The organism is Streptomyces hokutonensis, assembly GCF_042751305.1.
GTDB classification, from domain to species: domain Bacteria; phylum Actinomycetota; class Actinomycetes; order Streptomycetales; family Streptomycetaceae; genus Streptomyces; species Streptomyces hokutonensis_A.
Genome location: NZ_JBHYWD010000021.1, coordinates 1 through 57,671 on the forward strand (window position 1 = coordinate 1; position 57,671 = coordinate 57,671).

Here is a 57,671-nt window from a genome sequence, read left to right on the forward strand (position 1 = left end):
CGGCGCTCGATGGCGCGCGGGTCGACGTCGATACAGATCGCGACCCCCTCGTTCATGGTCACGGCCAGCGGCTGGGCGCCGCCCATCCCGCCGAGTCCCGCGGTGAGGGTGATCGTCCCGGCGAGGGTGCCGTTGAACTTCTTCGCGGCGACGGCGGCGAAGGTCTCGTAGGTGCCCTGGAGGATGCCCTGGGTGCCGATGTAGATCCAGGAACCGGCGGTCATCTGGCCGTACATGGTCAGGCCCAGGGCCTCCAGGCGGCGGAACTCCTCCCAGTTGGCCCAGTCGCCGACCAGGTTGGAGTTGGCGATGAGGACACGCGGGGCCCACTCGTGGGTCTGCATCACACCGACGGGGCGGCCGGACTGGACGAGCATCGTCTCGTCCTGCTTGAGGGTGCGCAGGGTGCGGACCATGGCGTCGAAGGAGCGCCAGTCGCGGGCGGCCTTTCCCGTGCCGCCGTAGACGACGAGCTTGTCGGGGTGCTCGGCGACCTCGGGGTCCAGGTTGTTCTGCAGCATCCGCAGGGCGGCTTCCTGCTGCCATCCCAGGGCGCTGAGCGAGCTCCCGCGGGGAGCGCGCACGGTCCTCGGTCCAGAAATTCCAGTCATCGTTCGTTGCTCCGGCGCTTGTCGAGGAAGGCCCGCAGGCCTTGGGTGTGGTCGTCGGTGGAGGAGTTGAGGGCGGCCAGGCGGCGTTCGGTGCGGATGCCGGCGGAGAGGGGTGTCTCGAAGGCCGTCAGCACCGCCTCCTTCGCGAGTCGGACCGCGGTCGCGGGGTGGGCGGCGATGGTGCGGGCCGTGTCGTGGGCTGTGCGGTCGAGCTGGTCGGGGGGTACGACGCGGCTGACGAGGCCGGCGGCGAGGGCTTCGGGGGCGGTGATGGTGCGGCCGGTGAGGATCATGTCCATCGCGAGGGCCTTGCCGACCGCGCGGACGAGGCGTTGGGTGCCGCCCGCACCGGGGATCGCACCGAGACGCAGCTCGGGCTGGCCGAAGCGGGCGGTGTCCGAGGCGATGACGAGGTCGCAGATCATGGCGAGTTCGCAGCCGCCGCCCAGGACATGGCCGTTGACCGCCGCGACGAGAGGGATACGGGTGGCGTACAGGGCCTCCCACAGGTCGCTGAAGTCGTCGAGGTACGTGCCGACCGGGCCGGACCCTGAGAGTTCCGCCAGGTCGGCGATGTCGGCGCCGGCCGCGAAGAGGCGTTCCGTGCCGCTGATGACGACGCAGCGGACGTCGGGGTCGGCGTCCCAGGCGCGTACGGTGTCCAGCAGAGCCGTCATCATGGCGCGGCTCAGCGCGTTGGCCGCTTCGGGGCGGTGGAGGCGGACGTGGCCGACCGCGTCCTCGGTACGGGTCAGAATGGTGCCGGTGCCGTCAGCCATCGTGGGTCAACTGCCTGACGACGGCGTCCCGGTGGGCCTTGACCCGGTCGGCCCGTTCGCCGGGCCACTCGTAGAAGCCGCGTCCCGACTTGGCGCCCAGAGCGCCTTCGGCCACCAGTTTCCTCACGGACTCCGGCACCTCGGCCGAGCGGCTCAGCTCGGGCATCAGGATCGCCGACACCTGCTCGACCACGTCCAGCCCGGCCAGGTCCATCAGCTCCAGTGGGCCGCAGGCCGCCCAGCGCGGGGCGAGCGTCGTACGGACCGCCAGGTCGGCGTCCGCCACGGAGGTCACGCCCGACTCCACCAGGTGCAGCACCTCGCGCAGCACCGCGTACTGGATCCGGTTGACGACGAAGCCGGGGACATCCGCCCGTACGACGACGGGCAGCTTGCCGAGCCGCCGGGTCAGCGACTCGGCGCGCTCCATCGCCGTCGCGGTGGTGGCCTCGCCGGCGACGAGTTCGACGAGCGGCATGACCGGCGCGGGATTGAACCAGTGCATGCCGAGGAACCGGCCGGGATCGTCAAGTGCCGTGCCCAGCAGGGTGATCGGCACGCTGGAGGTGTTGGTGGTAGCGGTCGGGGTCGGCGGTCTCCCGCGACATCACCTCGTGCTCCTGGACGACGGAGTCCCCGAAGACGCGGTTGTGTTCGCCGGTCAGGAACAGCACCGGTGGGCCGCCCTTGACCGCCTCCGCGAGGTAGTCGTCCGGGAGGCGCGCGTGGCGCGGCTCGGCGTCGTCGTACTTCACGGCACGACCCGCTCGTACGATCCTGTCGATGTGCCGGTGGTAGCCCAGCCCGACAGGGCCGAGCAGGTCCGCGACGCGGTCGTGGGTGACGGGGTCGAGTTTGTCGTGGCTGTAGAGCGCGGGCCAGCCGGTGCCCCACATGAAACTCACCATGTGGCAGGCCGGGTTGTCGCACTCCGGGTGCGCCAGTGACACCAGACGGGCGAACAGCCCGCTCCGGCTGTACCAGGCCGCGTCGCCGCTCCGCGGGTCGAGCCGGGACAGCCCGAGCGCGCCCTCGACGAGCGCGGGGCCGTACGCCAGCTTCCAGCGCGACCAGGCCGGTACGCGCATCAGCAGACCGACCGCGCTGGTGACGACGCTGGTGATGTCCCGTACGGCGCCGGCGTACAGGCTCATGAGGAAGGTCATCGACCCGAGACAGTGCGCCACGACGTGCACCCGCCGTTCGCCGACATGCCGGCGCAGTTCGGCGAGCGCGGCCGGGTAGTCGTACAGGGCGATGTCGTCGAGGGTGTGCGCGTGCGGTTCCGTGTTGTACGGGAAGCGGTTGCTCATCCGCATGTCGAGCGTCCATACGTCCGCGAAACCGTCGTCGAGGAGGCAGGTCGCCAGATTCCGGTGCTCGGGCATGATGAACAGGTCGCTGGACGCGGTCAGTCCATGGACGAGGAGTACGACGTCGTCGCACTCCGCCCGGCGGAAACGGGTCAGTTGGAGGCCGAGTCCGTCGTCCGTGGTGACGGGGTGGACGGTGACCTGGGCGTCTGGAACGCCGGTCGTGGTGTGACGGGGGATGGCGGCGCGCGTCCGGATCGGCATGATCGTCCCCCTCGGTCGGTCGGCCGCCCCACGACGGCGTCGGCGGCCGGGCAAGGCCATCGTGGCGCTGCCGGCTTCGGTGTACCTGCGGAAAACCTGAAATCCGCAGGTCACGGCACCGGTGCCGGGTCAGGTTCGGTTGCTGTCGGCCTGCAAGGCACCTCACCGCGGCGCTGGCCGAGGCCGGAGTCTCTGCGCGTTGGAACGGAACTCGCCGCGCGTGGATTCGATACCCCGTCCTGCGCCGGCGTGTTCGCTCTCGGGTCTTCTGATTCCATAAAACCTGGACGCGTTCGGGATACAGGGACAGTACGTCCGCGCGCGCCGGACACCGTCGACGGCACACGTGTGACCGGGACGGCGGCGGCCCGGATCCGTGCGCCGAAGCCGTCCTCGGCCAGTGCCCCTCGGGCGCAGTCGCGTCTCGTGCCTGCGGACCTCGTCGCCGAGAGCAGCCGGCGTGTTTCCGCGCGCCGAAGAGACGGCGGAGGAGATCGCGCCGGCCGGGCGGCGACGGCACATACGTACATGGAATACGTACTCCTACCGACGTGTCCCTGACACCTGTGCCGTTTTCTTGCGTTCATGACGACACCGAGCGTTGAAGCGCAGATGCCGAGGAATGTCAGGCTGGCGTTGGTGGGGGTATGGGTCCAGGCCGTGCTGAACCTGGCGGCGGGATTCCTGTTGCTGGCCGTGGTGAGCGACGCGGTGGACCACGGTCAGGACGAGGGGGCCGGGCTGCTCCGGTTCGTGGCGGTGCTGTCGCTGCTGATCGCGGGGGCGCTCCTGCTGTGCGGTGTTTTCGCGGGCAAGCGGTCGAACGGGATACGTGTCACGGTCATCGTCATCGAGGCGCTGAGCCTGCTGAGCGGTGTGCTGGGCCTGTTCCAGGGGGGAGGCGTCGGGGTCCTCCCGGGCATCGCCTTCGCCCTCGTCGTGCTGCGGGGCTTCAGTTCCGCGGAAGCCAGGAACTGGTTCGACCGGTGAGATACGGGTCGAAGCGCATCCCCGGGCCGAAACACTCCGTCGTGCCGGCCGTCGCGGTCCTTGCCGGCGCCGTCCTGTTCACCGGGGGTTGTTCGAGCGCCCACGGCACCTCCCTTTCCGGGGATCCGTCCGAAAGCGCGACGGGGGTGTCCGAGTCGCCGAGCCCTTCGCCGACCCCGTCTGTCACTCCGCCGTATCCGACCGGGGCGTCCGGTTGCCACGACAACACGGGGTGGACGGCCGAGGATTCCAAGGACTGGGTTCGGTTCGTCGTCGACACGCCCCAGGAGAACTATGTGGACGAGGGGTCGCTGTCGGTCGTCAGCCTGCCGGGGTACGACGGACCGCTCTGCCGGAAGATCACTGTGCAGGTCGAGTTCTGGAAGCTGGTGTACGGAGTCGCGGACGGCGCCGACGGCGAACGCCTCTCGAACGGGTTGCAGCCCAGCTACTACTTCGACATCCGCAGAGTGAAACGCGTCGAACTCCACACGGACGCGGGCGTCGACCAGAAGATCGCCCTGCCCGCGTCCCTCTACGCGACGGACCGCAGCCCCTGCGAGGGCGCCCTTCTCTCGATCACCGTGGGCAAGCCGCTGACCAGCAAGGAACTGCCCAAGGAGGTCGACGTCGGCGGCGCACGGGACGTCTCGGGGCGCGCCACGGTGGACTTCCGGTCGCAGCGGGTCGCCGACTACGAACTGTCCGAGCCCTCGGCACCGCAGGTGTGCAGCCCGGACGGCAAACCCACCGCCGACCCGGCCGATGTACCCGCACCGGGCTCCCAGCCGACGGACCTCTACCCGACGCCCGAAAGCAGCTTCGACCTCGGCGACCTCTTCGACACTTCCGCGCCCTCGGCCATTCCCTCAGCCATTCATTGAGCCACTCCCTGAGCCCCTTCCGCGGGGCCGGGCGCGCACCGACTTCCTGACCTCTTCACTTCACCCTGGGGAAATCACATGCGTACGTACGCCGCCGCCACCGTCCTTTCCGGCGCCCTCGTCCTCTCGGCGCTCGTTCTTCCGGGCGCCGCCCAGGGAGCGGAGCACTACGATGCGGCGACGGATCTCAGATCCCTCGCCTCCCACAACGTCCGGCCGAAGGACGCCATCGGCGGCACCACCTTCAAGGACGGCGTCGTCAACAAGGGCAAGGACATCGTTCTCGGCGTGACGGGCAAGAAGGCCGTTCCCGTCACGTTCACCGCCTTCGACGAGGAAGGGCTGGCCCTCACCCAGGCGTTCCTGTGGCAGGGCACCGACAGTTCGAACACGGACACCATCACCGGCGCCCTGGGGACGGACGACGACCCCGTCTGCACGGAGACGACGGTCGAGGGCGGCTACAGCTACAGCTGCAAGGCGGTCTTCACCATCGACCCCGCGGTCGACTTCAAGGACGGCAACGGCACCGCGGGGCCCTGGAAACTCTTCCTGGGCGCCTTCGACCTCTACTTGAACATCAGTATCGACGACGACGTGTCCAGGCCCAGCATCAAGCGTGCCGCCACGCTGACCGCCAACGCCTCCCCGGAGCCGGTGAAGAAGGGCAAAACCATCACTGTCACCGGCAAGCTGAGCCGCGCCAACTGGACCACGGGCAAGTACGCGGGATACGCGACCCAGCCAGTGAAGTTGCAGTTCCGCAAGAAGGGCAGCAGCACCTACACCACCCTCAAGACGGTCAAGACCAGCAGCACCGGCACCCTGAGCACCACCACCAAGGCCGGGTCCGACGGCTACTACCGCTTCGTCTTCGCCGGTACTACCACGACCGGCGCCGCGACGGCTCCCGGCGACTTCGTCGACGTCAGGTAGGCGGCTTCCCGGCCGAGACGGCTGTGGCCGGTCGGAGGCGCACCGATCACCGCCGAGGGCACCTGGAGCACGCTCAGTCCTGCATTGTGCGAGCGTCCCCGAAACGGCTCCCGGTGCGCCGGCGGGCCATCAGCGTGGCCAGGGCGGTACGCGAGGAGACCCCGGTCTTTCGGAAGGCGCGGGAGACATGGGTCTCGACGGTACGGCGGCTGACGTAGAGCCGGTCCGCTATGGCCTGGCTGGTGAGCCCTTGCGCCACCAGTTCGGCTATCTCCAGCTCCCGGGCGGTCAGGGTGGCCAGCCGCTCGGTGAGTTCGGCGCGGTCCGGGGAACCGTACGGAGTCTCGGAGCCGCCGCCGGGCGGACGGGTGGCGTCGGCGAGGCCGACCAGGATTCCGCTGCCGCCCGCCTCGGCGAGCCGGCGACCCCTGAGCCAGGCGCGCGTGCCGTCCCGGCCATGGCCAGCCGCCGCTTCCAGCGGGGCGCCGAGCAGCAGCGAGTAGGCCTCCCAGAAGACCGCGCCACAGCGGGCGCTCTCCGCCGCGGCCTCCGCGAACAGGTCCGCCGCCGCTGCCGTGTCCCCCTGCGCCAGCGGCAGATGGGCGGTGCTGCGCAGCGCGGACGCCCGCAGCATCGGCAGCCCCAGTTGTTCCGCCTCCTTGCGCGCCCGCTCGGCCCAGCCGCGGGCCTCGTCGGTCCTGCCCGTCACCAGTGCGGCCGTGACCAGGATCTCCAGGTAGAGCGGTCGCATCGAGGGCTGGATCCGCTGCAGCTCGGGACCGCCCGCCCGGAGCATCGCGTCCCGGGCGCGGACCGGATCGCCGGCCATGAGCGCGGCCCAGCCGAAGATGCACCAGGCCGTGGACGCCCACCAGTCGACCCCCGTACCGGCGGCGGCCACCGCCTCCTCGGCGACGGCGAGAGGACGTGGGTCGCCCGGCGGGCAGGCGGCGACGAGGGCCGCGGCCTTGCTCGCCAGGACGAACGCGAGCAACTGGGCGCTGCCGATCCCGCGGGCGATGTCCTCGGCCTGGTCGGCGAGTTCCAGTGCCGAGGAGATTCGGCAGGTCTGGACCCGGACATGGGACAGGCACAGCAGCAGATGGGGCACGACATAGAGCTGACCGCTGCGCCGGGCGATGTCGAGGCCGCGCTCCGCGTGCCGCTCCGCGTCCGGATAGTGCTCCAGGAAGGCCTCCGCCCAGCCGAGCCTGGCCAGCGGTTCGCACAGTGCGGTGAGGTCGTTGTCGGGCAGGGAGTCGACCAGGGCGGCGGCCTGCCGGGCGAGTCCGTGCGCCGTCGTCATGTTGCCCTCGTACGCCTCTCCCAGGGCGGCGACGGCGAGGACGCCCGCCTCCTTGACCTCGTCCCCCAGTGACCGGGCCGACGCGAGCGCCCCCTCGACCTCGGTGCGCACCTGGGCATAGGAGGTGCCGCTGTCCTGGGGCGCGGCCGAGCCCAGCTCGAGGCCGAGCCGTACGACGTCGGCGGGGGCGGGGTCGCGGGCCAGTTCGCGGCGCAACAGCGCGACCGCCTCGGTGCAGCGCCCCAGATGACGCTCCACCAGCGCGCACAGGACGACCGCGCGCACTCTGAGGCGGTCTTGGTTCTCGCCGGTGGCAGGGTCACCGGGTGACCGTCGCGGGGTGGCGATCAGTTCCTGGAGCAGGTCGCGGCTCTCGCGCAGGCCACCGCACGCGGCCAGCGCGCGGGCCCTGCTCAGGACCAACTCACGCCGCCGGGCGGTGTGTTCGGGAGTGTGCGGAAGGTGGCGCAGCGCCACATCGAGCCAGTGGGCGCAGCTCGCCGGGGCCGTTCGGGCGGTGCGTGCGGCGGCCTCTTCGAGTACGGCGACCGCTGCCGTGTCCCAGTCGGTCAGCGACTGTGCGACATGGTGTGCCCGCTCGGCGGCGGAGGCGCCCGCGCGGGCCAGTTCCCGCGCGGCGAGCCGATGGATCTCGACGCGCCTGAGGAGGGGCGTGCTCTCGTGGACGAGGGTCCGTACGACCGGATGCCGCAGGGTCAGCAGGCCCTGCGGGGCGAAGCGCAGCAGGTCGCGTCGGGCGAGGGCGTGGACGTCGGCGGTGAACTCGGTGCCGGAGCGGCCGGTCACCCGGCTCACCATCGCCGGGGTGGCGTGCTCGCCCAGTACCGCCACGGCGTCGACGATGCCGCGCTGGGCGGGGGCGAGCGCGGTCAGTTCGTCCAGCAGCAGGGTGCCGAGCCCGGGCGGCGCCGAGGACTCGGGCGTCGCACCGCCGCGGTGCGCCTGAAGGAGGGTAAGGAAGTAGAACGGGTTGCCCTCGCTGGCGTTGTACAGCGCGGTGGTCTCGGCGGGCGGCAGGCCGGGGCCGGCCAGTTCGGCACAGTCGCGTGCGCTCAGCGGTCCCAGGCCGAGTCTGACGACCGTGCCGGTGTCGAGTTCCCGGGTGAGCCTGGCGGCGAGGGACTCGGGACTCTGGCGGTCGCGGCGGGTTACGGCCAGGACGACGGGGGCGTGCACGGGATGGCGTACGAGATGGTCCAGCAGCTCCAATGACGCCGGGTCCGCCCAGTGCAGGTCGTCGAGGGCCAGCAGCAGCCCGGACGGGGCGGCGAGCCGGGTGAGCAGGACGGCCGTGGACCGGTGCAGTCCGAAACGGTCGGCCGTGCCGCTCCGCTGAAGGAGCGGCGCCACCGCCTCCGTCTCCTGGAAGCCGTTCAGGGCGTGCGGGTCGAGGTGGGCGAGCGCGTCGGTGAACACCTGGAACGGCACCTGCCGCTCGTACTCCGTGGCTCTGCCGCGCAGTACCGTCATTCCGCGACTGCGTGCCCGTGCGCAGACCTCGCCGAGCAGCCGGCTCTTGCCGATGCCTGCCTCACCGGTGATGTCGACGAGCCGGGAACGGCCGCTGTCACCGAACTCCTTGCCCCTCGCCGTGCCGCGTGCCCTGCCTGCCGCACGGTCGAGCAGTGCGTCGAACCGGGCCACCTCGACGGAGCGGCCCAACAACGGAGCCCCGCTCCGGCTGTCCCCAACTGCACCGTCCGCTAACACAGTTGCCCCCTTGTCTTTACGATCTCCTCACACATCATTCTCTTCTGGTGATCGCCGTAACCGCCGCGTCCGTGAACCGGGACGGACGGATCTCACAGGACGAGCCGTCGGTCCGGTCGGAGAAGGGTGGCTCCCCTTCAGAGGTCGCATTCCGGTTGACTGCTCGGGCCATCGGCCGCACGGCATGCCCCGTGGCGGAGACCCGCTGTGCGAAGGTTCTCTCCCCTCGACGGAACCGGGCGGTCGCGGCTGTTGCTGTTGCCCACATCGACAAGGACCACACAGGGCTGACACTGATCAGCATGTCCGACCTGGGAAAACGTCAAAGTCGAGCGTTGATCGGCAAGGACCGTCAAGATCCTCAAAGGGCTTGTAGTCCGTCGGCCGTGGGTTCGAGTCCCACCCGCTCCACGGGGCTGAATCGGCTGCTCGTGAGTTCGACTCCGCTGCCGTCGTGGGTGGGCTGTGCGAGCGTCTGGACGTCGAATTCCGCGGCGTCAGGGCTGGACGCGACGCTCCGCAGCTTCGCGCGGACACCGACGGGCCCGTGGCTCCTGATCGGCGTCGAGGTTTCGGGACTTCTGCCCGGGTTACTCGTCGGACATGTCCGGACGCTACGGAACCAGGCTGCCGAGATGCGCGCCCCGGAGCTTCTGGCAGCGGCCTGGACACACACAGATGACTCATGGACATGCCCGCTTTGCCGGGCGCTGCCCTGGGAGGGGCCATGGAACTGGCCGACTGGCTGCTCGCGCCCGGCGAGCGGGGTAACCCCGCGACCCGTGTGGAGAGCCGTCGGCCCGGAGGCGCGGCGTGGTCGACGGGTAACCGGGTACGTCCCCTCGTCCATGGCGCGGTGTACTTCGGTGAACTGCTCAAGGCCGTCCGTGCCCAACAGGCGGGTGACTTGCTGCTGTTCACCGACTGGCGGGGTGACCCCGACGAACGGCTCGGCGGCCCCGGCAGTGAGATCGGACAGGTGCTGTGTGCTGCGGCCGAGCGCGGTGTCATCGTCAAGGGGCTGATCTGGCGCTCTCATCTGGACCGCTTCCAGTTCAGCGAACGCGAGAACCGTCACCTCGGTGAGGAGATCAGAGCGGCGGGCGGCGAGTGCCTGCTCGACATGCGGGTGCGCCCCGGCGGCTCGCACCACCAGAAGTCCGTCGTACTGCGCCACCCGGGACGGCCCGAGCGGGACGTGGCCTTCGTCGGCGGCATCGACCTGTGCCACAGCCGCCGCGACGACACCGCTCATCGGGGCGACCCGCTGAGCCAGCCGTTCGCCGCCGCGTACGGGCCGCGTCCGCCCTGGCACGACGTCCAGCTCGCGATCCAGGGTCCCGCCGTCGGTGATGTCGAAGCCAGCTTCCGCGAACGCTGGGAGGACCCGGCCCCGCTCAGCCGCAGCCCGCTGGGGCGGCTGCGGGAGCTCCTGCACCATGAGGACATCACCGCGGACAAGCTCCCTCCGCAGCTGGACGACCCGGAGCCCTGCGGAACGCAGACCGTGCAGCTGCTGCGCACCTACCCGGCCCGTATCCACGGCTACGACTTCGCCCCGCACGGCGAGCGCAGCATCGCCCGCGGTTACCAGAAGGTCCTGCGCCGGGCCCGGTCGCTGATCTATCTGGAGGACCAGTACCTGTGGTCCGCGCACGTCGTCAGGTGCTTCGCCGAGGCGCTGGCCGCCCACCCGGGGCTGCGGCTCATCGCGGTCATTCCCGCCCAGCCCGACGAGGACGGGCGGGTGGCGCAGGCGATGAACCTCGTCGGCCGGATCAGCGCCCTGAAGCTGCTGCGCCGCGCGGGCGGCGACCGTGTCGCCGTCTACGCGCCGGAGAACCACGCCGGGACTCCCGTGTACGTCCACGCGAAGGTCTGCGTCATCGACGACGTGTGGTCCTCGGTCGGATCGGACAACGTCAACCGCCGCTCCTGGACGCACGATTCCGAGCTGAGCTGCGCCGTAGTGGACGAGGCGGTCGACCCCCGTGAGCCGCGCGACCCCGGAGGGCTCGGCGACGGCGCCCGCACCTACGCCCGCGACCTGCGACTCGAACTGGCCTGCGAGCATCTGGACCGCGCTGACCCGCAGGGACTGTGCGACCCGGTGGAGGCCTTCCGCGCCTTCGCGGAGTCGGCCGCCGCGCTGGACGCGTGGTACGACGGCGGACGCCACGGGCCCCGGCCTCGCGGCCGCCTGCGGACCTACCGCGCCCCGCGCCTCTCGCCCACCACGACGGCCCTGGTCACCCCGCTCTACCGACTGCTCGCCGACCCCGACGGCCGCCCCCTGGCCCTCCGCCGCAGCAACGAGTACTGAAGCTTCCCGCCGGGTCGGGAAAGCCGGACGACCGCCCGACCGGCGATCGGCTGGGCGGCCTCGGGCATGGCGCGGGCTCAGCCGTTCGGGCCGGCCGGGGTCGTGGTTGTCTTGAAGCCCTCGGTCTTGTTGGCCTGGATGGCGAAGTCGTTGGTGAACGTCTTGCTCAGGTCCACCGACCCCTTCACGTTGCCGACCAGCTTCTCCGTCGCCAGCGAGGTCTTCGGACCGCCGGCCGGCATGAGACCGTCCGGGAGGAACTGGCCCTTGTCCTCGTTCAGGGCCGCGATGTAGTCGGCCTTGGTCACCAGCTGGTTGGACACGAACGACGCAGGCAGCTTGTTCGCAATGTCGGCCGCGCTGTGCGTGTTGATCCAGTGCATGGTGGCGACGAGCGCGTCGACGACCTTCTGCACCGTGGCCTTGTGCGCGTTCACCCAGTCGGTGCGGGCGAGCACACTGGCGGCGGGATAGGCACCGCCCATCGCCGCCGTGGCGCCGGAGGTGGTGGCCAGGTCGACCGCGGACGTGCCGACGCCCTTCTTCTGGATCGCGGCCACCGTCGGCTGCGTCGTCATCACGCAGTCGACCTTGCCGTTCTGCAGCGCGGCGATGGCGGTGGAGCCCGCGCCGACCCCGATCCGGTGGAACTGGCTGGTCTTCACGCCCTGCTTGGCGGCCAGGAACTGGGTGAGGGTGTCGGTGCCCGACCCCAGGTCGGTGACGCCGAGGGTCTTGCCCTTGAAGTCGGCGGCCGAGTGGACCCCCGACTTGGCGGTGCACATCTCGCGCTCGCCCGGTGCGCCGGAGAGCTGCACGACGTCCTCGACGGCCTTGCCCTTCGCCTGGAACTCGATCGTGTGGTTGTACCAGGCGCCCGCCATGTCCACCTGGCCCGAAGCCATGGCCTCCTCGGCGCCCACGCCGCCGTCCTGCTCGGTGCTCAACTGCACGTTGACGCCGTACTTCTTGTAGAAGCCGAGCTGCTGGGCGAGCTGGTAGGGCAGGTAGATCTGCTTGTCGAGGCCGCCGGCCATGAGCTTGACGGTCGGCGTGGAGCCCGAACCGCCGGTCGAGGCCGAGGAGTTGCCGGAACAGGCACTGGTGGCGCCGAGGGCGAGGACGGCGAGGACGGACGCGGCGACGGCGACGGGTCGTCTGGACATGGCTGATCACATTCCTTTGCTGATGAGGGTGTTGGAACGAAGAGGGGGGTAACTGCGGCTGTGTCAGAGGGAGTTCGCCTCGGTGGGCGCCGGAGGGCGCCAGGACAGCAGCCGGTGTTCGAGCTTGCCGATCAGCCACTCGGCGCCGAGCACGATGACCGAGATCACGAGCATCGTGGCGAACACGCCGTTGGGGTCGAAGTTGTTCTGCGCGGTCTTGATGACCAGGCCGAGGCCGCTCTGCGCGCCGAGCACCTCGCCGACCAGCGCGCCGACGATGGCGAAGCCGAAGGCGCTGTGCAGGCTGGCGATGATCCAGGTGAGTGCGGAGGGCACGGTGACGTGCCGGATGATCTGCAGCTGGGAGGCGCCGAGGACCCTGGTGTTGGCGAGGATGTTGCGGTCGACCTCGCGGACGCCCTGGAAGGCGTTGAAGAAGACGATGAAGAACACCAGCACCGCGGCGAGCAGGATCTTCGGCAGTACGCCGATGCCGAACGCGACGATGAAGATCGAGCCGAGGACGATCCGCGGGATCGCGTTGACCATCTTGATGTAGGGGCCGAGCACATCGGCGAGGAAGCGGCTCTGGCCGAGCGCGACGCCGAAGACCACTCCGGTGACGGCCCCGAGGGCGAAGCCGACGAGCGCCTCCTGGATCGTTGTCCAGATGTTCGAGTAGAACGACCCGAACTCGGTGCCGTGCCGGAAGAGGTCGACCAGCCGCTTGGCGATGCCGGACGGCTGCCCGAAGAAGAACGGGTCGACGATCCCCCAGGTGGTGAAGGCCTGCCAGCCACCGAGGACGAAGACCGCGAGCCCGACGCGCCCCGCCCACACCAGCGCGGTACGCCGCCGGACGGCGCTTCTGGCGGCGGCCGCGGCCGAGACCTGGGAGCCTTTCGCGGCCTGGGCGGTGGAAACAGCGGACGTCGTACTCATGCCGTACCTCCTGCGGTGCGTGCGTAGGCGCGCTCCACCTCTTCACGCAGGCAGTCCCAGATCTGGTGCTGGAGTTCGATGAAGCGGGGCTGGAAGCGGATCTCCTGGACCGCGCCGCGCGGGCGCGGCAGGTCGATGTCGAAGACCGCCTTGACCGAGCCGGGGCTGGACGTCATGACGACGACCCGGTCGGCGAGCGCCACGGCCTCGTCGAGGTCGTGGGTGATGAAGATGACCGAGGGGCGGATCTGCTCCCACAGGCCGAGGAGTTCGGTCGACATGATCGCCTTGGTCTGCACGTCCAGGGCGCCGAACGGCTCGTCCATGATCAGGATCTTGGGTTCGTTGATCAGCGCCGCGGCCATCGCCACGCGCTTGCGCATGCCGCCGGAGAGCTGGTGCGGGTAGCGGTCCTCGAACCCCGTCAGGCCCACCCGGCGCAGCCAGTCGCGTGCCGAGGCGTGGGCCTGCTGCTTGGGTACCCGGCGGAAGACGGGGCCCATCAGGACGTTGCCGAGGACCGTCTTCCAGGGCAGCAGGGCGTCGGTCTGGAACATGAAGCTGACGCCGTCGGTGACGCCGTCCACCTCACGGCCGCCGACCTTGACCGAGCCCTCGCTGGGCCGGTCGAGCCCGGACACCATGCTCAGTGTCGTCGACTTGCCGCAGCCGGTCGGGCCGACCACCGCGCAGAACTGGCCCGGCTCCACGGTGAACGAGACGTCCTGGAGTGCTGTGAACACCTCACCCGCGGGAGTCAGAAAACGTTTGGTGAGCCCTGAGATCTCGACTCGGGCGCTGTCCTGGCCGGTCGTCTCGGCGACGGGGCCCGTCGCGACGTCGTTTCGCGAAGCCATCTGAGGCTGTCTCCTTCCCAATCCCGGAAGTCCTCGGAGGTCGAGGAAGGCAGACGCTAAAGGCCTCGCGGTGTTACGTCGCTGTTTCAGACGTATCCCGCGTTAGTCGTGTTAACAGGGGTTCTGCGCATTCTGCTCAGTGGTTCGGGGGGTGGGCAGAATGTCGGCGATGGGACACAATCACGCCACCACGGGTACGGCGAAGGGGCCGGGCCCGGCCGTACGACAAGGGCGAAAGCACCTGTGATGCCCATCCGAATCAGGATCGGCCGCGGCGGGAAGGGGAGGCTCTCCGCGCGGATCCTGGCCAACCAGCTCGCCATCCTGGCCCTCACCGGAGCCATCGGCTTCGTGCTGTTCGCGTTCGCCCAGCGGGCCGAGATCGACCGCGCCTACGAACAGCGGGCGCTGGACATCGCGCAGACCACGGCCGCCGACCCGCAGATCCGGCACACCATGGAGTACGGCGGTGGCGGCGACGTCGTGCAGACGGTCGCCGAACGCATACGGAAGGCGTCGGGGGCGTCGTACGTGGTCGTGATCGACCTGCGGGGCGTCCGCCACTCGCACCCCGACCCGGCGCTGATCGGCGAGCCGGTGGGCGATCCGATCGTGGTCCTCGACGGCCGTCCCCACGTCGGCTCCGACCAGGGCGCGACCGGGCGGTCCGCCAACGGCAAGGCGCCGCTGAAGGGGCCCACGGGCAAGCTGGTCGGCGAGGTCTCGGCCGGCATCCCGGAACACGATGTGCTCGGCGAACTGTGGCGGGAGCTGCCCACCTTCGGCCTCTACAGCGCAATCGCCGTCGCACTCGGCTCGGCCGCCGCGTTCCTGCTGGCCAGGCGGCTGAAGCGGTCGACCTTCGGGCTGGAACTTGAGGAGATCGCCGGACTGTTCCAGGACCGCGAGGCCATGCTCCACGGCATCCGGGAGGGCGTGCTCGCCTTCGCTCCCGACGGCCGGATCACCGTCGTCAACGACGAGGCCCGCACCCTGCTCGGCCTCGGCACGGCGCTCGGCAGCCGGCTCGACGAGGTACTGCCCGACGGGCGGCTGCGCCGCGCCCTGGACGGCACCCTGACCGGCACCGACCTCAACGTGCTGACCGACGACCACTGCCTGGTCGTCAACCGGATGCCGGTGACACTGCACGGCCGCGAACTCGGAGCGGTGGTCACCGTCCGCGACCGCACCGAGCTGATCGGACTGCTGCGCGAACTGGACTCGGTGCGCGGGCTGACCGACGCCCTGCGCGCCCAGCAGCACGAGTTCACCAACCGCATGCACACCGTGGCCGGGCTGCTGGACATCGGCGACCACGACGCCGCCTTCGAGTACGCCGTGGAGTCGGCCGGCGCCGACCAGGCGCTCACCGAGTCCGTACGCGAACGGATCGGCAACGCGCTGCTCGTCGGGCTGATCGTCGCCAAGACCACGGTGGCCGCGGAACGCGGGGTACGGATGGTGCTCAGTGAGGACTCCGCGCTCGGCGAGGACCCGCCGCATCTGCGCCGGCTGCTGACCATCGTCGGCAACCTGCTGGACAACGCGATCGACGCGGCCTCCGGCGGACCGCCCCCGCCGGGCGGCCGCGAGGTGCTGCTCTCGCTGGTCGAGGCCGTCGACCTGGTGATGGTGCGCGTCGCCGACAGCGGCCCGGGGATCCCGCCGGGCGCCACCGAGTCGATCTTCGAGGACGGCTGGTCGACCCGGCCCGACCGGGGCACCGCACGACGCGGGCTGGGCCTGGCCCTCGTCCACCGGCTCACCCAGCGGCACGGCGGGACGATCACGGTCAGCGAGGGGCCGGGCGCGGTCTTCACCGTCGTACTGCCCCTGCCGGACGCCACTCCCGTACCACACGACGCACAGCTCACGACGGCCTCGACGACCGGAGGTGACCGCGGATGATCCGGACCCTGGTGGTGGACGACGACTTCCGGGTCGGCCACATCCACTGCGACTACGCGTCCCGCATCGAGGACTTCGAGGTGGTCGGCCGGGCGGCGACCGTGGCCGAGACGCTGGACGCGGTGCGCACCCTCCACCCCGACCTGCTGCTGCTCGACGTCTTCCTGCCCGACGGCAGCGGACTCGACGTGCTGCGGCGGCTCAGCTCGGACGAGGGCGGCGCCCGCCCCGACGTCATCATGATCACCGCCGACCGGGACATCACCTCGGTACGGACCGCCATGAAACTCGGCGCCGTGGGCTACCTGGTCAAGCCGTTCGGCTCCGCCGACCTGGCCGAACGGCTCACCGCCTACCGCGAACTCCAGCACCGGGTAGCCGCGTTGGGCCTCGCCCCAAGCACCGACCAGGCCGACGTGGACGCCCTCTTCAGCGCCGCCCGGCCACCGGCCGTCCCCCGCGTCCCGGCCAAGGGGCACTCCGCCCCCACCCTCGCCCTCCTCCACCAGGTCCTGCGCACCGCCCACGACCCCCTGTCCGCGGCCCAGGCCGCCGAACTCACCGGCGTCTCCCGCGCCACGGCCCAGCGCTATCTCTCCTACCTCGTCCGGGAGGGCATGGTCCGCCTCGAACTCCGCTACGGCGCCACCGGCCGCCCGGAACACCGTTACCGGATCGCCCGGTGAGCCGGGGGTCGAGCCCGGTTCGACAGCAGCCCGAACAGCGCCGGCGGGACGGCATCGACGAGCGCGAGGACGACGACCACGACCTTGCGCAGCCCTTCCTTTGGGATGCGGGGCGTGCTCAGCCGAGGCGGTGTCCGCCGACCGCGCTGAGCATCTGCGGGTCGCGGTGGTCGAAGACGATGCCGGCGCCGGTGTCCAGCGTGGCGATGCGGTCCATCTCGTCGGCGGTGAGCTCGAAGTCGAAGACCGCGAGGTTCTCGGCCGTGCGCTCGGGTCGCGAGGACTTGGGGATCACCACCACACCGCGCTGGGTCAGCCAGCGCAGTACCACCTGGGCGACGGACTTGCCGGGCGCTTCACCGATGGCGCTCAGTGTCGGGTCGCCGAAGATGTTGTTGCGGCCCTCGGCCAGCGGGCCCCACGCCTCGATCTGCACGCCGCGTTCGGCCATGAGGGCCTGGTCGTCGGCGCGCTGGAAGTACGGGTGGGTCTCGATCTGGTTGATCGCCGGGACGATCTCGTTGCGGTCGATCAGGTCGACCGGACGGTCGGCGTAGAAGTTCGACACACCGATCGCCTTGACCAGGCCCTGACGGTGCAGGTCCTGCATGGCGCGCCAGGAGCTGTAGTAGTCGCCGAAGGGCTGGTGGATCAGGTACAGGTCCAGGTAGTCCAGTCCGAGCAGGCGCAGGGACGTGTAGAAGACCGCCTTGGCGCCCTCTTCGCCCTTTTCGTTGACCCACATCTTGGTGGTGACGAACAGCTCGTCGCGGGCGATGCCGCTGGCCTTGATCGCCTTTCCTACGGCCGCTTCGTTGCCGTAGGCGGCGGTGTCGAGGTGGCGGTAGCCGGCGGCGAGGGCGTCGGTGACGACCCGCTCGGTCTCCTCCGCGGGGACCTGGAAGACGCCGAAGCCGAGGATCGGCATCTGGACGCCGTTGTTCAGCGTGACATGGGGGATCTTGGACATGGTGAACGGTTCGGGGTGGTGCTGAAGGGCGCGGGTGTGGGCCAGGTGCTACTGGCCGCGGTCGCTCGGTTCTTCCCGAGCGGGCTCGACCGGGTCCGGCGCGGCCGCCCAGCTGGCGAGCAGGTCGAGGGCCTGGCGGCTGGGGGAGCCGGGTTCCGCAGTGCAGATGATCAGTACGAGACCGGCGTCGGCAGGCAGTTCCAGGGCTTCGTAGGAGAGGTCCAGGTCACCGACGACCGGGTGGTGCAGCCGCTTGACTCCGGTGCGGTGCATACGGACGTCCTGTGAGGCCCACCGGGTGCGGAACTCCTCGCTGCGGGTGCACAGTTCGCCGATCAGATCGGTGAGTGCCTTGTCGTAGGAGTTCTTGCCGGCCATGAGGCGCAGTCCGGCGACGCTGTCGCGGCCGGTGGCCTCCCAGTCGAGGTAGTAACCGGCCGCGCGGGGGTTCAGGAAGCGGAACCGTGCGGCGTTGACCGGGCGGGCGGGATCCTCGTACAGCGGGGAATCGAGGGCTCTGCCCAGCGCGTTGGTGGCCATGACGTCCCCGCGGCCGTTGGTGACATTGGCAGGGGACAGCTGGCTGTCCAGGATCGCCTGGATGGCCGGACGTACCCGCTGGCCGGTTCCTGGGTGCCCGCCGCACACAGACGGCACCCGAACAGGTCGGCCTCAAGGCAGGCACCGGCCTGCGCCGCACCCGCGGCCTGGGCCGCACCCCCGGCCCGCGCCGCACCCCCGGCCTGCGCCGCGAGGAGCTGGCCACCCTCGCCGGGATCAGCATCGACTACTACGTACGCCTGGAACGCGGCAAGGAGACCCACCCCGGTCCCACGGTCGTCGACGCCCTCGCCCGCGCTCTGTTCCTCGACGCGTCCGAGCACCGGCACCTGCGCGAGCTCGCTTCCCGTGCCGCCTACGCCCCCGTGGCGCCGCCCGCACCCGGCCACACCGTGAGACCGCAGCTGTTGGCGCTCCTTGAATCCGTGCGCCCGAACGCGGCCTACGTCGTCAGCCGCACCCTGGACCTGCTCGCCTTCAATCCCGGCGCGCTCGGGCTCTTCGCCGGCCTGGCCGACTGGCCGCCGTCGCTACGGAACTTCGCCCGCTACGCCTTCCTCCACCCCCTCGCCCGCGACGTACTCGATGACTGGGACGAGCAGGCCCGCGCCTGCGTCGGGAGGCTGCGCGCCCTGGCCGGCACCGAACCGGACGCCCCGGACCTGGCCGACCTGGTCGGCGAACTCCTGGCGAAGAGCCCGGACTTCGCCGACCTGTGGAACCGCTTCGACGTCAAACCGCACGCCCCGGACCCCAAGACCTTCCACCACCCCGACGTCGGCAACCTCCACCTCGGCAACGAGTCGATGCCTCTGGAGCACAGCCAGAAGCAGCGGTTCGTGGTGTTCTTCGCCGAGCCGGGTACCTCCGACCACGACAAGCTGATCCTTCTCGACGCGGAACGCGGGGAGTTGGGGCTCGACGTGGAGGAGGAACGGCTGTCCCGGCGCCGGGCGGCCGACTGAGCAGCAAAGAACTCCCGTCTGTTCAGGGGGTCATCGCGTCGCGGACGAGTGCGGTGTCGACGAACTGCTCGAAGCGCACGATGAGTCCGCCGCGTACGACGAAGTGGTGCGCGACGCGGACGTCGATCGGCTTGGCGGTGGCCTTGTTGACGGCGGTGTAGCGGGCCAGGACGACGACGTTCTCGCCGTCGACGACGTAGGTGTCGTCGTGGGCGGTCCAGTCGTCCCAGTCCTGGCCGAGCTTCTCCATCACGTGGGACGTGACCCCGTCGGGGGTGCGGTAGGTGCCGGCGAGGGGGAAGCCGGCCATCTCCGTCCACTCCACGTCGGGGGCGAGGGTGGCGCGGAGGGCTTCGAGGTCACCGGCGGCGGAGGCCAGGTACTGGCGGCGTACGACGTCGGCCGGGGCGGTGGACGTGTCGAACCCTGTCGTGTCGGTCATGGTCAGCCCCACTTCATCTCGCCCTTGGCAACCTTCGCCCCGATCTGGGCGGCGATCAGCATCCCGTTGCCGGGGTAACGCTTGACGAGCGCCTCGGTCAGCGCGGCACCGTCGGCCGCCTTGCCGAGCTCCTCCTCGAAGGCGAGCAGGTAGTCGCGGGTGGCGGTGATGGCGGAGGCGTCGGCGGCGGTGCCGGGCAGGCGGTGACCGGGGACAACCAGTTCGGGCCGGAGGGCGGCCATTTCGTCGAGCAGGTCGATCCAGGCGGCGCGGTCGCCCGGGGTGGGGGTGTCGGCGACCCAGACGTGCTCCTGCTGGAAGAGCAGGACACCGCCGAGGAGTGCGCGGTGCTCGGCCTGCCAGAGGTAGTGGCGGTCGGGCAGGCCGGCCGGGCCGCCCTTGAGCTGGAAGCGGTGGCCTTCGAGGGTGAGGTCGCCGGTCAGCGGGGTGAGGTCGACCAGACGGGTGGGGAGGTTCGGGCCGAGCGCGGCCCATGCCTTGAGCTTGCCCTCGTAGGAGTGCTGGATGTGCTCGATGACGATCGGGGTGGCGACGAACGTCGCGTCCGGGAAGGCGTCGGCGATCACCTCGGCACCGAAGTAGAAGTCCGGGTCGGCGTGGCTGACGAACACGGTGGTCAGCTTCTTGCCGGAGTCGAGGATCTCTGCGGCGAGGCGGTGTCCGTCGGCGCGGGTGAAGGCGGCGTCGACCAGTAGCGCCTCCTGCTCGCCGGTGACGAGCGTGGCGGTCTTGTTCTTGCTGCCGGCCGGGAAGTCGAGGTCGAGGACCTTGAAGGAGAGGGTGCTCATGCGGGGGCTCCTTGACGCAGGGGATGGAGTGGGGCAGGGGAAGATCAGTGGGCGACGAAGCGTGCTTCGACCTCGTCGGCGGTGGCCTGGCCGTAGGCCAGCGGGGTGACGGAGTCGCCGTCGACGGCCAGCAGAGTGGGGAACCCGGTGACGCCGAGCTGGACCGCGCGGCGGAAGTCGGCGTGGGCCGCGGTCTGTGCCTCGGGCGCTTCGAAGGCAGCAACGACGGCATCCGCGTCGAGCCCGGCGGCCTGGGCGACCCTCCGGTAGGTCACCGCCTCGGAGAGGCTGCGTCCGTCGACGTAGAAGGCGGCCTGGAGGGCTGCGGCCAGCTCCGCCGCGCGGTCGGGGGCGACCTGGCGCAGGGCGGCGACACCGCGGGCGGCGGCCTCGGAGTCCATCACGAACGAGCCGTCGGCGATCAACTGCTCGTAGCCCGTGCCGAACTCGGCGCCGGTCAGCTCGGCGATCTTGGCGTTCGCGCCCTGGACGTAGCCGAACTCGCGGATCGGCACCCGGCGCGACCCGGTGAACAGGCCACCGGAGACCACCTCCACCGGCAGGTCGGGGTGGCGGGAGGCGACCTCGCTCAGCGTTCCGGAGAATCCGTGCGACCAGCCGCAGTAGGCGTCGAAGACGTAGACGAGCTTCATGGATGACCTCGAAGGCGTGTCCTGCCCACCCGGTGTGGGCATTCGTCTGACGAAACAGTAACTGACTAGTCAGGTATTTCCTGATGGGTGTGAGGTGGGACACATGGGTTGGGCTGTGGTCATTACATCAGGGCGGTCGCCGGTCCGCAGCTCGGGGCAGTCGCCGGTCCGCAGGTCAGGGCAGTCGGGGCAGCACGTCCCGGGCGGTGTGGCTGAGGATGCGGAGGTCCTCCGCGAACCGCTCGCGGTCCTCGGCGGGGAGCGGTGCCACGAAGTACCGCTTGATGTTCGCCACGTGTACCCGAGACGCGTGCACCGCCGTCTCCTCACCGAGCGGAGTGAGTCGCACCAGCTTCGCGCGCCGGTCCTCGGGAGAGTCGGTGCGCGCCACGAGTCCCGCCGCCACCATCCGGTCCACCAGCCGGGTGGCACCGCCCGTGGTCAGGACCTGTTCCTGGGCGATGGCCCGCATCGACATGCCCGGTGCGCCCGCCCGTCCGAGGATCAGCAGCACCTCGAACATGAGATGACTGATCCCGCACTCCTCCTCGAGGGCACGCCCGAGGATGTACTCCAGCCGGTTCGCCGCCCCCTGAAGCCGCCCGAAGGCGAGGATCAGTTCGTGGTCGGCGGCCTCCTTCGCCGTGCTGATGCCCGCCTGCTCGCTCACGGCCTCGCCGCCCCTTCTGCCGTCCCAGGTATCACCGTACCGATCATGCGCGGGGCGGCGGGGTGTCAGGTCCGGCGGGCGCGGTCGCGGGGCACCGGCCGGCGCGCCCGCCTCACGTCTGTGCCCCCGGGTGCAGTCCCAGCCGGCCGGGCCTCGGGTCGCCCTTGACCTCGCCGAAGTGCAGGGCGAATGTCTGCTTCCGGCGTTCGACCGCGGCGCGGTCGGCCATGAAGTGGGGGAAACCGTCCACGTGGGCGTTCGGGTACTCCCAGATCGGCTTCGGTCCGGCCGGGGGAGTGACGTCGGTGCGGACGGACCAGCCGTTGAACGACCCGTTCTGCGTCTCGGTCGACAGCTGCCAGTCGAGGAAGAGCTTGGCGGTCGTGGAGTGCTTGGCCTGCTTGAGGATCGCGGTGCGCTGGCCCCAGGCCATGAGCGGGTGCCCGCCGCCGATGGCGAACGTCACGGGGGACGTGCCGGCGGCGGACCCGGCGGTGCCGACGCCGATCGCCTTCAGGCCGCCGAAGACCGCGTCGCCCGGGGAGTTGCTGCCCCGCCCGAACTGCACGTCCTGCGTGGCGAATTGGGCCACCCAGTCCCAGCCGTACGTGCGGGCGTACAACGAGAAGAGGTAGAGGACCGCGTCGTCGTGCGGGTAGGCGGAGGCGGTCTTCCCCTTCCACTTCGGGTCGACCAGGTCGCGCGGAGTGAGCGGCGTCGTCCCGCCGACCGTCGCCGTGTCGTACAGGAAGCTGAAGGCGATCGCCCCGGTGGCCACCCACGCGCCCTGCGGATCCTTGAACGCGTCGTGGACCTTGGAGAACCCGGCAGGCTTGTAGTGCAGCAGGCGGCCCTGCTGCTTCCAGCGGTCGAAGTCCTGGAGGGTCTGGAACTGGACGACGTCCAGGACGAGGGTGTCGGTGGCGAACTGGTTGTCGACGCGGACGTCGTGGTACTTGCTGTAGTCGACGATCAGCGTGAGGTCTATCTCCGGGAAGCGTCGGCGGATGGGAGGGCGCGCAGTGGATCGGGATGAAGGGGAAGGTCCCCAACTCGGCCGGGGCGCCGATGTTTCGGAGGCACGTGGTTCTGAAGAAGGGCATACGTGAGGCGCGGCTGTACGTCTCGGCCCTCGGCTTGTACGAGGCCCATGTCAACGGACGCCACGTGACCGTCCAGCAGGACGACGGCACCGCGATCGAACTGCTTCCCCCGGGCTCGACGAACTACGACGCGCGCGTCAACTACATGACGTACGACGTCACGGACCTCGTGACGCGAGAGCGCGCGGACGTCACCCTCGGGTTCGTCCTGGGTAACGGCTGGTACAACGGCCGTATATCCGACGGCAGTACGTACTACTCGGCGGACGGCAACACCCTCGCCGTCAAGGCCAAACTGCTGATCCGGTACGCCGACGGGTCGACGCGGACCGTGGTGACCGCCTCCGGCGACGACTGGAGGGCCACCGACACCGGCCCGTACCGCGCCGACGGCATCTACGACGGCCAGACCTACGACGCCCGGATGGAACTGCCGGGCTGGACGGCGCACGGGTTCGACGATTCCGCCTGGTCGGACGTGGAGCGGGTCGCCTTCGACGACAAGTTCCCGGACGCGCAACTCCTCGCCTACCCCGGCGAAACCGCGCGTTTCATGCACCGCTGGGACCGGCGACCGCAGTCGATCACCGTCGCTACAGGGGTGACCGGACAGGACGGCAGCCCCAATGGCAGGGGACGTGTCGTCGTGGACCCCGCCCGGACGGTGACCGACCCGGTGAAGGCGGCCTCCGCCCCGGTCACGATCGGCAGCGGCGAGACGGCTGTCTTCGACCTCGGCCGGAACATGGTCGGCGTGGCCCGCTACAGCCTGCGCGGCCCCGCCGGAGCCAAGGTCGAGTTCAGGTTCGGCGAGATGCTCAACGAGGACAGCGCCGGCGCGGACGGCCCCGAGGGCTCCCTCTACCGGGCCAACCTCCGCAGCGCCAAGGCCACCAGCACGTACGTCATGAAGGGGGACCAGCACGGGGAGACCCATCAGGACTCCCTGACCTTCTACGGTTTCCGCTACATCTCCGTCACCGCTTCCGAGACCGTCACCATCACCGCCCTGACCGGAAAGGTCGCCACGTCCGCGATCCGCGAGATCGGCACCGTCACCACCAATGACGCCGACATCAACCGGCTTGCGAGCAACATCCGTTGGGGCCGGCGCGGCAACTACCTCTGGGTGCCCACCGACTGTCCGCAGCGCGACGAACGCCTCGGCTGGACCGGCGACACCCAGGTCTTCTCCACGACCGGTCTGTACAACGTGGACGCCGGGGTCTTCCTCAGCCACTTCCAGGACACGGTCGTCGACTCCCAGGCCATCTACGGGACGGACAAGGCCCAGTTCATCGGGGTCGCTCGCCCCCACCGGACGTTTCAACTTCCCGGGCGGCGGCAGCGGTTGGGCAGACGCCGGTGTCATCGTGCCGTGGACCGTGTTGCAGATGACCGGGGACGCGACCCTCGTCGAGAACAACTGGCCGCCGACGACCCGTTACCTGGACTGGATCCAGGAGCAGACCGGCGACACCTACGCCGGACAGGGCTCCCTCACCGGCGACTGGCTGGGGCCCCAGAAGACCAGCGCCCAGCTGATGAGCGACGTCTACTACGGCTACAGCACCCGGCTGATGGCACAGATGGCCCGCGCGATCGGCAGGACGGCCGAAGGGACGGCGTACGACCGGCTGTTCGGACTCATCAGGCAGGCGTTCATCACCAAGTACCTGAGCACCGAGGGCGGCACGGTCACGGTCAGGTCCAGCCTCGGCGACACCTCCCCGGTCGAACCCGGCTCCGACCCCGGCCAGAAGACGGAGGACAACAGCCAGACGGCGCTGCTCTGGGTCCTCAAGCTCGGCTTCTACGAGACGGAGGCTCAACGCCGCACGCTCGTGGGCCTGTTGGCAGACAACATCGGCAACGACGAGGCCTGCAAGGCGGCGCACCCGAACAGCAGCCGGGGCAGATACGCCGAGAACACGCTGTCCGTCGGCTTCCTCGGCGTCAACGTCCTCGCCCCCGTCCTCACCGACGAGGGGCGCGCGGACCTCGCGTACAAGCTGCTCCACCAGGACGCCCTGCCGTCCTGGTTGTTCTCCGTGAGGAACGGCGCCACCACCGTCTGGGAGCGATGGAACTCCTACTCCAAGGAGGACGGGTTAGGGCCTGTCAGCATGAACTCCTTCAACCACTACGCCTACGGCGCGATCATGGAATGGATGTACGCCTGCATGGCCGGCATCGCCCGTGATCCGGACAGCCAAGGTTTCAAACACTTCGTCCTGCACCCCCACGTCGATCCCACCGGCAGGATCACGCGGGTGTCGGGTTCGCACGAGTCGCCGTACGGCGAGATCCGGAGTGAATGGAAGATGGAGGACGGAGGCGGGAGCCTCGTGTACGACGCGTTCGTGCCCGCCAACAGCGAGGCGACGCTGCGGCGGCTTGCCGCCGTCTCCGCCGATGCCGTCCGCGAAGGACGGACTCCGCTGGCCTGCCGCCAGACGCCCGCCGGGCAGATGCCGACGTCGCGACCGGTGCACGCCGGGCGCTGCCCCGCTGAACTCGTCGCAGACCGGACGCTGGAGTGCGCGGACGCGAAAGACCGCGGCAACAGGGCCTCCTGGTGATCGGTTCGGTTCGCAACCCCGAATCACCAAGAGGCCCTGCTGTCATGCATCGGCCCTCACGCGATCACCCGATCAGGAACACTGTTCGACCAGGCCGACCCCGTGATCGACAGGCGGATGACGTCTCAGCACAGACACGGATCCGTACCGTGCCCCAGGCCGAGGACGTCGCGGTCCCTCAGCGCGCCGGAGTAGGCCTGTACCTCGTCCACGTCGCCGTGCAGATACTCGCCCCAGCCGTCACCGGACCTGGCCCGGCCGATCTGGAGGGCACCGGTGCTGTGCCAGCCGTTGGGGAGGCTCGCGGTCGCCTGGGCGTTGGTGTAGCCGTCGACGTAGAGCTTGATCGTGTCGGTGGCGTCGTCGTAGACCACGGCGAGGCGGTGACCCTGGCCCTCGCCTCCGTCCGCGACCACGATCTGGGACACCACCTTCTCGGGGGCTCCGGCCTCGTCCTTCTCCGGCATCACCAGTTGCCAGGTGTGCGTGGACGGCTCGTAGCGCACCTTGAAGGCGTCGGTGTGCTCGCCCGCCTGCGAGAGCACGGTCATCGGGTGGGCGGGCTCGGAGTCCGCGAGGCGTACGACGACGCCGAGAGTGAAACTGTCCCCGGTGTCCACGACGGGCCCGTCGGCAACGGCGTAACCGCTCTCGCCGTCCAGCAGCAGATGCCCGTCACCGACGAGTGGTGGCGGCACGTAGGTGCAGTCCGGGTCGATGTCCGGGATGCAGGAACTGTCGGAGCCGCGGTAGATCGAGGCCCCCGCGCCGAGCCGCAGCGGCGCGCCGTCCGACTGCTCGGGGCTCACACCGTCCGTCGCGTTCTCCAGCGACCAGTGGCCGAGCAACTTCGGCTTGCGGTAAGCCAGTTCGGCCACCTCGTCCGGCACCACGACCCGGTCGTGAACCTGTACGTCACCGATGTCCCCGTGCCACTGGTCCCCATAGCCGGCAGCCCCGAGGGCGCGCCCGATCTGGAAGGCGCCGGCCGCATCGGCGGGAGTCGCGTCGGCCGCGGTCCCGGCCTCGTGGCCGTTGACGTACAGCCGCGCCTTTCCGGTCTCGGCGTCGTACAGACCCAGCAGGTGGGCCCACTCGCCGGTCTCGGGGGCGCCGCCGGACACCTGCGCGCCGCCGATCGTGAACGACCAGGCGGGCCCGGAGTCCTGGTGGCGCAGCCCGAGGTCGAAGCCGGGCGCCCCATCGGCATCCTGGCTGAGGACGGTCATGTTCCGGTCGGTCTCGGCGGGCCGTACCCACGCGCTCACCGCGAAGGTCTTACGGATGTCGGTCGCCGGGGCGTCCGGGGTGAGAAAGGCGTGGTCGCTGCCGTCGAGGCCGACCGTGGCGGTGGCCGTGGTGCCTGTGGGCGCCGGGCCGCCGAAGGTCACGCCGGTCCCGGCACGGGCGGCGGTGCCGGACTCGGCGGCGGCCGAGCCGGAGTCCGCCGGGTCGTCCAGCTTCCAGCGGGCGACGGGGGCACGGCCGGCCTGCACGTTGAAGTCGTAACGCGACTCCCCGCTGCTTCGGCCCGACCGGTCGATCGCGCGGACCGTCAGCGACTTGGGTCCCGCGGAGAGCGGCAGGTACGGAATGGTCACGGGCGCGCCCGGCCTCGCCGCGGAGACGGTGCCGTAAGGACCGCCCAGGAAGCCGTACGTGTATGACACCACGTCGTCGGAAGGCGAGTCCATGGTGAAGTGGCCGTAGACGCCCACTCCGTCCACCCAGAACACGTCCTCCGGGTTGGGGTATTCGGGAGAGGTGATCGCCGCCTTCTCCGGGCTCACGTCGTCGTACACGAACGAGCAGACCGAGCCGTCGCCCTCGTCGCTCCACGGAGAGGTCGCCTTGCCGTCGTTCGCGCGGACGTGCCAGGAGACGACGGTGTTCGCCGGGATGTCGTTCGGCATCGTCCAGTACAGACGCGACCCGGAGGAAAGAGTGACGGTGGTGTAGGTGCGCTGCTGCTTCACTCCGGCCGCGTCCGTCCACCAGGCTTCGAACTCGCCACTGATCGGGCTGGATTCGGAGGGCTGGTTGTCCTCCTCCGGGTCGTACAGCACCGCACTGAGCCTGGGCGGCGCCGAAACGTAGGGCGTGTCGTCACCGGTCGCGCATGGCTTGCCTCCCGACTGGAGGTCTTGGACAAGCGGCTGATTCGGCGGCAGGTTGTCCACCGCGTAAGCCGTCCCGGCGGCCGTGGCCAACAGCGCCGCCACACAGCTCCCCACCACCGTGCGTCGACGTCTGCCTGTCCTTCTGAACCTGGTCAAGTGGCCCTCCCCTGTGAGTACTTGATGCTCGTGGATCACACGAGCGCCTGAAGCTAACAGAGACCACTGACAGCACGGAAAGGGTTTCCTGGCCGACCTGTTCCAGAACTTCGGTGTCGTCCGGGCAGACCCTCTCCTCAGCTCCGTCGGCCGTCGTCGAATGTGTGTCGGCGTAACGTCTTACCGTGGTCGTGCCGCTCGTGCCGGCCGCATGTGCCCCAGGGGTGAACGCCCAGGTGTGACCGGGCGGTTGGTCTTTCGCATCGTTTCGCCTCGCGGCCGTACGGGCAGACCACGGGCACGGGAGGGGGACTTGGCGGTGCCTGATCTGGATCTGGTGGAGACGAAGAGCGGGCGGCGGCTGCAGGTGGAGGTCTCGGGGGACCCGCGGGGCCGTCCGGTGTTCCTCCTCCACGGCATGCCCGGCAGCCGCGTCGGGCCGAGGCCCCGGTCGATGTTCCTCTACCAGCGCGGCGCGCGGCTCATCAGCTTCGACCGCCCCGGATACGGCGGTTCGGACCGCAGGCCCGGCCGGCGCGTGGTGGACGTCGTCGAGGACGTGACGGCCGTGGCGGACGCCCTGGGGCTCGGCCGTTTCGCGGTCGTCGGCCGGTCCGGCGGCGGACCGCACGCCCTGGCCTGCGCCGCGCTGCTGCCCGGCCGGGTGACCCGCGCGGCGGCCCTGGTGGCCCTCGCGCCGCGGGACGCGAAGGGGCTCGACTGGTTCGCCGGTATGACGCCCTCGAACGTCCTGGAGTTCCATACGGCGTTCACCGACCCGGAGCGCTACGCGGCCCGGATCATCCCGCGTTCGGCGGCCATCCGCAGCCACCCGGCCCGCCTGCTGGAGGAGCTGCGCGCGGAGCTGACCGACGAGGACCGGCTGATCGTCTCGGACAACAGCATCCGCTCCATGCTGCTGCGCAACTACCACGAGGCGCTGCGGACCTCGCCGTACGGCTGGATCGACGACGCCATCGCCCTGACCAGCCCCTGGGGCTTCGACCCGGCACACATCGGGGTGCCGGTGCTGCTGTGGCACGGTGCGAAGGACGTCTTCTCGCCCGCCGCCCACTTCTCCTGGCTGGCCGCGCGCATTCCGCGGGCCAAGGCCGTCCTGGAGCCCAAGGCGGCCCATTTCTCGGCGCTGCGCGCCCTGCCCGACGTACTGGACTGGCTGCTGTCGGGCACGCCCCGGGGCTGACGGTCACACCGCGAGCGGTTCCAGGTCCCGGTAGACGCGCCGCTCGTGCGTCGCCAGGTGGGTGATGCCGTTGTTCTCGCCGAGCTGCCGTGCCTGCCTGCGCAGTTCGGTCACCGCCTCCTGACGCAGCACGTGGGCCTCGTCGGTGCGGCCGAGCGCGTCGAGGGTGAGCGCGCCGTTGCTGACGACGGCCAGGGTCTCGGGGTGCTGCCGGCCGAGGATCTCCCGCAGCGAGTCGATGGCGCGCTGTTCCAGTTTCCAGGCCTCCTCCAGCCGGTCGGTCTCGGCCAGCACGATCGCGTAGTTGGCGGAGCAGAACAGGGTGTGCGGGTGGTGGTCGCCCAGCACCGTGTTCATCCGGTCCAGCACCTTGCGGAACACCGACTCGGCCTCTTCGAGGTCGCCGCAGCCCCAGTGGAAGATGCCGAGGTTGTTCATGGCGGTCTGGGTGTACGGGTGGGCCTCGCCCGGTACCTTCACGTACTCGGCGAGCACGCGCTGGGCGGTCCTGCGCGCGTCCTGGCGGTCGCCGGCCGCGAACAGGTCGGCGGCGAGGTTCAGTTCACAGGCCAGCGCGTCCGGTGTGGTCGCCGCGTTCTGCTTGCGGTACTGCTCCAGTGTGGCCGACGTCAGCTGCTGGGCCTCGTCGAACCGGCCCGCCCTGCGCAGCGACACGGCGAGCGACTTCGCACACCGCAGCGTGCCGGGGAACTCCGGGCCCAGAGTGCGTTCGTGTTTGGCGTACGCGTCCTCCAGCACGGTCACGGACTCGGTGTAGCGGCCGACCTCGCGCAGGTCCCGGCCGAGGTTCTCCCCGGACGACAGCGTGTAGATGTGCTCGGGGCCGTGGACTCGGGTGCGCCGGTCGAAGGTGTCCTTGTCGATTTGGCGGGCGTCGCCGTACCTGCCGACCATGCGCAGCGCGAGTGCCAGGTTGTTGGCCGCGTTCAGGGTGCGCGGATGCGACTCGTGGAAGATCTCGCTGAACCCGCTGTGCGCCTCCCGGGCCAGTTCCACACCGCGCGTGTACTGGCCGAGGGCGGCGAGGTCGGTGGCGAGGCTGGAGGTGGTGACGTAGGTGTGCGGGTGGGTGCTGCCCAGGACCCGTCGCTGCCGCTCCCGCAGCGCCTCGTTGATGTTCTGCGCCTCGACGTAACGTCCCTGCGAGCGCAGCACGTTGGCGAGCTGGCCCTGGAGGTAGAGGTACTGCACGTCGTCCTCGCCGAGCATCGGCTTCCAGTGCGCGAGGAGGGTCTCGGCGAGTTGCTGGGCGCGCGGGAAGTCGCCGCGTTTCCACAGGTAGCGGACGCGGTCGATGAGCAGCCGGCGGGGGTCGGCCTCCGTGCAGTTGCGGATGTCCGAGGCCGACAGGTGCGGCCAGATGGCGTCGAAGCGGGGCCAGGACTCGCGGTCGTCGGTGGGTTCGTCGCCGTCGGGCCGGGCGCCCGCGAGCACGGTGTGCACCATGTGCCGTGCCGTGCGTCGCTCGTCCTCCGTCATCTGTGAGCGGATCACGGCCTGGACCAGCCGGTGGATCTGGATGGAGCTGGACACCTGGTCGACCTTGGCGAGCGCGAGCCTGCCGATCTCCCGGATCACCCGGCCGAGGAGCAGACCTTCCTGGAGCGCGGCGTCGTAGGGCTTGAGCGCGTCGAGCATCTCCTTGCCGTAGAGCAGATGGGAGGAGATCGGTTCGGGGGCGAGGAAGGCGCAGAGCTGGAGCAGTCGTACCGAGGCGGGGGAACGTTCCTTCAGGCGCTCGATGGAGATGTTCCAGGTCGCGGCCACTGTCTCGGGGTAGTCGGCGGCCTGGTTGAGGGCGAGGACCGCGGCCGCCTGTTCGGTGAGCCGGCGCAGGTACTCGGCGGTCGGGGTGGCGGTCTCGGCCAGCCAGGCCGCGGCCTGTTCCACGGCGAGCGGGAGGTCGCCGACGGCGGTGGCCACCTCGTCCGCCTCCTCCAGGGTGAGCCCCGGGGCGCGGCGGGAGAGGTGCTCGGTGCTCTCGCGGCGCAGGAAGACGTCGACGCCGAGGGTGGCTCCCCGCTGGGACCACGACTGGTTGCGGGAGGTGACGAGGATGTGGCCGCCGCTGCCGGCCGGGAAGTAGCCGACGAGGTCCTCGGGGTCGTCGGCGTTGTCGAAGACGAGTATCCACCGCCGGGTGGGGTTCCCCTCGGAGAGCATGTGCACGGCTTCCTGGCTGGCCAGCGCCATGTCGTCGCCGCCGGGCGCCCCGATGAGGGCGCCGAGTTCGGCGAGCGAGGCGACGACGTCGTCGACGTGCTCCGCCGAGACCCACCAGACCAGGTCGTAGTCGGCCATGAAGCGGTGTACGTACTCCAGTGCGATCTGGGTTTTCCCGACCCCGCCCAGGCCGAAGAGGGCCTGGGGCTGCGGCAGGACGACCGACATTCCGCCGCGCAGCTGTTCGCGCACCTGGTCGAGTATCGGGCCGCGCCCGGTGAAGGTGGTGTTGCGCTGCGGCACGTTCACGAACCGGGGCTCGTGCGTGGGGAACCGGGGCGCCGCGGGCCCGGCGTCCGGCAGCTGCACGGGCAGCTCCAGCGCGCTCAGCAGGGCGGCGGTGCACTGCGACTCGTCGGACCCCTGGAGGTCGATCATCAGCTCCTGGTCCAGGTACGACTCCTGCGGCCGGGCCTCGTCGATCCGGACCGGCACCAGCGAGTCCGGTGCCGGGGTGGAGCTCACCAGGGCGCTCAGGACGCTCTCGGCATACCGCGAGTGCTGGAGGGCGCTGGACACCAGGACCAGGGTGCGGGTGGCGGGCCCCGTGCGGTCGACGGGACTGCCGGACAGCTCGTGCAGCGTGACGTTGCAGCCGGCCCGCTTGAGTAACGACTCCACCCAGTCGGCCCACATCCGGTTCTCCGCCGCGTACACGACGATCATCTCGGCCGTGGTGGCCGACGGCCGGCGCCGGATGAAGGCGTCGCGGCAGCGCTGCCGTACCGGTTCCGGGATGGTCGGCAGACTGGTGATCGCGCCGTCGGTGAGAACCGAGGTGAGCCGCTCGAAGGCGGACAGCAGGGACTTGGGGTCGCCCTTCTCGTCGCCGAAGGTGGCGAGGGTCTCCTCGTAGGCGTAGTAGGGGCGGTAGGGGATCTCGACATGCCCCCAGTAGTCGGTGATCTCGTCGGCGCCCAGCTGCTCGCCCTGCCGCCCCTTCGGGAGTCCGGCGAACTTCAGCCGGGCCAGCGCGCGGCCCGCGTCGACCTTGTCCTTCTCGCCCTCGTCGATGCGCATCGGCACCGGGAGCACGCGTATGCGCCGTTTGCGGTGCTCGTCCCCGACGCTGTGCGCGACGTCGGCGGCGCCGTTGAGGGACTGGTCGCTCAGGGTGAAGCAGTCGACCAGGACGTCGGGCATCTGCAGGGTGCAGATGTCCGCGGTGTCCGAGAGGCCGGTGCGGGAGTCGATCAGGACGTAGTCGTAGGAGCGCTTCATGCTGTCGCGCAGTTCGTCCAGGAAGGCGCCGCCGCCGAGCCGGTCGTAGAAGTTGTCCCACTCCAGGGAGGAGGCGCTCGCCGAGTAGGCGCGGAACTGGCGGCCCGCGGAGAGGAAGTCGAGCGAGCCGCCGTCCGGGAAGCTGAGCCCCAGCGGTTCGGGGGACAGGGAGGCGGCGTGCTGTTCGACGTCGGCGAACTCCCGGTGCCAGGCGCCGGTGCGATGGGTGCCGTCCGTCGCCGCCCAGGCGTAGTCCTGGAGGATGTTGAGGACTCCCGTGGTGGCCGTGATCACGTTGGGGTCCAGGAAGGGATGGAAGAACCGGTGCAGGCCCGGTGCCTCCAGGTCCCAGTCGACGGCGAGCACGCGTTTTCCGTTGGCGGCCAGGATCCACGCCGTGTTGGCCAGCGCCATCGTCCGTCCGGTGCCGCCCTTGTACGAGTAGAAGGTGATGATGCGTCCGTCTCGTGCGGCCGTCATGCCTCTCCTTTGTCGTCGTCTTCCGGGTTCTCCGGACCGGGTCCGGGCGGTGCGGAAAGGTCCAGCAGCCGAGGTCGCGGAACGTGCGGAACCTGCGGCGGCCGGGCCTCGGCGTGCTTGAGGAACTGCCGGGTGGTGTGTGCCACCACGGCGGGCAGCACATTGGTGAAGGCCGTCAGGGTGGGGACGCCGTTGACGGCGATGCGGTGGTCGCTGCGCCGGGCCCGGTCCAGGATGGTGGGTATCGCCCGCTCCAACTCCTCGGCCAGGCGCTGTCCTTCGGGCCCGCGGCACTGGATGTCGGCCCGGTTGCGGGGGATGATCGCGCTCAGCCAGGGACGGGCCGCCGCGTCGAATGTCTTGAGCCGGCGCCGGCGTTCCTCGTCGCTCAGCGCCCACTGGTCGACCAGCAGGATGCCGGGGCCCTGGACCGGGGGTTCGTGCACGCCGGCGGCGAACACGTGCTCGCTGGTGTCCTCGTCGTCGAAAGAGGCGACCGTCACCCGGTAGTCCAGGGTGCGGATCAGATCCTCGGCGACCGCGGACAGCGGCCGGGTCGACTCCGAGTGGTACGGATTCCAGCCCAGCGCGTCGTCGCCGTACGGCTGCCGGTCGCGGTGCTGGGGGACGGTGTCGCGGGTGGGTGCGGCCACGGTGAGACGGATGTGGCGGGGGCCGGTGCCGGGCGGTTTGAAGGCACTGGGGGTGGCCTCGTAGTCGCGGGGCCGGCTGGGCGGGAGAGCCGACTCGTGGGCGACGCGGACGATGCGCTCGGCGAGGCCGAGCACGGTCTCCTCGTACTCCTCGCGCAGTCGCTTGAGCTTGATCAGTCCGTAGATCCCCCGGGTCGCGTATCCGCTGCCGAGACCGGAGTCGTCCAGGTGGATGTGGCGCACGGAGTCGGGCAGTTCGTTGAACTCGACGCGGGTCCACAGCGCGGGCACGATCGCGGGCACGTCGCTCTCCCCGGTGGTCCTGGCGTGCAGCATCCGCTCGGTGAACGCGAACCACTCCCGGCCGCACATCTCGCTGGAGAAGTAGCGGGGCGAGAAGAGCGGTACGAACACCCGGCACGAGGCGAGGTTCTGGCTCAGTTTCTCGGGCCAGCCCTCCCCGGAGCGCATCTCGCGGTCCATGAAACCGGCGTTGGAACCGGCGGGCAGGGCGGTGAGGGCCATGATGTGGCTGCACAGATCCTTGAACAGGACACGCACCCAGTGGTCGGGGTCCCCGCTGTCCGGACCCCACGGCGGTGTGTGGGCGTAGGACAGGAAGAAGTAGGGCCGATGGTCCGGAACGCGGCCCGGTGCCCGTTCAGCTCTGTCCACCAGTCCCCCTGCCTGCCCGACAAGCCGCCGGTCCGCCCCGCCGACGGCGCCCCTCCGGCCGGAACCAACAATGTGCCGGACGGGGCGCCTCTACGGTTCGTTATTTTCAGGCCAAAGGCTGGCGATATCTGGTCATCTCGGCTCGGGCATGACTAACCACGTCCCTTATTCCACACAAGGTGACCTTTTTTGCTGCCCACGAGGCTTCGCGCAGCAGTTCTCCCGGCAGCCCGGAGCCGATCGCGCCGAAGTTGCTGTCGTCCAGGACGAGATCGCGGTACTCGACCCAGTTCCCCTCCTGCCCCATCACGCATCGGTAGGTCTGCCGGTGGGGCCGGGGGCGCAGGAAGTAGTCGGTGAGCGGGCGCGCCAGATACTCGGCGTAGTGGAAGGCGCTGCATACCTCGAACCCCACCCGCAGCAGCAGAATCTGGGCGTCGGCGGCGTACAGCCGCCGCATCGGCGAGAGCCTGCCGAGATGACTGCGCAGGGGATGCCGGTTCAGCAACTCCCCTGCCCGCGGCCCGAGTCCGGCGAGCGAGGTCTGCGGATGCGCGCTGCGCACGGCGCCTGGCGTGGAGCGCACGCACTCGGCGAGCGCCCCCATCGTGGGGCACCCGGTGGAGCCGGGGTCGAAGGGCGGCATCGTCGCGCGGTACCGCTCCGCCTCCTCCTCGCTCAGCCCCGCGACGGCTGTCCGGTACGCCCGTGAGGTGTCGGAGTTCTCGGGAGTGAACGCGGGCACGATCAAGGTGCCGTCGGGGCCGAGCGCGTCCAGCAACGCGTCCCGGACCGGCCCGGGAGCGGTCCCGGTGCCGTTCAGCGCCGCGTGCACCATCAGCACACCACCTCGGTGGATGCCCAACGACCCGAGCAGGGAGGGGAGTTCACCGGTCCGCGACCCGCTTTCGGTCAGGGAGGCATACGACGGCTCAGCCACGGGCGTTCGCCCACTGGGACCACATCCGGGCCACCAGCACGGTGCCGGTGACGGTCAGTTCGCCCTCGGGCAGCAGGGTGAGCGCGGTCAGTGCGCGGGCGGTCCGGTGGTCGTCCGCCGCCGCGCCCAGCGCCTCGTCGGCCCGGTCCAGCAGGGCGCCGGCCGGGCTGCCCAGCACATGCAGGTCCGCCGTCTCGCGCAGCGCGGTCAGCCGGGCCCGGCGGCCGATGAGCGGGAGCTCCCGGGCGAACTCCTCGGGCCGCACATCCACCGCCACGCCCAGCGCGCCCAGCCCGTGGGCCCCGAGCAGCAGACCGCTGCCGCGGACGAGCGGGGTGAGGACGGTGGGGCGGAACGGGTCGGGTCCGTTGTGCCGCGCAGAGGTGTCCTTCTCCAGCAGTTCGTAGCCGCGGATCACCTGTTCGGCGAACGTTCCGTCCTCCAGCGGCGGTGCGACGGGCACGGGGAAGCAGTCGCGGTAGGGATCCGCGTCGTCGATCAGTGGGCCGTCCTTCGCCCACAGCCGGTCGAGCGGGCGCCAGCGCTCGGACGAGGCTGTCCCGTCCAGCGCGATCCGTGTCTCCTCCGTGTCCCCGCCGGACCCACCGCTCTCGCGCACCAGGAACTCGCCCGGTCCCACGGTCACTTCGATGCGGCCCGGGGCGCCCAGCTGGTAGGTGCCGAGGGCGGGCAGATGCAGCCGGGTGCCGGGCTGGTCCCAGGAGAGGGAGGTCCTGACACCCGCCGAGAGGGCCACGGCGACGGACAGCGCCATGAACCGGGCTGTGTCGGGGGGACCGCTGAGAGACCGCTGGAGGCCGGTGCGGACGTAGGGGTGGGCGAGGATCTCGTCCAGGAGCGGGGAGGTGTCCAGGTCCCCGTCCACGGCCAACAGAAGCTGCCAGGCCTCCAACTCGTCGGGGCCTACCGCCAGTTGCGTCCGCGCTCGGCTCAACAGGCCTCGGTCCAGGTCGAGTTGGGCCCATTGCAACTGCTCGCCGCCCAGCACCGCCGGGGCGAAGGAGCGGTCGGTCACCCGGTCGGCGATACCTTCCACCAGTGAGCGCAGATCGCCGCAGAAGACGCTGGGGTTCCCGAACCCCGGTTTGATGCCCGGCTGTTGCCCGGAGCTGTACCGGTGCCCGTACAGCCCGCCGCCACACGAACTCACCACGGGACAGCGGCGGCAGGTGTCGCTGATTCCGTCGATCCCCAACTGCCGTGCCTGCACGCCCTCGTGGGAGGCGAACTCGGCGAAACCGTGCTGGAACACGTCGTAGCCGGTCTCGGGAGCGCCCGCGTAGGCGGTCTTCAGCCAGTCGGCCAACTCGAAGGTGCCGTCCGTCTCGATCACGGCCAGATCGCTCGGCGCGAGTCCCATCGCCTCGGTCAGACTGGGCCCGCCGCGCAGGGTGCTGAGCACGGATTCGAAGGTCCGCACCGGCATCGGGCGGCCCTGCTGGTCCCAGCGGTCGAAGACCTTGAGCAGCCAGTCCGCGTACGGGGTCTCGGCGCCGGACGGGTTGGGCGGCGGCCGGTCCCAGGTGGAGTGGGGGAGGAGGTAGTCGATACGGGGCGGACCGAGTTCGCTGAGGGCGTCCTGGACGGCGACCGGGTCGTTGGCCACGTCCACCGTGCAGAGCAGTCCGCTGAACAGATGCCGGTACTCGGGCTCCTGGAGCAGCCGGATGCCGCGCACCACTCGGTCGTAGCTGCTGCGTCCCTGACGATCCACCCGGTGTCTGTCGTTCGCCGCACGGCCCCCGTCGAGCGACACGCTGACCTGGACCCCGAACTCCTTGCAGACGTCCAGGTGACGGCGGTTGAGGGTGACCGCGTTGGTGTGCATGCGCAGGTCGAGCGCGGTGTGCGGGGAGAGGGTGCGGGTGAGTTCCGCACAGATGTCCCGTAATCTCGCCGGGCCCACGAGAAGCGGTTCTCCCCCGTGCATGATGACGGAGACGGAGTCGAGGCCCTGTCCGACGGCGTGGTCCGCGAGTCTTTGGGCGACGGCCCGCACGGTGTCGGGACGGATGAAGGTAGGGCGGGAGCGCCAGCTCTGGTCGGCGTGCTGGTACACGTAACAGTGGTCGCAGAGCAGATCGCACCTACTGTGGATCTTGAGGACCAGCTGTCTCAGAGGTGGGTTGCCGGCATCCTGACTCGTCACCGGCAGCACTATCGCAGATTCGGAGCAGAGGGAAGTGCCGAATGGCGCAACCCTGTTGAAGCATTGACGTCCTGACGGCTCACTGACGTGGGCACAGGTGGTGGACGCGTCCGCCGGGCGCACCCACGTCAGTGTGAAGTTTCGCGGACGGAGGCCCGGATCAGGTCGCCGAGTTGAAGGTGATCGGACGGCGCGTGCCGTGGCCCGGGCGATCGGTGACGCGGCCCGCGCTGTGCACGGCGGCGGCGGTGTACGGGTCGATGTCCTTCAGCGGGGTGGTGCGCCGGGGGGTCCGCCCGGCAGGGCTGGAGGAAGACCTCATGTCATTGGTGACGGCGATCATGTCGGTTGGTCGCTCCGGTTCGACTGGATCGGATGGAGATTACGGGGGAGTCCAGCTAGCCGGTCGACTCGTGTTCCCGATGATGCGGACCATACCGGAGGATCGCGCCAAGAGGTGTCCCACATCAGGCTGGTTCGCCTACTCATGGATTTCTTAATCTGGATGCCGGGGCGCGCGAAACAATTCGGGGCGCGCAACGACATCGGGGGGCGCCATGGGGGCTGCTGCCACACCTGTGCCGAGCACCGTGTTGCACGACGAGGACCTGCCGCCGCTGTTCCGTTTCAGTGATGAGGCGGCGTTACACCATCAGAGTGACGCCTTCCGGGGGACCCGCACCCATCTGACCGTCCTGATCCTGGCCACTGCCGCCGCCGCACTGACCCAGGCGGCGTCCGGCCGGGCGATGACGGTGTGCGCGGGCGTGCTGTACGGCGCGACCATCCTGCTGGGGCTGAGCACCTCGCGTCGTCGCGCCCGGGCCCGCTGGCAGACCCACCGCGCGGCGGCCGAACTGCTCAAGTCGCTGGCCTGGCAGTACATGGTGCACGGCGGCCCCTTCCACTCCGGGGTACCGGACCCGGACGGGCTGTTCGCCGAACGGCTGGAGGAACGTTTGCGCGAGCTGCGCAAATGGGGCTGGGAGGACTCCCGCGACGGCTCGGGCGAGCGCGGGAAGGGCCAGATCACGCCCCGGATGCGGGCGGTGCGGGCCAAGCCGTACGCCGCGCGCCGGGACCTCTATCTGCGCGACCGGCTTCTCGAACAGCTGCTCTGGTACCGGAACAAGGCGTCGAGGGCGTACCGCTCCGCCGCCCGCTGGTCGGCCGTCACCGCGGTCCTGACCCTGTTCGCCCTGGTGGCCGCCCTGCTCCCGAGCGCGGGCGCCGGACTCGGCGGCGCGGACGTGGCGGGACTGCTGAGCGCGGCGGCAGCGGCGGGCGTCGCCTGGCAGGAGGTACGCCGGCACGGTCCGCTGACCTACGCCCACTCCCTCATCGAACAGGACCTGGAGACGACCCGGATCGCCATGTCCACCACGGTCACCCAGGGCGGCTGGGCGGAGGCGGTGGAGCAGGCGGAGCGGCTGATGTCACCGGCGCACACGGAGTGGCTGGTGCGGTTCGGCGGCTGATGGCGTCAGTGACTGATGCGACGTCAGTTCGCGCCTGCGAAGGGCGGGTTGGCCCCACAGCAGGGCGCTCGGCTCAGTCCCGCCGCGCGCCCGGCGGCCACACCACGGTGACCGGCACCCCTGTGCGCTCGGCATAATCCACCACGTCGCCGGTGCCGCCCCGGCCGCGTGCCGGGCGGCCGTCCCAGACGGCGATCAGCAGGTCGCAGTGGTCCACGATCCAGCGGCCCGCGGCGAAGTACGCCTCCTCGTGCGTCGGTTCGACGGGCAGGTGGACGCGGGCCGCGCAGGACCTGAGGATCCGGTGGTACGCGGAGCGGATCTCGGTGCCGCCCAGATGGGCTTCGTAGTCCATGCCGGGGATCACCGCCGTCACGGACACCCCGTGGTCCAGGGCGATGTCGGCGAACATCTGGTCGGCGCCCGCCGCGAGGCTGCTGAGGGCCGCCAACTCGCCCTCGGCGCCGGACAGTTGGTCCCGCAGTTCGGAGCGGACCAAGGGCAGTACGGCCGACGGGATCACGCGGTGTCCCGTGATGCCGATCCAGGTGGCGGTGACCCGCGGTTTCAGAACGGCGGTGTCGAGGGCCCGGGTGGTCTCAGCCGACATGGGAACGCCCCTCCCGACACCATCAGTACGCATACCATAACTCAGGGCGATGAAGGCGCACAGGGGGCGCAGGGGGTCACGGACGTTGTGTGCTCCGGGGTGTGGGGCGTCGAAGCCCGACGGTGTGAACGCCCACAGCGCCCCACCCGTACCCCCTGCCGTGACCCACCAGACACAGCAGCCCAACTGGCACCCCACAGTCGCTCTCCGTCTTCGCCGTGGCGCCGCGCTGGCGCTGCTTCCGCTCGCGGTGGCGTGCGGTGGGGGCGAGGAAGACGGGGAGGGGAGACGGAAGTCGGCCGCGCCTTCCGTGACCGCCGTCCCCGAAGCCGGTGTCGTCGCCCCCGCGAAGGTCGAGGTGATCGCCGGACTGACCGGCTGTACCGCCGAGATCCGGATCGAGGCGGAGGAACTGCGTGAGGGGCAGTGCCGTACGAAGCAGGGCGAGTACCGGATCACCACGTTCCCGGAGGAGCGGTTCAAGGTGACCTGGCTGGACACCGCGGCCGTCTACGGCGGCAAGTACCTCGTCGGCACCCGCTGGGTCGTCAGTGCGCGGCCGGAGCTGCTGGAGGGGTTCCGGGCCCGACTCGGCGGAACCGTACAGGAGTTGAGCGGGGTCGGGCCCGCGGCGTCACCCTCCTTCGGGCCCAGGGCGTCGGCCTCCTGAGCCGGCCCTCGGTCCCATGGCTCACCCCTCCGTCCCCTGAGTCGCCCCCTCCGAGTGAACGTCCCCTGAGTCACCCCCCGAGCGAACGTCCCCTGACTCACCCCTCCGTCCGAAGGTGCCCCAACACCTCCGCCAGCGGCAGGTCGAACCGGTCCTTGTCGCCCGCCCACCGGCGCAGCACGCTCGCCGCGCCCTCCGCGAGGTCCGGCGGCAGTTCCGCCGTGCGCAGGGTCGCCGCGATCTCCTCCAACTCCGGTGCCCAGCGCCAGGCCCGGGCGGCGACGCTCGGCAGCTGATCGGTCTCGGCGAGGATGTTGGACGTCAACGAGTCCGCCTCCAGGGCGAGTTCGGCCGCCACGCCGTGGCTCGCGGCGAGGGCGTGCGAGACGGCGGCCAGCACCCGGGCGGACTTCTGGTACGAGGCGTACGACATCTTCAGCGCCGACGCGGCACCGATCCCGGCGTCGAGGGGGCGGGCCAGCACCTGGGTGCCCTCGAACACCGCGGCCACCCTGGCGACTTGCTTCCCGTCGCCGCTCAGATAGAGGCGCGGGGCGCTGCCGGGTCCTGGCGGGCCGCCGACGATCGAGCCGTCGAGCATCGGCACGCCGCGCTCCGCACACGCCGCCGCGATACGCCTCGTACGGTCCGGGCTGATCGCGTTGGCCTCGACGTACACGCCCCGGAAGGGGTGCGCGAGAACCTCGTGCGCCACGTCCTCCGCCGCGTGCGGCGGGCACACCGACAGCACGAAGTCGCTTGCCGCCAGGGCGGATCGGAGGGAGTCCGCGGCCTCCAGGCCCGCGTCCAGGGCCCGTTGGAGACTGGCGGTGCCGCGGCCGGTGGGGACGTACAGTACCCGGGCACCCGCAAGGGCCGCCTGGCCGCCGACTTTCGCGCCCATGGCGCCGGGATGCAGAAGCGTCAACGTGGTCATGGGCCCACGTTAGGCGGGGCCCGCGGCCGGGCCCGGTGCGCGGTGCCGTGCGCGGTGGCGACAACCAAGCGCGGGCCATGACTTGCCCTTCGTCGGCCCCGGCTTACTGAAACATTCAACAAAGGGATCTTCGGGACCGGTAAAGGGCTCTACCCGCATAGATGATCCCGGTGCTGTCATGCTCACGACCGCCCGGAATTCCTGCCGGGCACCGCTCCGGGAGATCCCCCCCATGGCCCGAATATCCCGCTCCCTGGTCACCGCCCTCTCCTCCCTCGCCCTGGCCGCCGCAGGCCTCACGGTCGCCGCCGGCACCGCGCACGCGCAGAGCTGCAGCCAGGCCTACCTCCCGCTCCCCGACCCCAGTTGCCAGCCCGGTGCTTTCAACCCGGACGTCACCCAGTCCACCATCGACACCACGATCTGCGTCTCCGGGTGGACCGCGACCGTCCGGCCCTCCAGCTCCTACACCACCGCGCTGAAGAAGACGCAGATCGTCGAGTACGGCTACACCGACACCAGCACCTCGGACTACGAGGAGGACCACTTCGTCCCCCTCGAACTCGGCGGCTCCCCCAAGAGCGCGCTCAACCTCTGGCCCGAGCCGGAGTACGGCACCAAGACCGCCGCCAACAAGGACACCGTCGAGAACAAGCTCAAGAAGGCCGTCTGCGCCGGTACCGTCACGCTCTCCCAAGCCCGGAACGCGATCCTCACCGACTGGACGACCGCACTGTCGGACCTCGGTCTGAGCTGATCCCCTCGCCCGTCCCAGGGGCCGGTCTCCTCCCTCGGGAGTAGCCGGCCCCTCGCCGCTCCTTCCCGGGAGGCAGACCAAGTGCCCTCTCAAGGGCGATGTTCTTGGGCGTCGCGAGGAAGAGTGTGAGGCATAGGAGAGGGGCATAGGAGATATGAGCCTCGGGAGGGCGCCATGAACCGACAGATCCGTGTTCGCGTGATTCGCCGGCCCGCCGCGCCCCGCGACGACACCATCGACCGCAGGACGCCGTCGGGGCGGATCCTGCCCTACTGACTTTCCCGCCGCAGGGGCGACCGCCAACTCACCGTCGTGCCCGCGCCGTCGTACACCCTCAGCCGTACGGCGTCCCGGCCGTCCGGCAGCGGAGTCGTCACGTCGACCGTGATCTCCAGACGCGACGGGTGGGAGACGCCGGGTTGGCGTGACGCAGTGGCCAGGGCGCGGCGCAGGGCGGCGAGGAGCCGGGTCGCCACCTGATCGGGGACGAGCGTGTCCACCGGGCCCTTGAAGCGGGTCGGGGGCTGGAACCCGAGGGTGGCCGCCGCCTCCCGAAGTACCTTGCCGCGCAGGCCCGTTGGCGCTTCGGCCGGTGGCTGTTGCAGGGCGAAGATCGCCGTGCGGACCTCCTGGACCGTCGACTGGAGTTCGTCGACGGCGCGTCCGACGACGTCGTGGGCCGGGTCGTCCGGTCCGCCCCTGCGCTGCGCGGACTCCAGCAACATGCCGGTGGCGAACAGCCGTTGGACGACCAGGTCGTGCAGGTCGCGGGCGATACGGTCGCGGTCCTCGTAGACGGCGAGCCGTTCCCGGCCGTGCTGCGCGTCGGCCAGGACCAGGGCAAGCGCGGCCTGGGACGCGAACTGCGTTGCCAGCGACCGTTCTACGGCCGTGTAGGGGCGGTCGCCCGGGCGGCGGGGGAGGGCGAGCGTCCCGATGAGACGGCCCCCGGCCTGGAGCGGCAGCATCATGCTGGGGCCGAACCGGTGCCGTACATGCGTCGTCATGCGCGGGTCGGTCGCCGAGTCGTCGATGAACACCGGTTCGCCGCCCAGGAGTTGGACCAGGACGGGGCTGCCCGGCGCGATGGTCGTGCCGACGATGTCGCCCGGGTCCTCGAAGGCGGAGGCGGTGACGATCTCCATGCCGCCCGCGGGGGTGGGCTGGAGGATCACGCCCGCGGCGGCGTCGGCGAGAGCCCGGGCGCCCTCGGCGACCGTCGTCAGCGCGTCGGCCGCCCGCTCGCCGGTGAGCAGCGCGGTGGTGACGGCCGCCGCGCCCTCGATCCAGCGCTCGCGGTGCCGGGCCGTCTCGTACAGGCGGGCGTTGCCGATCGCGATGCCGGCCTGCGCGGCGAGGACCTGCAGCAGCTGTTCGTCCTCGGCGGTGAAGAGGGCGGCGGGCCGCTTGTCGGCCAGGTGGAGGTGGCCGAACACCTCGTCGTGGACGGGGATCGGCACGCTGAGGACCCCCTCAGGCGGCTGCTCTGCCCCGCCGGTGCGGATCTCGGTGAGGCCGTCCTGCCCCGGGTCCGTCGTGCCGAGCGCCGCGTACCGCGCGCCGGTCAGCTCGGCCGCGCCGTCCACGATGTGCTGGAGCGTGGTGCGCAGTTCGAGCTCGGAACCTACGCTCAGGACGGCTTCGAGCAGGCGGGAGAGGTCGGGGGCGCCGTCGCGCGGGCCGTCCGGGTCCGGGCTCAGGCGGTCGCCAGCGGGTCCAGGACCAGCGGCTCGATCTTGCCCTCCAGCATGTAGCCCAGGCCCTGTACGGCGCACACGTCCGGCCGCTCGGCGATGTGCACCGGCATGCCCGTCGCCGCCCGCAGCATCTGGTCGAGACCGGGGAGCAGGGCGCTGCCGCCGACCATCATGATCCCCCGGTCGGCGAGGTCGGCCACCAGGTCGGGCGGGCAGTTGCGCAGCACCCGGCCGATGCCGTCGAGCACGGCGGTCAGCGGGGTCTCGATCGCGTCCCGTACGGCGGCGGTGTCGACCTGCACGGAACGGGCGAGACCGGTCGCCACGTCCCGCCCGTGGATCTCGGTCAGGGCCGGGCCGTGCGGGGTGAGACCGTTGCCGGAGAGGGCGAGCTGAAGTGGCCGTACGGACTGGCTCGGGAGCATCAACTCGTGCTCGTGGCGCAGGTGTTGGACGATCGCGTGGTCGACGGCCTCGCCGCCCACCGGGATGCGTTCGGCGGTGACGATCGAGCCGAGGGAGAGCACGGCGACCTGGGTCGCGGCGGCCCCGCACACCATGATCATGGTGGCCTCGGGCCGCTCCACCGGGAGCCCGCAGCCCACGGCGGCGGCGATCAGCGTGTCGACCAGCTCCACCCGGCGCGCCCCGAGCCCGACCAGTGTCTCGATCGCGGCCCGCTGCGCCAGCGGATCGGCGTCGTGCGGGGTGCAGGCGGCGGCCCGCAGCCGGGGCTTGCGGCGCAGCGCGCGGCGCACCTTGTCGCCGATCAGGTGCCGCAGCATGCGCTGCGCCATCTCGATGTCGACGACGGTTCCGCCGGAGACGGGCCTGACCACGCGAATGTAGTCGGGCGTACGGCCCGTCATCTTCTCCGCGAACTCTCCTACGGCGATCAGCGCGCCGGTCCGTGTGTTCACGGCGGCGGCGGACGGCTGGTCGACGACGAGCCCGGCGCCCTTGACGTAGACACGGGTGCGGGCGGCTCCCAGGTCGACGGCGAAATGGCAGCGTCGCAACTGCTCCAGACTGACGGTCATGGAAGGTTCTCCCGAGAGCGGACCGGGGCGTCGCCGGGCGGCGGGCCTCTTTCGCATCGTGCGGGGGCGGGGCGGTCGGCGCGCCTTGTGGTGGGCCGGGCGGGGTGCGGCTGAATGGGGGTATTTGTCTGTTATGTCTTAAGTAAGGAACGCGTAAAGACTGCTGGAGGGTGCCCTCATGACAGCCCGTCGCTCACCCGGGCCCGGTCCTGATCACCCCCAGCCCCGCCAAGTCCTCCGGACGGACGCGGAGTTGGTCCGCCGTCCGCTCCGTCTCCGCCGGCGCCCGTTTCAGGATCGCGGTGGCCAGCTCCGGGGCGATCACCGAGAAGTAACTGTCCGGCGTGGCCCAGGTGTTGCCCGGCGCGGCCAGCGCCAGCGCACCCCCGGAACCACCCTCGCCGATCAGCAGCGTGGTGACCGGCACCCGGGCGGAAGCCACCGCACCGAACAGATCCGCGATAGCGGCACCCGCCCCCTCCCGCTCCGCCGCGGCGTCGTTCGCCGCGCCCGGGGTGTCCACCAGCGTCAGCACCGGCACCCCGAGCCGGTCCGCCAGCCGGATCAGCCGCGCGGCGGTCCGATACCCGGCCGGCCGCGTCGCCGTCCCGGCCTGCGCGGCAAACGCGACGGCCCGCCCCGCCCGCTCCCCGAACCCGCACAGCAGGCCCGCGTCGGTACCACCGCACCGGTCCCCGCTGATCGCCAGCCGGTGCGTGAAGTAGGCGTCCAAGTAGCACTCGGCACGCGGGCGTTGAGGCGAACGGGCACGCTGCACGGCTTCCCAGCCGGTGCCCGGGAGGTCGTTCACCCCCAGAGGGACCGGCACCGGCGCCCGCCCCTCCCACGGAGTGGTCAGCAGCCGCAGCCAGCTCCCCAGGGTCTCCCGCAGTTTCTCCGGTTCCACGATCGCGTCGGCCGCGCCCGCCGCGACCTGGGCCTCGGCCGTGTACGCCGCGGGGTCCGCGTCCGGTGGGCGGACCCGGGAGCCCGCGAAGCCGACCTGGGCGCCGGGCAGTGCCAGGATCACATCGGCACCCGCGCCCAGCGTGGCCCAGCCGCCGCCCGTGGTCGGGTCGCGCAGTACCGCGATCTGGGGGAGGCCGGCCTCCCGGGTGAGCGCCGACTGCCGTGCCACGCGCTGGAGTTGGGTGAGGGCGATCATGCCCTCCTGCATCCGGCTGCCCCCGGTGGCGATCAACGGCACGACCGGCAACCGGTGTTCACGGGCATACGTGTACGCCGACTCCAGCCGGTCCCCGGTCCGCTCGCCCAATGAGCCGCCCAGGAAGCCGAACTCGAAGGCGATCAGCACCGCCCGTGTGCCCCCGACCGTCGCCGTGCCGCACACCACCGACTCCGACTCGCCGGTGCGGTCGGCGGCGCGGGCCCGCGAGGCGTCGTAGCCCTGCCAGGCGAGGGGACCGTCGGGCCCCGACTCCCGTACGGGGTAGGGGAGTTCGGTGAAGGTGGAGTCGTCCGTGACGAGGGCCAGGGTCTCGCGGGCGGACAGGCGGTCAGTCATGGGTCAGGGCGCGCTTGAGGATCTTCCCCATGTCGTTGCGGGGGAGCGCGGAGAGGTGGTGGACGACGCGGGGGCGCTTGTGCGGGGCCAGGCGGCCGGCCACATGGTCGGCCAACTCGGCCAGTTCCGGCGGGGATTGGGGGTCCGCCGGCACGATCCAGGCCACGATCCGCTCGCCCAGGTCGGGGTCCGGTTCACCGGTGACGGCGGCCTCGCGCACCCCGGGGTGTTCGAGCAGCGCGTTCTCGATCTCACCGGCGCCGATCTTGTAACCCCCGCTCTTGATCAGGTCGGTGGCCTTGCGGCCGACGATCCGGACATAGCCGTCGGGGTCGCGCACGGCCATGTCCCCGGTGCGGAACCAGCCGTCGGCGGTGAAGGCCGCGGCCGTCGCGTCGGGCCGGTTGAGGTACTCGGTGAACAGGTTCGGCCCGCGCACCTGGATCTCGCCCACGCTCTCGCCGTCGTTCACCGGAAGAGGCGTGCCGTCCTCCTCGACCAGTCGCAGTTCCACGCCCGGCAGCGGGACCCCCACCGTCCCCGCGCGCGGCTCGCCGTCCGCCCGGACACTCGTGTTCATCAGGGTCTCCGTCATGCCGTAGCGCTCGATCACCCGGCGGCCGGTCGCCGACGCGATCCGCTCGTGGTCGTGGACCGGCAGCGCGGCCGAACCGGAGACCAACAGCCGTGCCCGGGCAAGGGACTTGGCGAGTCCGGGGTCGCCGGGGAGGGTCTCCGCGATGCGGTGGTACATCGTCGGGACGCCGAACAGCATGGTCGCCCCGTCGTTCAGCTCCCGCGCCACACCCTCCGTGCCGAACCGGCCCAGGTGCCGCACCGAGCCGCCCCGCCGCAGCGGCCCGAGGATGCCCAGCACCAGTCCATGCACATGGAACAACGGCAGCCCGTGCACGAGCACGTCCTCGCCGGTCCACTGCCAGGCGTCGGCGAGCGCGTCCAGCGTCGTGGCGATCGCCCGGCGCGGGAGTACGGCGCCCTTGGGCGGGCCGGTGGTGCCGGAGGTGTAGATGACGAGGGCGGGGTCCTCGTCGTCCGGCGAGACGGCCGGACCCTCGCCCCCGACACCCCGCACGTCGACGTCGACGCGCTCCAACTCCCCGAGCACGGTGGGCAGTTCGTCACCAGGAGCCGCCAGCACCAGCGCCGGCGCACTGTCCGCCAGGATGTGCCCCAGCTCCTTGTCGCCCGACTTCGGGTTGAGCGGTACGGCGGCCACGCCCGCCCGCAGCGCGGCGACCACCGCGACGGCTGTCTCCAGCGAGCTGGTGGCCCATACGGCGACCCGGTCGCCGCCCGCGCACCGGGCCGCGAGGGCGTCGGCTGCCGCGCCCAGCTCCGCGTAGGTCAGGGAACGGTCACCGAACCTGAGGGCGGGCTGCTCGCCCGGGTTCGTCAGGGCCGGGAAGAGGGTGGACACGCGGCGTACTCCTTAGCCATCGGGGCATGGGTCCCCGGACCTCAGGGGACACCCCCGTTCCTACACCACGTCCGCCACCACACAACTGATGTTGTCCGGACCCCCGGCCGCGTTCGCCGCGTCGACCAGGGACCGTACCGTCTCCTCCGGGTCCTGGCCCGCGGTGAGGAGTTCGCGGATCCGGTGCTCCGGGACGACCGAGGTCAGGCCGTCGGAGCACAGGAGATAGCGGTCGCCGCGGCGGGTGTCGTGGAGTTTCAGGTCGGGGTCGCCGGTCGCCAACGCCTTGAGCAGCAAGGCGCGTTGGGGGTGGGAGCCGGCCTCCTCAGGCGTCAGCCGGCCCTCGTCGATCAGCGACTGGACGACCGAGTGGTCGTGGGTGATCCGGAACAGCCCGCCCTCGCGCAGCAGATACGCGCGCGAGTCCCCGATGTGCACGAGCGCCAGCTGCGAGCCCGTCCACAGCAGCGCGGTCAGGGTCGTGCCGTTCTCTTCGGGATCGGCCACGTCACGGACCGCGTCGGTGGCGTCCCGCACCGCCTCCTCCAGGAGGTTGAGCACATTTCCCGCCGGCACCTCCTCGGTGTCCAGGAAACGCAGCGCCTCCACGGCCGCGCTGCTCGCGGGCCCGCCCGCCGGTCCGAACCCGTCGGCCACCGCGAGCAGCCGCGCGCCCGCGTAGGCGGTGTCCTGGTTGGCGGGGCGGACCAGCCCGCGGTCAGAGTGGGCGGAGTAACGCAGTTCGAGCATGGTGGTGTCCTTTCCCGGTACGGCGGCCACGGCCGCCACGGCCTCGAGTTGGTCGACGAGGAACCAGGCGAGATCCCGCCGTACCGCCGTCTCCGCCTCGACCCGGGCCCAGAAGGCACGGATCTCACGGGCGGCGGCGGCCGGTTCGAGGGCGCACACCTCACGGATCGCGGCCAGCGGCATGCCCAGCCGCCGCAGCCACGCGACCAGCCGCGCCCGCTCCAGCTGCTCGACCGCGTAGTAGCGGTATCCGGTGTCGGGGTCCACGCGCGCGGGCCGCAGCAGTTCCAGCTCGTCGTAGAGCCGCAGCGCCTTCGGTGACAGCCTGCACGCCCGCGCGAAGGCCCCGATCGTCAGCATGCTCATGCAGACCCCCTGTCTCTCCGGGTCTCTCCGGTTCCGCCACCGATGCTGGGGCTTCACCGGGGGTGAAGGTCAATCCGGTTGCCCCGGTCGCGGGGGCCGTGGTTACCCTGCCGAAACGATCTACCACCGTACGAAGCTGGAGGCTCCCGTGCCCCGAATCGCGCTCGCCACCTACGACCCCGGATCCGAGCCCGGCAAGGACCGCGACCTCCCGGTGCTGGTCGAGGCATTGCGGGCGGCCGGGGCGGAGGCCGTCGCCGTGCCGTGGGACGACGAGGAGACCGACTGGGGCGGCTACGACCTCGTCCTCATCCGCTCGACCTGGGACTACAGCTGGCGGGCGGCCGAGTTCGTGGCCTGGGCGGAGCGGGTCGGCAAGGCGACACGGCTCGCCAATCCGGTCCAGGTCGTGCGCTGGAACACCGACAAGCGCTACCTCGGCGACCTCGCGGCGGCCGGCGTGCCCGTCGTACCGACCCGCTATCTCGCCCCGGGCGACCCGGCCGACCTCCCCGACGACCACGAGTACGTCGTCAAGCCGACCTCCGGCGCGGGCGCCCGCTTCGCCGCCCGCTACACACCCGACGAGCACGAGACGGCCGTACGACAACTGGAGCGCATGCACGCGGAGGGGCTCACCGCGATGGTCCAGCCGTACCTCACGAACGTGGACGTCAGCGGGGAGCGGGCGCTGCTGTTCTTCGGCGGGCGGTACGTCCACGCCTCCCGCAAGGGCGCCGTGCTCTCGCGGGGCACGGCCTACGACGACGACAAGGTGTCCCACCCGGACCTGGAGCCGTGGACCGCGACCGAGGCCGAACTCGCCGTCGCCGAACGGGCGTTGGCCGCCGTACCGGACGCGCCGGAACTGCTGTACGCCCGCGTGGACCTGGTGGACGGGCCGGACGGACAGCCGTGCGTGATGGAACTGGAGCTGGTCGAGCCGAACCTCTTCCTCGATCTGCATCCGGGGTCGTTGGCCGTGGTGGTGGACGCGGTGCTCGCCGCCGCTAGTCGCTGATCGCCGTTCTCTGGAGCAGGCCCCAGGTGAACTCGGCCGTGCAGCGGTGCCGTACGCCCCGCGCGTCCGGGGCGGTGAAGGCGAGGCCCCAGCGGGTGGGGGCCGTGCCCTCCAGGGGGCGGGCGGGGGCGAAGGCGCGGGCCGCCTCGTCGACCGTGCAGGACCAGGGGGTCAGGTCGTCGAGGGTGTGGAGGGCGGGGCCTTCGGCACCCGGGGCGCGGACCAGCCATTCGTTCCACACGGCGCCGTTCGGGGCGGTGAGTACCTCGAAGCGGAGGTCGGGCCAGAGGGGGAGCGGCCACTGCCGGGCCTCGCACTCCAGGTCGCCGATCTTGCGGCTCACGGTCGACTCCGGGGCGCCGAGGATCGAGCGGTAGCGGGAGGCGGCGGCCCGCCCTCTTGGGGAGTGCAGCATGGCCTGCCAGCGCCTGTTGGCCTCGCGCATGTCGGCGATCGAGACGCCCAGCTCATGACGGGCGTCCTCGACCAGGTCCGGGTTGTGGTCCGCCATGCGGCGCAGCAGGACGAGTTGGAAGTCGAGGGGGCTGAAGGGGCTCGCGGGGCGTTTCGGGTCGGGCATGCGATCCATCGTCGCGCACGGCACCGACATCGGGGCCGCGGCCACCGGGACCGCGGCCGTCGGGGAGGAACAGGACCGAGTTGACGTAACGGGGGCCGCGGGAGAAGGGCAGGACACGGCGCAGCAGGCCTTGCGAGACGACGTACGACGTCCGGGCCTGGTGCTCCTCCAGAGGGAAGGCCGACAGTCGGACCCAGTCCCGGTTCCTGTCCGGGAGGACCCAGCCCTCGTAGCCCAGCAGCGACAGATAGGTGACGACCGGCGCGATCGGCTGGATGCGGGACTCCAGTTCGACGAAGAGCGCGGGGCGGTCGCGGGTCAGGAGGCCGGTCGCGCCGTGCAGGACGGCCAGTTCGTTGCCGTCCACGTCGATCTTGATGAAACCGACGTCCTTGAGGCCGAGCCCGTCGAGCGTGACGCAGGGGACGTGCAGCGCGCGGGCGTGGATGTCCCGGCGGACCAGTGACGACACACCCCGGTCGCCCTCGTCGTCCGGCGGCAGCCACAGGCGGGCGGTGCCGGGGCGGTCGGAGGCGGCGGCCGGGACCACCCGGGCGTGCGCGGGGGCGGCAGCGGCGAGCAGTCGCGCCAGGTGAGGGACCGGTTCCACGGTCACGACCTGGCGCGCGTGTCTCCACAGGCGGTGCGTCCAGGGGCCGTACCAGCCGCCGACGTCGACCGCCGTGCCGCAGTCGGGCGGCAACAGGTCGTCCAGGCGGGCCAGTTCGGGTTCGAAGCGGGGATAGACGGCGCGGGCGGTGGCGGCGACCAGGCGGGTGGGGAGGAAGGGTGCGAGGCGGGCGGTGAGAGTGGTTGTCATGGGGCCATCCGTTCGAGGAGTTCCAAGTGCTCCTCGTCGTCGGTCACTTGCTCTCCGGACGAGGGCAGGAGCTGGGGGATGCCGTCGACGATGGGGTAACGGCGGCGCAGGCGCGGGTTGTAGAGGGCGTCCGTCGGGAGCAGGTGCAGCGGGCCCTTGTCGAGCGGGCAGGCCAGGATCTTCAGCAGGGGGTCGTCCGGGTTCATGGGGGACTCAACTCCTTGGCCTCGACCGGTTCTTGAGGCGCGTTGTCGTGCTTCGGCATGGTCAGCAGGACGGTGACCGCCAGGATCGTGCCCCCGATCCGCAGGGCGAGGCGCAGCGGGTCGTGCGGCAGCGCCTCGCCGAACGCGAGCGTGCCGAGCACCGCCGTGAACAGGCTCGTCACCGTCGTACAGACCGGCACGATCAGCGAGGCGCGGCAGCGCTGCAGCGCCGCCTGGGACATCACCAGGCCGAACGCGCCCGTACAGAGCAGGAGATACGGGTACGGGGACCGCAGCAGGTCGACCACCGCCCCGCCCAGGTCACTTGTGGTCAGGAAGCTCGACACCCCCTTGATGGCGAGCGAGCTGACCCCGTACAACAGGCCCACCGCCACGCCGTATTCGACGCCCGTGGTGGGCAGCCGGTGCCGGTGGGCCGCGCGCCGCTCGGTGGACCGGTACAGCCAGACGCCGGCCGTGAGCGAGGGCACGCACACCAGCAGGATCAGCGGATAGGGCGCGGCGCGGCTGACGTGGTCCGAGCCCTCCTTCAGCGACAGTACGACCATCAGCAGGGCGGCGAGGATCGCGCCGAGCGCGTACCGTTCCCGGCCGCTGGTCCGCTCACCGAGCATCCGCGCGGACAGCAGCACCAGCAGCACAAGACCGGACACGAAGATGCCCTGCGCGGCGGCGATGGGCAGCGTCCGGTACACGGCGAGCTGCGCGCCGAACCCGGCGGCGAGGGCGAGGGATCCGCCGATCCACAGCGGGCTGCCCAGCACCAGCCGCAGCAGCCTGGCCGGTTGACGGACCGTCACCTCGGGCAGTGCCGTGAGCGCCCGTTTCTCCAGCACGAACCCGGTGCTGTACAGCACGTTCGCCAGCAGGGCCGCGGCCACTCCCCACCACACGGCCGCGCCCCCTAAGTCTTCCGCGCGTGCAGCAGCAGGATCGACGCCAACTGCGGTCTGGCACAGGCCAGTCGGTCGAAGGGGCGCAGTGGGCGCGGTACGCCGTGGAAGGGGGCGCCCTTGAGTGCTACGACCTCGAAGCCGGCCGCCGTCACGAACTCCCGTAGCGCGCGCGGGGTGTAGAGCCGCAGATGTCCTACGACCTCCTTGCCCGGGCGGCCGTGGATCGCGCGCAGGCTCACCTCCGAGAACACGGGCTGGACGCCGGCGAGCAGCAGGGCGCGGTTGTACCAGGCGGCCAGGTTCGGTGTGGACAGCATGAGATGACCTCCCGGGCGCAGGACCCGGCGGATCTCGGCGAGCGCCGTGTCCGGGTCGACGAGATGCTCGATCACCTCGCTGAACAGCACGGCGTCGGCGACGGCCGTCCGCAGCGGCAGCGCGGTGAGTTCCCCACGGACCGTGTACGGCAGGTGGGTTCGGGCTCGGGTCAGCGCGTCCTGGGACCAGTCGACGCCGATGACGCGGTGGCCGGTGAGGAGGGGTGCGGCGGTGGCCGCCGCCGTGCCGTCGCCGCAGCCGATGTCGAGGACCGTGCGGGGGTGTTCGGTGGGCGGGCCCAGCGCGGTGGCCAGGACGCGGGCCTGGCGGAGGGTGCGGGAGGGGCCGGAGGCGACCGGGACGGCGGGGTTCTCGTAGAAGTCGCGGAGGCCGGGGTGGTGCGGGGCGGTGGTCGTCATGCCTCGTGCTCCTCCGTCGTGTGCAGGTAGTGCTCGAACAGGTCGCGGAGGTGGGCGCCGTCGCCGGGGCCGAGGAGGGTGCGCGACCAGCGTAGGGCGACGTGCAGCTTTCCGGCGGTGGAGGCGGTGGTCACGGTGAACCCGCGGGGCATCCTCGCCGGGGCCGAGAACCACACGGCGTGCGCGCGGCCCGTCGTGCTGCCGAAGTCCAGGGCGTACGGGATACGGCCGATGTTGCTCAGGAGGGTGGTCGAGGTCCAGGGCGCGGCTGCTCTGCGCAGGCCCCGGGTGAGGGTGGCCCGCCAGGCGACGGGGACGACGGGGGCAGTCAACAGGGCTGCTCCGTAGCCCAGTTGGGGGCGGGGGAGGGCTTTCAGCGCGCGGGTGCGGGTCGCCGTGCGGTGGAGCAGTTCGCCCATCTCGGCGGGGTCGGTGGTCAACTCGTCCGGCGCGAAGGTGACTTCGACGAGCCTGGTGCCGTTGCCGATGGGCATGTCCGTGCCCCGGGGGCGGTCGTCCACGGGCATCGTGATGCGCAGTGGGCGAGGGTGTGCGCCGTGCTCGCGGTTCCAGTGGGCGATCATCAGGGCCGTCGCGACCATGAGTTGGTCGTTCACGGTGTACGGGGAGCCCTTGGGGCGGCGCGGGACGCCGAGCTCGGTGAGGAGGAGGCCGTTGCCGCCGGGGGAGGGGTCGGGGGTGCCGGGGGCGACACGGGCGGGCGGGGTCCACACGGAGGGGGTGGCCGTGGGGGGTTCGGGGGTGTCCGGAGGGCGGGTCGGCGGGGCGGTCGGGGCGTGGGTGGGGTGGGGGGGCGCCCCCCACCACGAGGGCCGCGCAGGGGCCGAGGACCGGGGGGGGGCCGCGGGGGGGGGGGGGGGGGGGGGGGGGGGGGGGGGGGGGGGGGGGGGGGGGGGGGGGTTTGCCCTCGCCCCCGTACCGCTCGGGGGGGGGGCCCCGCACACGGAGGCAGGCGGGGCCGTCGAGGGCGGTGTGGTTGACGGTGAGGAGAAGTGCGGTGCCGTGGGGGAGTTCGACGGCTTCCAGGCGGATGGGCGGGGAGGCGGTCAGGGGTGGGGTGTGGTCCAGGGAGCGGGTGCGGGCGTGTTTGAGGGCGTCGGGGGTGGCGGGCGTAAAGGTCATCACCTCCACGTCCGGGTCGTCGGTCAACTCCCATTCGTAGCGGCGGCGGTACCAGGGGCCCGGGGCCTCGCGCATGAGGATGCGGGGGTGGTGGTGCAGGGCCTGGGTGAAGGCGGTGCGGAGGCGTTCGGGGTTTACGGGGCCTGGGAGGTGGACCTCTATGTGGACGGTTTCCGGTTCGGTGGACTGGTGGCAGTGGCGCGCTATTTCGTCGACTGTGGGGAAGGGGATGCGGGTGGGGGAGCGGGGGTGGTCGAGTGTGGTCATTGGGGGGCGTCCTTTTGGCGCGGGTCGGTGGGGGCTGGGTGCGCCCGCGCGGCGGAGCCGCTGATGTCACGGGCCCGCGCCCCTGACGGGTCTTCGCCGTGGGGCGTCTGGCTGTTGCCGACTGCTGGCCCGGTGGGGGCTGGGTGCGCCCGCGCGGCGGAGCCGCTGATGTCACGGGCCCGCGCCCCTTCGGGGGCGCCTTGTGCTGGCGTCGGCCGAGACTCCTGGCGGTCCGGGCCGCGTGCCGAGATCGTGGGGCCGGACTCGATCGGCCCTGGGCCCTCGCCGGCGTGCAGCTCCTCCCAGGTACTTGGCTTTCCCTCGCCCCCCGACGGCTCGCCCATCGCGCTTGTCCCCCGCTCTCTTTGTGGGAGAGGCGGGGCGGGTGCCGTTTCCGGGTCCCGCCACTCCCGTACGCTCACCAGGGCCGCGAACAACCCGATCAGCGCGAGGAGTTGGGCCGCGCGGCTGAACGCTCCCTCGCCCGCGCCCACCGGGTCGCCCGCCCCCGTCGCCGCAACGATCCCCGCACCCGCCAGTGCCACGAACGCGATCGGGACCAGCAGCGCGTGGCGGCGATACGCAAGCAGTGCGAACGCCGGTACCAGTAGGGCGAACCAGCCCGCGATCACCACTCCCACCAGCGTCAGTGCCACCGTGCCCAGCCACAACCCCGGGAGGGGCGGGGGTGGTTGGGGCTCGTCGGGGTTGGGTTCGTGGCGGCGCCAGATCACCAGGGCCAGGAGGACGGCCACGGCCGCTCCGCTGCCGATGAGGCCGGCCTCGTACGTCGTTGCCGGGGTGTAGGACAGCTTGATCGTGCCGCCCGCGCCTGCGGGGACGCGCCAGCCCTGTTGCCAGCCGTCGAGGCGGACCGGGGACAGCTCCTTGCCGTTGAGGGTGGCTTTCCAGCCGTCGTTGTAGTTCTCGTACGTGGTGAGGTAGGAGGCCGTGCCCGAGCCGACCGCCACCTCTCGGCGGTCGCCCAGCCAGTCCACGACCCGTAGGTCCCGACCGGTGTCCGTCGCCGGCGTGACACTTCCTCGGGTGAGTGTCACGTCTGTCAGGGAGAGGGGTCCCGCGTCGCCCGCCTCGACCCGGTGGGTGCCCGAAGTCAGCTCCAATGCCGGGTCGGTCCGGCCCTCCTGACAGAGCGTCACATCAACCGCCCGGCGTTCGGTCAGGTCCCGTACCGTCCCCGTCAGGCCCGTCTGGTACAGCTCGCCGTCGACCGCCACCACCGGCCCCTTTCCGCAGGCCAGCGTGAACGTGCGGGTGGGGTCGGGCTGGGGGGTCCGGTACTGGTCGAGGGCCGGGATGTAGGCCTCGGTCAGGCCCACCGGGAGTTGGAGGTTCTCGTCGGCGACAGGGTTGTGGAGCGTGAGCGCGGCCGTCTTCGTGATCGTGATGTCGAGGTGGTCCGTGGTGATGGGATCGAAGCGGACCACGCCGTTCTCGTCGACGCCGGCGATCGTCGCGCCGTCGGGCGAACTGATGTCGACCTCGGTCGCCCGGGTCGAGAGACCGCCCGCGGGCGCCAACACCACTTCGCCCACGGCCTGTTTGCCGGTCCAGGACAGATGGATGGTCGGACGGTCGCCCGCCACCCAGCCCGTCGTCAGGTCGCCGTCCGTCAGGTTGCGGGCCGAGAGGCCCGCCCCGAGCGCGGCGGTGGAGTCCGCCGTCGCCGTGATGCGGTGCTGCTGCGCGGGGGCCACCTCGTAGAGGAGTTTGTCCAGCTCCTCGCCGGGGATCGCCACCGCGCTCGCCTTCATCTCGTACGTTCCCGCCGTCGACGTCGAGAACGTGCGGTGCAGGCCCGCTTCCGTCCCCGTCGGGGAGAGTCCGGTCGGGTCGGCCGTGCGGTGCAGGGAGATGATCTCGGCGGCCGAGTCGGAGCTGTTCGCGTCGGTGGGGAGTTTCAGGAGCCGGGTGACCTGGACGTGCGGCAGGGCGATCTCGGAGAAGCCCGCGCCGGTGAGTCCGGTGCGGCGGGCCACCGAGTCGACGATCGTCAGCTTCATCCAACTCGTCGTGCCCGAGGGGGCTTTGACCGTCTGCGTCATGCCGTTCGGCTGGAGGTAGCTGGTCACCGAGCCCTTCGCCGTCTCCACCCGCACCTCCGTGGCCGCCGCCCGCACGCTCTCCTGCGGGAGCGGGGTCACCTTGAACGAACCCGGCATGTCGTACGACCCGCCCGTGAAGCCGATGCGCAGCCACTGCCCGTTCGGGGAGCCCGCCGTGCCCTCCGCCCACGCGGTGTCGGGGTTGCCGTCGAAGGCGTTCACCGGGTCGAACTGGGGCAGCTGGAACAGCCAGTTGCCGCTGGAGGACGCCGTCACCGAGCGGGCTCCGCGCAGCTCGGCCACCGTCTGATGGGCGAGGCCCTTCGTCGGCAGGATCTGCTTCGGCTTCTTGCCCGCGTCCTGGACGGCGTCCGGCGCGTTGCGTTCGTCGGGGGTGTACGTGTACGAGGTGTTGGCGTCGACCAGGCCGAACCGGGTGTCCGCTCGGCGCAGTCCGTCGCCGAGGATCTGGAGCGCCGGGGAGCCCAGCCCCGGGTGGTTGTCACCGGTCAACACCGTTGCCCTGCCCCGGAGTTCGGTCGCGAGGGGCAGCAGGGACTCCGGTCCGCCGGAGACCACCGCGGTGTCGGCCACCGACGTCAGCCCCGCCTGGCCGGGGCGCTGGACGTCCTTGCTCGTCGGCTCGTAGATCTCCACCGCCCGCCGGCGCGGGTAGAGGCCCTCTACCTGGAGCGGGGTGCCGTTGACTATCCGGCCGCCGGTCATGACCGGGCCGAGGCCGGTCACCCGCTGGTAGCCGGACTGTTCGAGGGTGCGTTTGACGGTGGTCGTCGGGACGTAACCGATCTGGTCGGGGTCGAGGTCGTTGCGGACGACGACGTAGTAGATGCCGGCCCGGCTCAAGTAGTCCGCCAGGCCCGGGACTTCGCCGCCGGAGTCCAGCGCCTGCTCCACCGCGTCCATCGCGCGCCGGTTGCCGGGGGTGCCCATCGGGACGTAGTCGCGCTCCGCCCAGCGGGAATTGGCCAGGACATCCAGGGGTTCGTCGATGGGCGAGCCCCAGGTGTAGATGCCGTGCGCGGTCGCCGGGACGACCAGGGCGCGTGAGTCGGGGGAGTACTTGTGCAGCCAATCGGCCGTGGACTGCCAGTACTTGGGGAGCTGCTGGAACGAACCCGGGTTCAGGATCGACCCGTTGAGATACGGCCACGCAAGTCCGGGGAGGACCAGGACCACCGCGATCAGCGGGGCGAGCCGACGCCCACGGACCGGGCGGGCGCCCCGCGACTCGGCGGCGACGCCCACCAGGTGGGCCAGACCGAGGACGAGCGCGAGAGCGAGCCCCGCCTGGAACTTGTAGATGTTGCG

Annotated in this window: 44 protein-coding genes and 4 pseudogenes (1 of these 48 running past the window's edge); 13 read left to right on the forward strand and 35 right to left on the reverse strand. The window is 71.0% G+C overall.

Annotation, left to right across the window (positions count from 1 at the left end; genetic code table 11):
- The 4 genes and pseudogenes from ACFXC1_RS38590 to ACFXC1_RS38605 all read right to left on the reverse strand — a co-directional run.
- Window positions 1–602, reverse strand: a pseudogene (locus tag ACFXC1_RS38590) (urocanate hydratase); the annotation flags it as partial.
- 5 nt (window positions 603–607) lie between these two features.
- Window positions 608–1,390 (reverse strand): enoyl-CoA hydratase-related protein, encoded by a 783-nt coding sequence (locus ACFXC1_RS38595; RefSeq protein WP_381251835.1) that lies wholly within the window; start codon window positions 1,388–1,390, stop codon window positions 608–610.
- Window positions 1,383–1,949 (reverse strand): 3-hydroxyacyl-CoA dehydrogenase family protein, encoded by a 567-nt coding sequence (locus ACFXC1_RS38600; RefSeq protein WP_381251837.1) that lies wholly within the window; start codon window positions 1,947–1,949, stop codon window positions 1,383–1,385. Before ACFXC1_RS38600 ends, ACFXC1_RS38595 begins: the two co-directional genes overlap by 8 nt.
- Window positions 1,918–2,967: an alpha/beta fold hydrolase gene (locus ACFXC1_RS38605; protein WP_381251839.1), complete on the reverse strand. Its 1,050-nt coding sequence runs from the start codon at window positions 2,965–2,967 to the stop codon at window positions 1,918–1,920. The genes ACFXC1_RS38600 and ACFXC1_RS38605 overlap by 32 nt, the downstream gene beginning before the upstream one ends.
- A gap of 639 nt (window positions 2,968–3,606) precedes the next feature.
- Between ACFXC1_RS38605 and ACFXC1_RS38610 the strand changes: the two genes are divergently transcribed.
- The 3 genes from ACFXC1_RS38610 (at window position 3,607) to ACFXC1_RS38620 (ending at window position 5,777) form a co-directional block, all read left to right on the forward strand.
- Window positions 3,607–3,957 carry a hypothetical protein gene (locus tag ACFXC1_RS38610; protein ID WP_381251841.1) on the forward strand — a complete coding sequence of 117 codons (351 nt, stop codon included), beginning with the start codon at window positions 3,607–3,609 and terminating at the stop codon, window positions 3,955–3,957.
- Between the two features lie 41 nt (window positions 3,958–3,998).
- A complete protein-coding gene (locus ACFXC1_RS38615; RefSeq protein ID WP_381251843.1) occupies window positions 3,999–4,841 on the forward strand; it encodes a hypothetical protein in 843 nt (280 codons plus the stop codon).
- 78 nt (window positions 4,842–4,919) lie between these two features.
- Entirely contained in the window at window positions 4,920–5,777 is an 858-nt protein-coding gene (locus tag ACFXC1_RS38620; protein ID WP_381251845.1) for a hypothetical protein, read from the forward strand.
- A 73-nt stretch (window positions 5,778–5,850) separates the two neighbouring features.
- On the opposite strand, the gene ACFXC1_RS38625 is transcribed toward ACFXC1_RS38620, so the two are convergent.
- Window positions 5,851–8,769, reverse strand: coding sequence for a helix-turn-helix transcriptional regulator (locus ACFXC1_RS38625; protein ID WP_381251846.1), 2,919 nt, complete (start codon window positions 8,767–8,769; stop codon window positions 5,851–5,853).
- A gap of 772 nt (window positions 8,770–9,541) precedes the next feature.
- Between ACFXC1_RS38625 and ACFXC1_RS38630 the strand changes: the two genes are divergently transcribed.
- Window positions 9,542–11,137 (forward strand): phospholipase D family protein, encoded by a 1,596-nt coding sequence (locus ACFXC1_RS38630; protein WP_381251848.1) that lies wholly within the window; start codon window positions 9,542–9,544, stop codon window positions 11,135–11,137.
- Between the two features lie 77 nt (window positions 11,138–11,214).
- Here the strand turns inward: ACFXC1_RS38630 and ACFXC1_RS38635 are convergent, their stop codons facing one another.
- From ACFXC1_RS38635 to ACFXC1_RS38645, 3 genes are all read right to left on the reverse strand, one after another.
- On the reverse strand, window positions 11,215–12,303 hold the full coding sequence (locus tag ACFXC1_RS38635) for an ABC transporter substrate-binding protein (protein WP_381251850.1): 1,089 nt from the start codon (window positions 12,301–12,303) through the stop codon (window positions 11,215–11,217).
- Window positions 12,304–12,366: 63 nt separating this feature from the next.
- Window positions 12,367–13,245 carry an ABC transporter permease gene (locus ACFXC1_RS38640; protein ID WP_381251852.1) on the reverse strand — a complete coding sequence of 293 codons (879 nt, stop codon included), beginning with the start codon at window positions 13,243–13,245 and terminating at the stop codon, window positions 12,367–12,369.
- Window positions 13,242–14,102: an ABC transporter ATP-binding protein gene (locus ACFXC1_RS38645; protein ID WP_217560939.1), complete on the reverse strand. Its 861-nt coding sequence runs from the start codon at window positions 14,100–14,102 to the stop codon at window positions 13,242–13,244. Before ACFXC1_RS38645 ends, ACFXC1_RS38640 begins: the two co-directional genes overlap by 4 nt.
- 246 nt (window positions 14,103–14,348) lie before the next feature.
- Between ACFXC1_RS38645 and ACFXC1_RS38650 the strand changes: the two genes are divergently transcribed.
- Together ACFXC1_RS38650 and ACFXC1_RS38655 are read left to right on the forward strand one after the other, a co-directional pair.
- Window positions 14,349–16,013 (forward strand): ATP-binding protein, encoded by a 1,665-nt coding sequence (locus ACFXC1_RS38650; RefSeq protein WP_381251854.1) that lies wholly within the window; start codon window positions 14,349–14,351, stop codon window positions 16,011–16,013.
- The gene (locus ACFXC1_RS38655) at window positions 16,010–16,699 is read left to right on the forward strand and encodes a response regulator (protein ID WP_381251856.1); all 690 of its coding nucleotides are present in this window, start codon (window positions 16,010–16,012) and stop codon (window positions 16,697–16,699) included. Before ACFXC1_RS38650 ends, ACFXC1_RS38655 begins: the two co-directional genes overlap by 4 nt.
- Window positions 16,700–16,817: 118 nt before the next feature.
- Here the strand turns inward: ACFXC1_RS38655 and ACFXC1_RS38660 are convergent, their stop codons facing one another.
- Together ACFXC1_RS38660 and ACFXC1_RS38665 are read right to left on the reverse strand one after the other, a co-directional pair.
- The gene (locus ACFXC1_RS38660) at window positions 16,818–17,660 is read right to left on the reverse strand and encodes an aldo/keto reductase (protein WP_381252065.1); all 843 of its coding nucleotides are present in this window, start codon (window positions 17,658–17,660) and stop codon (window positions 16,818–16,820) included.
- Window positions 17,661–17,717: 57 nt separating this feature from the next.
- Window positions 17,718–18,326 (reverse strand): MmyB family transcriptional regulator, encoded by a 609-nt coding sequence (locus tag ACFXC1_RS38665; RefSeq protein ID WP_381251858.1) that lies wholly within the window; start codon window positions 18,324–18,326, stop codon window positions 17,718–17,720.
- Here ACFXC1_RS38665 and ACFXC1_RS38670 point away from each other — a divergent pair.
- On the forward strand, window positions 18,299–19,195 hold the full coding sequence (locus ACFXC1_RS38670) for a helix-turn-helix transcriptional regulator (RefSeq protein ID WP_381252067.1): 897 nt from the start codon (window positions 18,299–18,301) through the stop codon (window positions 19,193–19,195). The genes ACFXC1_RS38665 and ACFXC1_RS38670 overlap by 28 nt on opposite strands.
- Window positions 19,196–19,217: 22 nt before the next feature.
- Here the strand turns inward: ACFXC1_RS38670 and ACFXC1_RS38675 are convergent, their stop codons facing one another.
- The 5 genes and pseudogenes from ACFXC1_RS38675 to ACFXC1_RS38695 form a co-directional block, all read right to left on the reverse strand.
- Window positions 19,218–19,637, reverse strand: coding sequence for a nuclear transport factor 2 family protein (locus ACFXC1_RS38675; protein ID WP_381251860.1), 420 nt, complete (start codon window positions 19,635–19,637; stop codon window positions 19,218–19,220).
- A gap of 2 nt (window positions 19,638–19,639) precedes the next feature.
- Window positions 19,640–20,446 (reverse strand): MBL fold metallo-hydrolase, encoded by an 807-nt coding sequence (locus tag ACFXC1_RS38680; protein ID WP_381251862.1) that lies wholly within the window; start codon window positions 20,444–20,446, stop codon window positions 19,640–19,642.
- A gap of 44 nt (window positions 20,447–20,490) precedes the next feature.
- Complete coding sequence (locus ACFXC1_RS38685; RefSeq protein WP_381251864.1) at window positions 20,491–21,099, reverse strand: DsbA family protein; 609 nt, start codon at window positions 21,097–21,099, stop codon at window positions 20,491–20,493.
- 175 nt (window positions 21,100–21,274) lie between these two features.
- Window positions 21,275–21,769 (reverse strand): MarR family winged helix-turn-helix transcriptional regulator, encoded by a 495-nt coding sequence (locus ACFXC1_RS38690; protein ID WP_043664882.1) that lies wholly within the window; start codon window positions 21,767–21,769, stop codon window positions 21,275–21,277.
- Window positions 21,770–21,881: 112 nt separating this feature from the next.
- Window positions 21,882–22,772, reverse strand: a pseudogene (locus ACFXC1_RS38695) (ABC transporter substrate-binding protein); the annotation flags it as partial.
- Here ACFXC1_RS38695 and ACFXC1_RS38700 point away from each other — a divergent pair.
- Window positions 22,754–25,319: pseudogene (locus ACFXC1_RS38700) on the forward strand (family 78 glycoside hydrolase catalytic domain); the annotation flags it as partial. The pseudogenes ACFXC1_RS38695 and ACFXC1_RS38700 sit on opposite strands and share 19 nt — an antisense overlap.
- A 260-nt stretch (window positions 25,320–25,579) precedes the next feature.
- Here the strand turns inward: ACFXC1_RS38700 and ACFXC1_RS38705 are convergent.
- Complete coding sequence (locus ACFXC1_RS38705) at window positions 25,580–27,691, reverse strand: LamG domain-containing protein (protein ID WP_381252069.1); 2,112 nt, start codon at window positions 27,689–27,691, stop codon at window positions 25,580–25,582.
- Window positions 27,692–28,049: 358 nt separating this feature from the next.
- On the opposite strand from ACFXC1_RS38705, the gene ACFXC1_RS38710 reads away from it, so the two are divergent.
- Complete coding sequence (locus ACFXC1_RS38710) at window positions 28,050–28,934, forward strand: alpha/beta fold hydrolase (RefSeq protein ID WP_381251866.1); 885 nt, start codon at window positions 28,050–28,052, stop codon at window positions 28,932–28,934.
- Window positions 28,935–28,937: 3 nt separating this feature from the next.
- On the opposite strand, the gene fxsT is transcribed toward ACFXC1_RS38710, so the two are convergent.
- From fxsT to ACFXC1_RS38735, 5 genes are all read right to left on the reverse strand, one after another.
- On the reverse strand, window positions 28,938–32,879 hold the full coding sequence (fxsT, locus tag ACFXC1_RS38715) for an FxSxx-COOH system tetratricopeptide repeat protein (protein WP_381251867.1): 3,942 nt from the start codon (window positions 32,877–32,879) through the stop codon (window positions 28,938–28,940).
- Window positions 32,876–34,207 (reverse strand): TIR-like protein FxsC, encoded by a 1,332-nt coding sequence (locus tag ACFXC1_RS38720; protein WP_381251869.1) that lies wholly within the window; start codon window positions 34,205–34,207, stop codon window positions 32,876–32,878. Before ACFXC1_RS38720 ends, fxsT begins: the two co-directional genes overlap by 4 nt.
- Before the next feature lie 106 nt (window positions 34,208–34,313).
- Window positions 34,314–35,147: an AAC(3) family N-acetyltransferase gene (locus ACFXC1_RS38725; protein ID WP_381251871.1), complete on the reverse strand. Its 834-nt coding sequence runs from the start codon at window positions 35,145–35,147 to the stop codon at window positions 34,314–34,316.
- The gene (gene fxsBH, locus ACFXC1_RS38730; protein WP_381251873.1) at window positions 35,140–37,317 is read right to left on the reverse strand and encodes a radical SAM/SPASM protein FxsBH, inactivated beta-hydroxylase extension form; all 2,178 of its coding nucleotides are present in this window, start codon (window positions 37,315–37,317) and stop codon (window positions 35,140–35,142) included. Before fxsBH ends, ACFXC1_RS38725 begins: the two co-directional genes overlap by 8 nt.
- Before the next feature lie 160 nt (window positions 37,318–37,477).
- A complete protein-coding gene (locus ACFXC1_RS38735; RefSeq protein WP_381251874.1) occupies window positions 37,478–37,639 on the reverse strand; it encodes a hypothetical protein in 162 nt (53 codons plus the stop codon).
- A 235-nt stretch (window positions 37,640–37,874) separates the two neighbouring features.
- Between ACFXC1_RS38735 and ACFXC1_RS38740 the strand changes: the two genes are divergently transcribed.
- Window positions 37,875–38,795 (forward strand): DUF4231 domain-containing protein, encoded by a 921-nt coding sequence (locus ACFXC1_RS38740; protein WP_381251876.1) that lies wholly within the window; start codon window positions 37,875–37,877, stop codon window positions 38,793–38,795.
- A gap of 73 nt (window positions 38,796–38,868) precedes the next feature.
- Here ACFXC1_RS38740 and ACFXC1_RS38745 read toward each other — a convergent pair whose 3' ends face one another.
- Window positions 38,869–39,405, reverse strand: coding sequence for a hypothetical protein (locus ACFXC1_RS38745; protein WP_381251878.1), 537 nt, complete (start codon window positions 39,403–39,405; stop codon window positions 38,869–38,871).
- 160 nt (window positions 39,406–39,565) lie between these two features.
- On the opposite strand from ACFXC1_RS38745, the gene ACFXC1_RS38750 reads away from it, so the two are divergent.
- Window positions 39,566–40,075 (forward strand): hypothetical protein, encoded by a 510-nt coding sequence (locus ACFXC1_RS38750; protein ID WP_381251880.1) that lies wholly within the window; start codon window positions 39,566–39,568, stop codon window positions 40,073–40,075.
- A 97-nt stretch (window positions 40,076–40,172) separates the two neighbouring features.
- On the opposite strand, the gene ACFXC1_RS38755 is transcribed toward ACFXC1_RS38750, so the two are convergent.
- A complete protein-coding gene (locus ACFXC1_RS38755; RefSeq protein WP_381251882.1) occupies window positions 40,173–41,012 on the reverse strand; it encodes an NAD(P)-dependent oxidoreductase in 840 nt (279 codons plus the stop codon).
- 232 nt (window positions 41,013–41,244) lie between these two features.
- Between ACFXC1_RS38755 and ACFXC1_RS38760 the strand changes: the two genes are divergently transcribed.
- Complete coding sequence (locus tag ACFXC1_RS38760) at window positions 41,245–41,769, forward strand: hypothetical protein (RefSeq protein ID WP_381251884.1); 525 nt, start codon at window positions 41,245–41,247, stop codon at window positions 41,767–41,769.
- 269 nt (window positions 41,770–42,038) lie between these two features.
- Here the strand turns inward: ACFXC1_RS38760 and ACFXC1_RS38765 are convergent, their stop codons facing one another.
- The 5 genes from ACFXC1_RS38765 to ACFXC1_RS38785 all read right to left on the reverse strand — a co-directional run bounded on the left by ACFXC1_RS38765 (window position 42,039) and on the right by ACFXC1_RS38785 (window position 48,585).
- Entirely contained in the window at window positions 42,039–43,469 is a 1,431-nt protein-coding gene (locus tag ACFXC1_RS38765) for a GAF domain-containing protein (protein ID WP_381252071.1), read from the reverse strand.
- Window positions 43,466–44,506: a rod shape-determining protein gene (locus ACFXC1_RS38770; protein WP_019067023.1), complete on the reverse strand. Its 1,041-nt coding sequence runs from the start codon at window positions 44,504–44,506 to the stop codon at window positions 43,466–43,468. Before ACFXC1_RS38770 ends, ACFXC1_RS38765 begins: the two co-directional genes overlap by 4 nt.
- A 193-nt stretch (window positions 44,507–44,699) precedes the next feature.
- Window positions 44,700–46,031 (reverse strand): carboxyl transferase domain-containing protein, encoded by a 1,332-nt coding sequence (locus ACFXC1_RS38775; protein WP_381251886.1) that lies wholly within the window; start codon window positions 46,029–46,031, stop codon window positions 44,700–44,702.
- A complete protein-coding gene (locus ACFXC1_RS38780; RefSeq protein WP_381251888.1) occupies window positions 46,024–47,469 on the reverse strand; it encodes an acyl-CoA synthetase in 1,446 nt (481 codons plus the stop codon). Before ACFXC1_RS38780 ends, ACFXC1_RS38775 begins: the two co-directional genes overlap by 8 nt.
- 60 nt (window positions 47,470–47,529) lie before the next feature.
- A complete protein-coding gene (locus tag ACFXC1_RS38785; protein WP_381251890.1) occupies window positions 47,530–48,585 on the reverse strand; it encodes a MerR family transcriptional regulator in 1,056 nt (351 codons plus the stop codon).
- Between the two features lie 148 nt (window positions 48,586–48,733).
- Between ACFXC1_RS38785 and ACFXC1_RS38790 the strand changes: the two genes are divergently transcribed.
- The gene (locus ACFXC1_RS38790; RefSeq protein ID WP_381251892.1) at window positions 48,734–49,606 is read left to right on the forward strand and encodes an ATP-grasp domain-containing protein; all 873 of its coding nucleotides are present in this window, start codon (window positions 48,734–48,736) and stop codon (window positions 49,604–49,606) included.
- On the opposite strand, the gene ACFXC1_RS38795 is transcribed toward ACFXC1_RS38790, so the two are convergent.
- The 7 genes and pseudogenes from ACFXC1_RS38795 to ACFXC1_RS38825 all read right to left on the reverse strand — a co-directional run.
- The gene (locus tag ACFXC1_RS38795; protein WP_381251894.1) at window positions 49,596–50,186 is read right to left on the reverse strand and encodes a hypothetical protein; all 591 of its coding nucleotides are present in this window, start codon (window positions 50,184–50,186) and stop codon (window positions 49,596–49,598) included. The two genes, ACFXC1_RS38790 and ACFXC1_RS38795, sit on opposite strands and share 11 nt — an antisense overlap.
- Window positions 50,074–51,006 (reverse strand): FkbM family methyltransferase, encoded by a 933-nt coding sequence (locus tag ACFXC1_RS38800; protein ID WP_381251896.1) that lies wholly within the window; start codon window positions 51,004–51,006, stop codon window positions 50,074–50,076. The genes ACFXC1_RS38795 and ACFXC1_RS38800 overlap by 113 nt, the downstream gene beginning before the upstream one ends.
- Complete coding sequence (locus tag ACFXC1_RS38805) at window positions 51,003–51,212, reverse strand: Trm112 family protein (RefSeq protein WP_381251897.1); 210 nt, start codon at window positions 51,210–51,212, stop codon at window positions 51,003–51,005. The genes ACFXC1_RS38800 and ACFXC1_RS38805 overlap by 4 nt, the downstream gene beginning before the upstream one ends.
- Window positions 51,209–52,114, reverse strand: a complete 906-nt coding sequence (locus ACFXC1_RS38810) for a DMT family protein (RefSeq protein WP_381252073.1) — start codon at window positions 52,112–52,114, stop codon at window positions 51,209–51,211. The genes ACFXC1_RS38805 and ACFXC1_RS38810 overlap by 4 nt, the downstream gene beginning before the upstream one ends.
- Before the next feature lie 23 nt (window positions 52,115–52,137).
- Window positions 52,138–52,866 carry a class I SAM-dependent methyltransferase gene (locus ACFXC1_RS38815; RefSeq protein ID WP_381251899.1) on the reverse strand — a complete coding sequence of 243 codons (729 nt, stop codon included), beginning with the start codon at window positions 52,864–52,866 and terminating at the stop codon, window positions 52,138–52,140.
- Window positions 52,863–54,276, reverse strand: a pseudogene (locus ACFXC1_RS38820) (condensation protein). Before ACFXC1_RS38820 ends, ACFXC1_RS38815 begins: the two are co-directional and overlap by 4 nt.
- Window positions 54,273–57,671, reverse strand: the 3' portion of a protein-coding gene (locus ACFXC1_RS38825) for a DUF3367 domain-containing protein (RefSeq protein WP_381252075.1). Its footprint extends 1,122 nt past the window's final position; 3,399 of the gene's 4,521 nt are visible here — the last part of the coding sequence; the start codon falls outside the window, past its right edge — the gene reads right to left on this strand; its stop codon occupies window positions 54,273–54,275. Before ACFXC1_RS38825 ends, ACFXC1_RS38820 begins: the two are co-directional and overlap by 4 nt.

Excerpts from the sequence above, each read along its gene's own strand:
- ACFXC1_RS38805 (WP_381251897.1), bottom strand. The coding sequence starts at position 51,212 with ATGAACCCGGACGACCCCCTGCTGAAGATCCTGGCCTGCCCGCTCGAC.
- ACFXC1_RS38775 (WP_381251886.1), bottom strand. The coding sequence starts at position 46,031 with ATGACTGACCGCCTGTCCGCCCGCGAGACCCTGGCCCTCGTCACGGAC.
- ACFXC1_RS38595 (WP_381251835.1), bottom strand. The coding sequence starts at position 1,390 with ATGGCTGACGGCACCGGCACCATTCTGACCCGTACCGAGGACGCGGTC.
- ACFXC1_RS38770 (WP_019067023.1), bottom strand. The coding sequence starts at position 44,506 with ATGACCGTCAGTCTGGAGCAGTTGCGACGCTGCCATTTCGCCGTCGAC.
- ACFXC1_RS38735 (WP_381251874.1), bottom strand. The coding sequence starts at position 37,639 with ATGAGGTCTTCCTCCAGCCCTGCCGGGCGGACCCCCCGGCGCACCACC.
- ACFXC1_RS38755 (WP_381251882.1), bottom strand. The coding sequence starts at position 41,012 with ATGACCACGTTGACGCTTCTGCATCCCGGCGCCATGGGCGCGAAAGTC.
- ACFXC1_RS38640 (WP_381251852.1), bottom strand. The coding sequence starts at position 13,245 with ATGAGTACGACGTCCGCTGTTTCCACCGCCCAGGCCGCGAAAGGCTCC.
- ACFXC1_RS38795 (WP_381251894.1), bottom strand. The coding sequence starts at position 50,186 with ATGCCCGACCCGAAACGCCCCGCGAGCCCCTTCAGCCCCCTCGACTTC.
- ACFXC1_RS38620 (WP_381251845.1), top strand. The coding sequence starts at position 4,920 with ATGCGTACGTACGCCGCCGCCACCGTCCTTTCCGGCGCCCTCGTCCTC.
- ACFXC1_RS38635 (WP_381251850.1), bottom strand. The coding sequence starts at position 12,303 with ATGTCCAGACGACCCGTCGCCGTCGCCGCGTCCGTCCTCGCCGTCCTC.
- ACFXC1_RS38800 (WP_381251896.1), bottom strand. The coding sequence starts at position 51,006 with ATGACAACCACTCTCACCGCCCGCCTCGCACCCTTCCTCCCCACCCGC.
- ACFXC1_RS38630 (WP_381251848.1), top strand. The coding sequence starts at position 9,542 with ATGGAACTGGCCGACTGGCTGCTCGCGCCCGGCGAGCGGGGTAACCCC.
- ACFXC1_RS38740 (WP_381251876.1), top strand. The coding sequence starts at position 37,875 with ATGGGGGCTGCTGCCACACCTGTGCCGAGCACCGTGTTGCACGACGAG.
- ACFXC1_RS38685 (WP_381251864.1), bottom strand. The coding sequence starts at position 21,099 with ATGAAGCTCGTCTACGTCTTCGACGCCTACTGCGGCTGGTCGCACGGA.
- ACFXC1_RS38655 (WP_381251856.1), top strand. The coding sequence starts at position 16,010 with ATGATCCGGACCCTGGTGGTGGACGACGACTTCCGGGTCGGCCACATC.
- ACFXC1_RS38645 (WP_217560939.1), bottom strand. The coding sequence starts at position 14,102 with ATGGCTTCGCGAAACGACGTCGCGACGGGCCCCGTCGCCGAGACGACC.
- ACFXC1_RS38760 (WP_381251884.1), top strand. The coding sequence starts at position 41,245 with ATGGCCCGAATATCCCGCTCCCTGGTCACCGCCCTCTCCTCCCTCGCC.
- fxsT (WP_381251867.1), bottom strand. The coding sequence starts at position 32,879 with ATGACGGCCGCACGAGACGGACGCATCATCACCTTCTACTCGTACAAG.
- ACFXC1_RS38605 (WP_381251839.1), bottom strand. The coding sequence starts at position 2,967 with ATGCCGATCCGGACGCGCGCCGCCATCCCCCGTCACACCACGACCGGC.
- ACFXC1_RS38745 (WP_381251878.1), bottom strand. The coding sequence starts at position 39,405 with ATGTCGGCTGAGACCACCCGGGCCCTCGACACCGCCGTTCTGAAACCG.
- ACFXC1_RS38785 (WP_381251890.1), bottom strand. The coding sequence starts at position 48,585 with ATGAGCATGCTGACGATCGGGGCCTTCGCGCGGGCGTGCAGGCTGTCA.
- ACFXC1_RS38650 (WP_381251854.1), top strand. The coding sequence starts at position 14,349 with ATGCCCATCCGAATCAGGATCGGCCGCGGCGGGAAGGGGAGGCTCTCC.
- ACFXC1_RS38815 (WP_381251899.1), bottom strand. The coding sequence starts at position 52,866 with ATGACGACCACCGCCCCGCACCACCCCGGCCTCCGCGACTTCTACGAG.
- ACFXC1_RS38675 (WP_381251860.1), bottom strand. The coding sequence starts at position 19,637 with ATGACCGACACGACAGGGTTCGACACGTCCACCGCCCCGGCCGACGTC.
- ACFXC1_RS38680 (WP_381251862.1), bottom strand. The coding sequence starts at position 20,446 with ATGAGCACCCTCTCCTTCAAGGTCCTCGACCTCGACTTCCCGGCCGGC.